This is a genomic window from Pseudomonas neuropathica (assembly GCF_015461835.1).
Lineage (GTDB): Bacteria > Pseudomonadota > Gammaproteobacteria > Pseudomonadales > Pseudomonadaceae > Aquipseudomonas > Aquipseudomonas neuropathica.
Genome location: NZ_JACOPX010000007.1, coordinates 285,238 through 342,908, shown reverse-complemented (window position 1 = coordinate 342,908; position 57,671 = coordinate 285,238). Strand labels below are relative to the sequence as shown.

Genomic DNA, 57,671 nt, shown 5'->3' with positions numbered 1-57,671 from the left:
GCGACAGAAACAACGAGAACCCGGCCAGCACCAGCATGAACAGGCTGATGCCCTGACTGCGGGCAAAGGCATTGAGCTGCAGGGACAGCGGCGCACCGAAATCAAAACTCAGCGTCTGACCTTCGAAGCTTTGCGTCAGTGGCCGGGCAAAGTCCGGTGCCACTTCCAGCAGCGGATGCTCTTCACCCAATTGCTGACGCCAGTAATCGAGTTGACGCTCGCCCTCACCGGCTTCCAGCCAGCGCCGTTGCCAGATCGCGTAGTCAGCGTATTGCAGCGCCAGCGCCGGCAATTGCGGTTCGCGTTCGAGGCTGAAGGCCTGATAGCACTGGACGAATTCCTTGACCATCACGTCCATCGACCAGCCGTCAGAGACGATGTGGTGCATGCTCACCACCAGCACGAATTCCTCGTCGGCCAAGGCAAACAAACTCGCGCGCAGCAGCGGCCCGTGGCGCAAATCGAATGGTCGTGCGGTGACGGCCTGCACCTGTTGCGCCAACGCTTGCTCGCGTTCTGCTGTCGGCAAGTCCGTCAGGTCGATGCGCTCCACGACCAGCGGTTGCTGTGCAAGGATCACCTGATGCGGCTGATCACCGTCAGTCTGGAACACCGTGCGCAGGACTTCATGGCGCGCCACCAGATGATCGAACGAACGCTGCAGTGCCACTTCGTCCAGACGCCCGCTCAGGCGCAGGCCGGCGGCCATGTTGTAGGCAGCGCTTTGCGGTTCGAGTTGCCAGAGAAACAGCAGGCGCTGCTGAGCGAACGACAACGGAATCGGTGCGACATCGTGACGACTGACCGGCAGCGGCAACAGGCTGAAGTCCTTGCCATCTTCGCGCAGCTTGGCCAGAAACAGCCGACGCTGTTCCAGCGGCAAGCCGACGAACCTCTTCGCGATACGTTCCGCCATGGTGCCGCTCATACTTCTTCTCCTTCCAAAGCATTCATGAACTGATCCATGTCGGACCAGTCGTCGTTCGTTGCGCCGTCAGCCAGTTGCGCCAGCACGGCGGCCAGATCGGTCAGCAGCGGTTTCTCGAACAGGCTGCGCAGTGGCAGCACCACGCCCAATTGAGTGTTGATGCGCGCGATCACCTGCGCCGCCAGCAACGAATGGCCGCCCAGTTCAAAGAAGTGATCATCCAGACCGACCCGTGCCACTTGCAGGACCTCTGCCCAGATCTGCGCCAATTGTTGTTCGGTGACTGTTTGCGGCGGGCGATAGTCGCCTTGCAGTTGACTCGGATCCGGTGCCGGCAAGGCCTTGCGATCGAGTTTGCCGCTGGGTGTCAGCGGCAGGTTCGCCAGCAACAGCAAGTGGCCCGGCACCATGTAGTCCGGCAAATGGGCTTGCAGGGCAGCGCGAATTTGCTGACGGAACGCCGCTTGCGTCGCGGCGTTTTCGAGCGTGGCCTGATCGGCGACTACGTAGGCCACCAGTTGCTGGCCGCCGCTGAGCGGCACCGCCAGCACCACGGCTTCGCGAACGCCAGGGCATTGCTGCAGGCGCGATTCGATTTCGCCAAGCTCGATGCGGAAACCGCGAATCTTCACTTGATGATCGACCCGGCCGATGTACTCCACCGCGCCATCAGCACGCAGCCGCGCGCGGTCGCCAGTGCGGTACAGGCGCTGGCCATCGGCAAACGGGTCGGCGATAAAACGCTCGGCGCTGAGCATCGGCTGACGGTGATAACCCCGCGCCAGGCCCGGACCACCGATGTACAACTCGCCCACCGCGCCTTGCGGCAGCAAGTTCAAATCATCGTCCAGCACGTATAAACGGCGCGCATCGAGACCGTGGCCGATCGGGATTCCGCGCCACGACACGGCGTCCGCCGTCAGCGCCGTGCAGTCGTGAATGCTCGACACCACCGTGGCTTCGGTCGGCCCGTAGGTATTGAGCAAGCGCACATGGCCCAAACCGGCCTGTTGCCACAGGCGCAAACCGTCCACCGCCATCGCCTCGCCACCGACGTGAATCTGCCGCAGCGCACCGAAGCCGCTCGGTGGATGAGCGGCATATTCCTGCACCAGCCAATACCAATAAGCGGCCGGCAAGTCGGCCAGGGTGATGCCGTGATCGACAATCACTTGATGCAACGCCGCGCTGTCCCACAACCGCGCATCGCGCAGGACGACTGCGGCGCCGTGACACAGCGGCGGGAAAAACTGCTCGACAAAGCCGTCGAAGCTGCTGGTGGCGAACTGCAGAACGCGATCGCCTTCGCGCAGATCGCTGTAATCAATGGCACGGGCGATAAACTCGCTCAGCGCGCCGTGGCTGACCGCGACGCCTTTCGGCCGCCCGGTGGAACCGGAGGTGTAAATCACATAGGCGAGGTTTTGTGCGGCGACTGTCACCGGCAGATTGTCGGCCTGATCAGTGTCGGCCAGTTGCTCCAGGCACAGGCAATCGACGTCATCCAGATCCGGCAGGCTGGCGAGGCTTTCGCGATCGGTCAGCAACAGTTTCAAGCCACTGTCATCAAGCACATGGCGCAAACGTTCGGCCGGGGTTTGCGGATCCAGCGGCACGTAGGCGCCGCCGGCCTTGAGCACCGCCAGCAATGCCACCGCCAGTTCCAGCGAGCGCCCCAGCGCCACGCCGACCAGCACGTCAGGGCCGACACCGCGAGCGCGCAACTGATGGGCCAGACGATTACTGCGGGTGTTCAACTCGGCATAGCTGAGTGCCGGCGACGGTTCGCTCGCCAGAATCACTGCCGATGCCTGTGGCGTGCGCGCTACTTGCGCTTCGAACAGGCTCTGCACGCTGGCGAACTCAGGTTCTGCTGCGGTGGCCTGAATCAGTTGTGCACGTTCCGCCTCCGCCAGCAGTTCGACTTCGCCGACGACTTGCTGCGGATCGCGACACACGGACGCGAGGATGTTGCGCCAATGCCCGGCCATCGCGGCGATGGTCGCGGCATCAAAAATATCGGTGGCGTAGGTGAAGGCCGCGAACAACTGCTCGCCCTCCTCACGGGTGTCGAGCATCAGGTCGCTGGTGGCGGCATGTTGGCGACCGCTGCCGGCCAATTGCTCCTCAGTCAAATAGCCCACCTGCAAACCGGACTCCAGTTGCACATCGTGCAAGTCGGTCACCAGCGGCTGGTGGTTGAACATCACCTGAAACAGCGGGTTGTGGCTTTGGCTGCGCGCCGGTTGCAAGGCTTCGATCAAGGCATCGAACGGCAGATCCTGATGAACCTGAGCACCGAGCGCGGCCTGACGCAGGTTCTGCAACAGATCGGCAAAACGGGTTTGTGCGGTGACTTCACTGCGCAGGATCTGCGTGTTGACGAAGAAGCCGATCAGCCCTTCGGTTTCGCTGCGCGTGCGGTTGGCAATCAACCCGCCGACGCGGATGTCGGTCTGGCCGCTGTAGCGATGCAACAGCGTTTTGAACGCCGCCAACAGCACCACGAACAGCGTCACGCCCTGACGCTGCGCGAGGCTTTTCAGCTCTTGGCGCAGCGCTGCGTCGATCACCGTTTCCAGACGCGCGCCCTGATGGCTGGATTGCGCCGGATAGGCACGATCGGTCGGCAGCTCAAGCAGCGGATGCTCGTCGCCCAATTGTGCACGCCAGTAATCCAGCTGACGCTCGCGCTCTCCGGCCTCCAGCCAACTGCGTTGCCACAGGGCGTAATCGCGGTAGTGCACGGTGAGTGCCGGCAACGACGGCTCGCGCCCCGCCACCAGAGCATCGTAAGTGCGCATGAATTCATCGATGAGAATGTTCATCGACCAGCCATCAGCGATGATGTGGTGCAAGGTCAGCAGCAACACATGCTCCTGCTCGGCCAGACGCAACAGGCGCAGGCTGAGCAGCGGACCGTTCTCGAGATCGAAGGCCTGAGCGGCCTCAGCCCTCATGTGCTGTTGCACCAGCGGCCAGCGCTGGGCCTCGGGCAATGCGCTGAGATCGGTGATCGGCAGTTTCAACGGCTGCGGTTCGGCGACGCGCTGAAACGCGCGCTCACCTTCCTGACCGAAGGTGGTGCGCAAGCACTCGTGCCGCGCCGCCAGCAGACCGAACGCCTGCTCCAGCGCCTGTGCTTGCAGATCGCCCGTCAGGCGCACCGCCATCGGCAAGTTGTAGGCAGCACTGTGCGGGTCCAGTTGCCAAAGAAACCACATCCGCTGCTGGGCGTACGAAAGCCCGTCTCGCGCGGCGATTCCGTCACAGGCAGTCATGGGAAGCTGCGCAAAATCGATGCCCTCACGGGCCATGCCGGCGAGGAACAAACGGCGTTTGTCCTGTGGCAGTTCGATAAAACGACGGGCTAGTTTCTGGGCGTCTGCGGCATTCATGCATGGGGTCCTTGCTGATCGGCGGCGTGACCAGGAGACCCGGTCGTATCAACAAGAACGAATGACAAACGCGATGATTTAGCGCGCTGGCGCAACAGCGGCTCGACGCTAGGCACACAAAGGCCGAAGCCGGTACGAGACCGGCTTCGGCTGCTTTACCACCAAGTGTGGGGATGGCTCAGAGCGGACCCTGTGAATGCCCTTCCGCCATGGCGACAATCACTTTGCGCGGCCCCTCGAAAGGCGAACGCGCGTGCGCCGAGAGCATGTTGTCGAGCATCAGCACATCGCCCTCCTGCCAGGGAAAGCTGATCGCGCACTCATCGAGCACCGCGCGAATCTGCGCCAGCACTTCGTCTTCAATGGCCGAGCCATCGCCGTAATAGACGTTACGCGGCAAATCTTCCTCGTCGACGATATCGAGCAGGCTTTCGCGCACTTCCGCTTGCAGGTTGGAAATATGGAACAGGTGCGCCTGATTGAACCAGACGTTGTCGCCGGTCACAGGATGCACCGCCACCGCCTGACAAGTCTGGCGAGTACGCAACTCACCGTCGTCCTTCCATTCGCAGACAATGCCGTGGGCCTTGCAGTAGGCCTCGACGACCTCGCGATCGTCGGTGTTGAACACGTCTTCCCAAGCCACATCCAAGCCGTTGCCGAAGTTGCGCACATACATCAGCCCTTTGCTGACGAAGCGCTCGCGAATCGCCAACGGAATGCGCCGATAAACTTCACGGCTGTCGGCAATCGGCGTCTCGCCGCCGGACTTGGCTGCGATCATGCTGTAGAACCAGATCTTCATCGGCCAGTCGCGGGAATAAGCCTGCTCGTTGTGCAGCGGAATGCTCTGGTGCGCCGGGTATTCGGTCGAGGTGTACACGCCCTGCGTCACGTTGGTGCGCGGCGTCGAACCGAATTCATAGTTCAACAACGGATGGCCAAAACTGGCCGCAAACTGCCGGAACTGTTCGGCACCGTTCAGACGGAAGCCGCGAAACAGCACCCCGCCGTCGCGCAGCAGATGCTCGTCCACCAGTTCTTTCAATTCATCGAACACCGCCAACAGGTCAGTGTCCGCATCGGTCGCTTCCACCAACAACGGCAAGCGCCCCCGTTGCGGCAGCAGTGGCCGAACGGAAAATCCCACAGCAACAGCCATGACTGGCCTCCTGTAATCACTCGATAGGTGAACCGCGCGCTAAAACGCCGGTGCCGTAGCCTGCGCATGACGGCGGTGATGGACTTCCAGATGGGTCTTGATCGTGCGGATGACCCGGGCTTCGTGTTCATGAATGAAGAAATGCCCACCGGTCATCATGTCCACGGAAAAACTGCCCAGGGTTTCCTTGCTCCAGCCGATCAGTTGCTCGGTGGTCGCGCGGTCTTCCTTGCCGCCCAGCACGTGCACCGGGCAATTGAGCAAGGGACGCTGCGCCGGCGTGAAGCGCCCGCACATCATGAAGTCGGCGCGCAGCACCGGCAGGGTCAGGCTCATCAGTTCTTTGTTGGCCAGCACTTCTTCGCTGGTGCCCTGGAAGGTGCGCAGCTGCTCGATCAATTCTTCATCGCTGCGCGCATCGGCAAAGCCGCGATCGTAGTCACTGCGCATCGTCGGCGCAGCAGTACCGGAAGCGAACAACGCCACCGGTTCCGGTACTCCGAGTTCGCGAAAGGCATGCGCCATCTCGCACGCCAGCAGCGCGCCGAGGCTATGCCCGAACAGTGCATAAGGCGCCTGCAAGCCAGCCTTGTGCTCGCGGGCCAGTTGCCGGGCCAGCGCACGCATATCGATTTGCAGGGGTTCGTCGAAACGGGCACCGCGCCCGGGCAGCTCCACCGGTTGCAAGTGCAGCCACGATGGCAGTTGGCGCCGCCAGCGGCTGTAGACCATGGCGCTGGCGCCCGAATAGGGCAGGCACAGCAGTGTCAGCTTTGTCACCGCGTTTACCTCAATAGGGTTATCTGTAAAAGAGAACGGATGAGATAGCGCGGGAATTAGTCGGTTAGCCGATCACTTCAGATGACGGAAACTCTGCACCGCCGATGCGAGGACTACTGCCCCGGCAGCAATCGCCAACCAAAAGCCGCTGCGTGCGCCGAAAGCATCGACCAGCGCGCCCGAACCAGCGGCGCCAATGGCAACGCCGATACTCAAACCAGTGACCAGCCAGGTCAGCCCTTCGGTGAGCTTGGCCGGGGGCACAATGCGTTCGACCAGTGCCATCGCGACAATCAAGGTTGGCGCGAAGAACAGGCCGGCAATGAATACTGCCAGCGCGAGGCCGATAATATTGCTCGCCAGCAACAGTGGCAGCGTCGTCACTGCCGTCGCCACCCCGCCATACAGAAACAATTGCGGCAACGGCAGTTTCGAGCGCATCGCCCCAAACGCAATCCCGGCCAGACACGAACCGATGGCATACACCGACAGCACAATGCTCGCCGCCGCCGGTTGCCCCTGTTGCTGAGCGAACGCGACGCTGACGACATCGACCACACCGACGATCACGCCCATGGCGATCATTAACGCCAGCAACAGCTGAATGTCGGTCGAACCAATGATTGAGCCGTGGTGCTCGCAGGCGTGCGGATGCACCGGCGGCTCGGTGCTGCGCTGAGCGACAAACGCCGTCACGCCGATCGCCAGCGCCAACAGCGCCGCCAGCGGCCCGGCCTCGGGGAACACCGCCACGCACAAGCCCACCGACAGCGGCGGACCGACAATAAAGCAGACTTCATCCAGTACCGACTCCAGCGCGTACGCCGTCTGCAGTTGTGGCTGGCCGCGATAGATTTCCGTCCAGCGCGCCCGCACCATCGCCGACATGCTCGGCATGCACCCGGCCAGCGCGGCGAAGACGAACAGCGTCCAGGTCGGTGCCTGCAAACGCGTGCACAGCAGCAACATCAACAGCGCCCCGCCGCCGATCAATGCCGAGACCGGCAGAATCCGCCCCTGACCGAAGCGATCAACCAGCCGCGAAACCTGTGGCGCACAGAACGCCGTTGCCAGCGCGAACGTCGCCGCCACCGCACCGGCTAACGCATACCCACCCTTCAACTGCGAAAGCATGGTGATCACGCCGATACCGGTCATGGAGATCGGCATGCGCGCGATCATTCCGGCCAGCACAAAATTGCGTGCACCGGGGGCGTTGAACAATTCGCGGTAGGGGTTTGCCATGGACTGCAGCCTCATCAAGGGCCGCCAAGTTGCCATAGGGTCGGGTGTCGGGGAAGCGCGGAATTGTTGGTGGAATGTGAAGGCCTTGCAGATCAAAAGATCATAGCGTGCCGCAGCTCCTACTGGAGATCACATTCCATGTAGGAGCTGCGGCACGCTGCGATCTTTTGATCTTCGAGCTGAACTCTCACCGCTCGCCACCAGTCAGCTAAATAAGCCCTCACTCAAGGCACGCCACCGCATGCACATCTCCCTCACCGGACAAACAGCCCTGATCACCGGCGCCAGTTCCGGCATCGGTCACGCGTGTGCCAAAGCCCTGGCCGCAGCCGGCGCCGCAGTAGTCATCAACTACAACCGCCAGGCAGAACCAGCCGAGACACTGGCCCGACAGATCATTGCCGATGGTGGCCAAGCCATCGCCATCCGCGCCGACGTATCAAAGGAAGACGAGGTTGAACGGCTGTTCGCCGAAACCCTCGACACCTTCGGTTCGCTGGACATTCTGGTGGCCAACTCGGGTATGCAAAAAGACGCCGCCGCTGTGGATATGTCGCTGGACGACTGGAACGCAGTGATCGGCGTCAACCTCACCGGGCAGTTCCTCTGCGCCCGTGCTGCCCTGCGGATTTTCAATCGCCAGGGCGTTCGTGAAGGCGTGTCCCGCGCGGCTGGCAAGATCATCCACATGAGTTCGGTGCACCAGCGCATTCCCTGGGCCGGGCACGTCAATTACGCCGCGTCCAAGGGTGGTGTCGATCAACTGATGCAGACCCTTGCACAGGAAGTCAGCCACCAACGCATTCGCATCAACGGCATCGCGCCGGGGGCGATTCGCACGGCGATCAACAAAGACGCCACCGAAGGCGCTGCCGGCGAAAAGCTGCTTGATCTGATTCCCTACGGGCGCATCGGCGACGCGGAAGACGTCGCCAACGCCGTGGTCTTTCTCGCCTCGGATGCCGCCGATTACATCGTTGGCACCACCCTGTTCATCGACGGCGGCATGAGCCTCTATCCGGAGTTTCGCGGCAATGGCTGAGCATCACCTGGAACGACAAAGCCCGATCGACGCCCACGGCATCATCGGCGACATGCGCAGTGCAGCACTGGTCAACGACCGTGGCAGTGTGGATTTTTTCTGCTGGCCGGAATTCGACAGCCCGTCGATTTTCTGTTCGTTGCTGGACACCCCGGACGCGGGGATTTTCCAGTTGGCGCCGGACTTGCCCGACGCGCGCCGCGAGCAGATCTATCTGCCGGACACCAATGTTCTGCAAACCCGCTGGCTGAGTGAGCGGGCGGTGGTGGAAGTCACCGATCTGCTGCCTATCGGAGACAGTGACGACACTCTGCCGCTACTGATGCGGCGGGTTCGCGTAGTGAGCGGCTCGGCGACTTTCACGATGCGCTGCGCCGTGCGCCACGATTACGCCCGAGCCGACACCCGAGCCGAGATGGATCAACAAGACGTGACGTTCAGCGCTGCTGGCCAACCGTCACTGCGCCTGGCTTCGGACCAGCCGATGCAGATCGACGCGCAAGCGGCGGTGGCGCAATTCACGCTCAAGCAAAATGAAACGGCGGCGTTCATGCTCGGTGCCACCGATGATCCACGATTCGCCGAAGGCGCCGGACACTTGTGCATGGAACGCACCCTGAAGTTCTGGCGCGACTGGATCGGTCAGTCGATTTATCGCGGGCGCTGGCGGGAAATGGTCAACCGTTCGGCCCTTGCGTTGAAACTGCTGACGTCGCGCAAACACGGCGCGATTCTCGCCGCCGCGACCTTCGGCCTGCCGGAAACGCCTGGCGGCGAACGCAACTGGGACTACCGCTACACATGGATCCGCGACGCCTCGTTCACGGTGTACGCGTTCATGCGCCTGGGCTTTGTCGGCGAAGCCAATGCCTATATGGGCTGGCTGCGCGGACGGGTCAGCGATTGCCACGGGCAACCGGTGAAACTGAATATTCTGTACGCCATCGACGGACAACAGGAATTGCCGGAAACCGAACTTGATCACCTGTCGGGACACGGCGGCGCGAAACCGGTGCGCATCGGCAATGGCGCGTACGACCAGATCCAGCTCGACATCTTCGGCGAGCTGATGGACGCGGTGTATCTGGTCAACAAATACGGCGACGCAATTTCCCACGAGGGCTGGAAACATGTGCGTGAAGTGGTCGATCAAGTCTGTGAAACGTGGCAGACCGCCGATGTCGGCATTTGGGAAATGCGCGGTGAGCAGCATCACTTCCTGCACTCGCGGCTGATGTGCTGGGTGGCGCTGGACCGGGCGATTCGCCTGGCCTCGAAACGCTCGTTACCGGCACCGTTTGCGCAATGGGACTCGACCCGGCAGGCGATCTACGCCGACATCTGGGACAACTTCTGGAATGAGGAGCGCGGGCATTTCGTCCAGTACAAGGGCGGTACGGCGCTGGATGGCTCGATGTTGTTGATGCCGCTGGTGCGTTTCGTCAGCGCCAAGGATCCGCGCTGGCTGTCGACCCTTGCGGCCATCGAAAAGACCTTGGTGCGCGACGGCATGGTTTATCGCTATCGCAATGACGACAGCAATATCGATGGCCTGGCCGGCACTGAAGGCGCCTTCGCCGCGTGTTCGTTCTGGTACGTCGAATGCCTGGCTCGCGCGGGGCAGGTTGAAAAAGCCCATCTGGAGTTTGAGCAATTGCTGCGCTATGCCAATCCGCTGGGTCTCTACGCCGAAGAGTTCGACGCCCATGGCCGGCACTTGGGTAATACCCCGCAAGCCTTGACGCATCTGGCGTTGATCAGTGCGGCGAGTTTTCTCGACCGCAAGCTGAGTGGGGAAAAGAGTTACTGGCAGCCGTAATTGTCACCAAAGGCTGTAGGAAATAGTCTGCATCAACAGCCAATTGTAGGACTGACACCTACGCAAAAGCAGGCTCACTCCCACCCCCTATGGCGAGGGAGCTTGCTCCCGCCGGGGCGCGAAGCGGCCCTGAAACCTGCCTCCCCAATCCTACCGAAGCACCGGGTTGCCTGACTTTGCGCCTGCTGCGCAGCCGAGCGGGAGCAAGCTCCCTCAGCACAGTTTTCAACTGCCGTAAGACTACAAATGGTCAACATCCCCTGAACCGTGCCTGCCCTGCAACTCGCAGTCACACCCGGAAATACCCTGTTGCCAGCTGTTACATCCACCCCTACCATCCACCGCAACGGGCACAGCGGAGCTGTCCAATAAAACCCGAATTCAAGGAACCAGAATGTCCCAGCACGTCCAGCGCACCATCGACACGCCGCTTCGCAGCGGCCTGACCCGCACCCAACTCTGGGAAGCCGCGGACAAAGGCCTGATCAAGTGCTGGGAAATCGGCCGCCAGCGCGCCACCCGCTTCCCCGACCTCGCGCAAAAATGTCTCGCCGGCGAACTGCCCGTGCTCGGCTGGAAAGGTGGCGTGAGCCGCAGCCTGAAGAAAAACGAGAAGTATGGCTCGCTGAAGTATCTGGCGCAGTGGCAAGGCTTGCGCGGTGAGGATCTGGATATTGATTTGAGTGCAGAACGTGCGCTGACGTGTTCGCGGACGAAGATGCGGGTGACGTTTACCCCGGATCGGACGAAGTATTTCAATCAGGTGGCGGAAGCTGAGGTTTGATTCAAGGCATCACCGGTTCTGCTCCAGCCTTGACCGAAAACCGCTCCCGATAAGCCTGCGGCGTCACCCCGATAGCCCGCAGGAAACTTCGGCGCAATGTCTCTTCACTGCCAAAACCGCAATTGGCGGCGATGCGTTTGACCGGCAAACCGGTGTCACTGAGCAAGCGCCGGGCGGTTTCGACGCGAATCAATTCGATCGCCCGCGCCGGAGTCTGGCCGGTGTCGGCGCGGTAGTGGCGGACGAAACTGCGTTCGCTCATACCGGCTTGTTCTGCGAGGGTCGGGATACCGAGGTCGCAGGTGAGGTTTTCGGCGATCCACGCGTGCAGTTCATCAAAGCGATTGCCCTGATTCTGCAAGGACAAGGTCACGCTGAACTGCGATTGCCCGCCCGGGCGCTTGAGAAACACCACCAGATGCCGGGCGACATCCAGGGCGATGTCGCTGCCCAGATCCTCTTCAATCATGGCCAAGGCCAGATCGATGCCGGCCGTAACCCCCGCCGAGGTCCACACCGGGCCGTCATTGATGAAAATCGGATTGGCCTCGACGTGCAGATTCGGATGTTGCTGCGCCAGTTGTTCGCATCGCGTCCAGTGGGTGACCACGCGGCGACCGTCGAGCCAGCCGCTGGCGGCGAGCAGAAATGCGCCGGTACATACCGAAGCCACGCGCCGGCATTTGCCGGCATGCTCGCGCACCCAATCCACCAACAGCACATCTTCGGCCGCCGGATAAATGCCCCAGCCACCGGCGATGATCAACGTGTCGCTGGGCAGTTGCGGCAACGGCTCGGCCAACACCGCCAACCCCGCCGACGACATCACCGCCCCGCCGCCGCTGGCAATCACGCTCGGCGCATAGGGGATCGGCAAGCCGCGCTGACGGGCGATGTCGTTGGCCGAGGCGAACACCTGCAATGGGCCGGTGACGTCGAGGATCTGCATGTTGGCAAACGCGAGTACGTGGATGGCTTTGGGCATTTGGCGTAATTCGTGGGGTGATTGGCGTATGCGCCAGAACCTACGCGCCTACAGTGAAGCCGTCCAGCCCTTTTCATGGAGTAAGAACGATGACGTTGCAGATCGGTTTTCTGTTGTTTCCGCAGGTTCAGCAACTCGACCTGACCGGGCCGTATGACGTGCTCGCCTCGCTGCCGGGCGTGCAGGTGCACTTGATCTGGAAAGATCTGATGCCGGTCACCGCCAGCACCGGACTGCTGCTGAAACCGACCACCACGTTTGAGGATTGCCCGGATCTGGATGTGATCTGTGTGCCCGGTGGCGGCGGTGTTGGGCCATTGATGGAAGACGAGCAGACGCTGGACTTCATCAAGCGCCAGGCCCTACAGGCGAAGTACGTGACATCGGTGTGCACCGGCTCGCTGGTGCTCGGCGCGGCGGGTCTGCTGCAAGGCAAACGGGCGACCACGCATTGGGCGTATCACGATCTGCTGCCGACGCTGGGCGCGATCGCGGTGAAAGATCGGGTGGTGCGTGACGGCAATCTGTTTACCGGCGGCGGGATCACAGCGGGGATCGATTTTGCCTTGGTGCTGGCGGAAGAGTTGGTGGGGGCCGACGCGGCGCAACTGATTCAGTTGCAATTGGAGTATGCCCCGGCACCGCCGTTCAACGCGGGCAGCCCGGAGACTGCGCCGAGTGCGATTGTCGATGAAGCACGATTGCGCGCCGCGCCATCGCTGAAGCTGCGCACGGAAATCACCGAGCGTGCGGCAGCGAAACTCAACTTGCGTTGATCCCACGCCAAACGCAAAACCCTGTAGGAGTGAGCCTGCTCGCGATAGCGGTGGATCAGCCAACATCTGCGTTGAATGACACACCGCTATCGCGAGCAGGCTCACTCCTACAGTTGATCGGGGGTTGCCGCAGGTTCGCGCACTGTCCCGGTTTGCCACCACACCTTCACTTGTCCCCACGCCCCCACCCGTGTAGAAAGCCCTTCCACAAATTTGCACAGGGACTTTCGATGAAGGCTTTGCCATGGCTCTATCTGGCGCTTCTCAGCCTCGGTTACGGATGGGCGCTGAGTTACGGCCACCTCGGCGGGCTGGCGCTGATCTCCATTGGGCTGCTGGTGTTCGCAGGTTTCGCCGTGCATCTGCAGAAAGTGCCGGTCGCACGTTTTCTCGGCCATGGCCTGTTCATCGTGCTGGCCGTGGCGTTGGCATTGCACTGGCTACCGGGCTTCGCCAACGGTCGCGCCATTGATCCGCAACGCTTCACCGACAACGCCGTGCCGTTCGCGATGTACCTGAACCTCGACAAACCGCTGGTTGGCTTCTGGTTGTTGCTGGTCTGCCCGTGGATTGTCGGGCGACGTTCATTGCGCCTGAGCGTCTACGCCACCGCCCTCGCCCTGACGCTGAGCGCGGTTCTTGCCCTTGGCGGCGCGCTGTTGCTGGGCGTGATCGCCTGGGCACCGAAGTGGCCTGATCAAGCGTGGCTGTGGGTGCTGAACAATCTGCTGCTGGTGACCTTGGTCGAGGAAGCGCTGTTTCGCGGCTATATACAGGGCGGCCTCAGTCAGCGTTTCAAAAATCTGCCCTACGGTGAAAATCTCGCCCTGCTGGTGGCCTCTTTGCTGTTTGGACTGGTGCATGCCGGCGCAGGCTGGACGTGGGTGTTGCTGGCGGGTCTGGCGGGTGTCGGCTATGGTCTGGCCTACCGTTTTGGCGGACTCGGCGCGGCGATCGCCACGCATTTCGGGCTGAACCTGCTGCATTTTGGTTTGTTCACTTATCCGATGCTCGCCGGCTGAAGCAAGCGCCGTTTTGCGACGCCGTGCTGATTATTGAAAAAAAATTTCAATAAAAAGCTGTCACCGCCGACAACCTTTCAAAGCCTTGCGGATTGAAAAACCATGCGTAACAACCAGCCCATTACACAACGCGAACGGACTTTCCCGGCTCAGCAGCGGTTGATTTCCACAACCGACGCCAAGGGCGTGATCACCTACTGCAACGACGCTTTCGTCGAGATCAGCGGGTTTTCGCGTGAAGAACTGATCCGTGCACCGCACAACCTGGTCCGTCACCCAGACGTACCGGCGGCGGTGTTTTCGCACATGTGGGGCACACTGAAACAAGGCTTGCCATGGATGGGCATTGTCAAGAATCGCTGCAAGACCGGTGACCACTACTGGGTTAATGCCTATGTAACACCGGTGTTCGACGGCAATCAGGTGGTCGGTTACGAGTCGGTGCGGATCAAACCCACCGCCGAACAGATCCGCCGTGCCGAAGCGCTCTACCAACGCATCAACCAGGGCAAGTCAGCGATCCCTTCCAGCGATAAATGGCTGCCAGTTCTCCAGGACTGGCTGCCGTTCATTCTGGTCAGCCAACTGAGCTTCGTGATCGGCGCGACGCTGAACTCGCACTGGGGCTTCGCCCTCGCTGCCGGTTTGTCGGTGCCGCTGGGCCTGATGGGCCTGCAATGGCAACAACGCGGGCTCAAACGCCTGCTGCGCCTGGCCGAGCAGACCACTTCCGACCCGTTGATCGCGCAGATGTACACCGACAGCCGTGGCGCCCAGGCGCGTCTGGAAATGTCGATCCTCAGCCAGGAAGCGCGCCTGAAAACCTGCCTGACCCGCCTGCAGGACACCGCCGAGCACCTGACCGATCAGGCCAAACAATCCGACGCCCTGGCGCACAACAGCTCCAACGGTCTGGAACGTCAGCGCGTGGAAACCGAACAGGTCGCCACCGCCGTCAACCAGATGGCCGCCACCACGCAAGAAGTGGCGAGCCACGTCCAACGCACCGCCGACGCCACCCAGGAAGCCAATCGCCTGACCGGTCGCGGCCGTGACATCGCCGGTGAAACCCGCGAAGCCATCCAGCGTCTGTCGGTCGTTGTCGGTGAAACCGGCCTGACCGTGACCCAACTGGCCAAGGACAGCGACGAAATCGGTGGCGTGGTTGATGTGATCAAAGGCATCGCTGACCAGACCAACCTGCTCGCTCTCAACGCCGCCATCGAGGCAGCCCGTGCTGGCGAGATGGGCCGTGGTTTCGCGGTAGTGGCTGACGAAGTGCGTCAATTGGCGCAACGCACCAGCGAATCGACCGGGCAGATTCATGCTCTGATCGCCAAGTTGCAGCAAACGGCTTCGAGTGCCGTGCAAACCATGGAAGCCGGGCATCGTCAGGCTGAAGAAGGTGTGGCGCGGGTGCTGGAAGCGGATCAGGCACTGGTCGGGATCAGCGAAGCGGTGGCCAACATCACCGACATGACCACGCAGATCGCTGCTGCGACCGAAGAGCAAAGTGCGGTGGCTGAAGAGATCAGTCGCAACATCAGCAATATTTCGGAGCTGGCGGATCAGACATCCGAGCAAGCGCACAACTCGGCGTTGCTGAGTGAAGAGCTGACGAAGACGGCTAATACGCAGTACTCGTTGGTGGAGCGGTTTAACCGCTAACAGCAAAAAATCGCAGCCTGCGGCAGCGCCTACAGATAATCGGTGTAGGAGCTGCCGCAGGCTGCGATCTTTTGACCTTGAAAGCCCGGACGGCGAAAGCTGTCCGGGCTTTTTGTTTTTGATCTGAAATTTGTGGAGTCTGGCAGGCCTCATCGCGAGCAGGCTCACTCCTACAGGGGATCGTTGTCGGGCTCACAATCTGTGATCACCGCAGATCCAATGTAGGAGTGAGCCTGCTCGCGATGAGGCCATAACAGCCGGCGAAATTACTGAGGCAACTTCAGCTTATCCAACAGTCGATTGACCAACAGTTCGTTGAGCATGATCACCTGTTGCAGCGCCAGCAGCGGCTTGCGTTCCGGGCCGCCGATTGAGTTGGCGATGTTACCGGCCATGGCGTGGGCGTATGAGAGCGACTCGCTAGCCTCGACCAGCAGGGTTTCGTCATCCAGCGTGGGGTCGACGAGATAGACCGGGCGAAATTTTGGCGAGCTTGGTGGAGCCCCCAGGGCTTCGGGTCGGAGGTAGTAGTCGAGGGCGCGGTCGGTTGCTTCTTTGACCTTTTGCGGGTCAAGTGAAGGATCGTGGGGGATTGGAACGGCTTCTGGTGGGTTGGGCGTGATTTTGAACATGGATGAAACTCCTATCGCAGTTTAAGGAGCCATCACTCTCGCTACCAAACAAGTGGGTGGTGGCCGTACGCGGGTTGGTAGACCGGCTGCAATAGGAACCCGGCGCTCACGAGTGAGCCCCACGCATGACCACCATAAAAGCCGAGCCTCAAGAAAGAGGCTCCATAAGGTGTTGCCACACAGCTATTACAGACGGGCTACCAAACCCGATCACTGTTTTTCAGTGACAAGGAAACGATATAACCCGGCCTGTAGCCGTGTAAGCCGGCGGATTCTGGCGTACGCGTAGGTAACGGCGCAAGGTGTTGTAGGCCCGATGGCGTAACGGGTTGTGTGATTTAAACGTGCTTACAGAATTGCGTATGCAGGCAGAAAAAGCGGGAAGTCGGCTTGTGATTTTAATGTTGTCTGTGATGCCGCTTTCGCGAGCAGGCTCACTCCTACATTGGATCTGCGGTGGTCACAGATTATGTGCTCGACAACAATTCCCTGTGGGAGTGAGCCTGCTCGCGATGAGGCCATAACAGCCGGCGAAATTACTGAGGCAACTTCAGCTTATCCAGCAGCCGATTGACCAACAGCTCGTTCAACATGATCACCTGTTGCAGCGCCAGCAATGGCTTGCGCTCCGGGCCGCCTATTGAGTTGGCGATGTTTCCGGCCATGGCATGGGCGTATGAGAGCGACTCGCTCGCCTCGACCAGCAGGGTTTCCTCATCCAGCGTGGGGTCGACGAGATAGACGGGGCGAAATTTTGGCGAGCTTGGCGGGGCCGCCAGGGCTTCGGGTCTGAGGTAGTAGTCGAGGGCGCGATCAGTCGCTTCTTTTGTCTTTTGAGACTCAAGCGCTGGGTCGTGAGGGGTTGGGTCGATGCCCGGAGGGTTTGGCGTGGCTTTGAACATAAATATCTAATTCCTGAACAAGGGCCGCGACCGTTCTCTACTAAAAGAAGGGTGGCGGCTGTGCGCAGGTTAGTAGACCGGAGGAATTAGCAAGACCGGCGCGCTCGAAAGCGCCCTGAGCACAGCCACCATCGAGTACAGGCAGATGCGCCTGACTTAATGGGACCTATGCACTTACTAAAACCATACGGGCTACTAAACCCGACCACTGATGGGCAGTGGCAGGCAAACGATATAGCCCGCGCTATGGTCGTGTAAGCCGGCGGATTCTGGCGTACGCGTAGGTAACGGCGCAAGGTGTTGTAGGTCCGATGGCGTAACGGCTCGTGTACTTTAAACGCGCTCGCGTAATCATGTTTACGTACAGGAAATGCTGGGTAGTGAGCGCTTCCAGTTCTTTATCGTGTCAGCGAAATTGCCCCTCACCCTAACCCTCTCCCAGAGGGAGAGGGGACTGATCGAGGTGTTTGGTAGAGTTACGCCGACGTGAAAGTCCGAGTTGAACGCAAATTTTGAGAGACCCACCATCGGCTCCCTCTCCCTCGTGAGCGGGCTGGGCGGGCGGCGTTCCGATGAGGGGCAGCTCCAACACAAATCCAAAGCTGACCACGCCCCGCTCTTCACCACTCAATAGGCCGAGTGTCAGCTCGCCTGCTCTTGATCTTGATCTGTAAGGCGACGTCGGAAGGCTGAGTGGAGGGATTGATCCGGGCGTGGGAGCGCAGCGACCGTTTGGCGAAGCCAAACACAGCGAGAGGAGGTGCAGCGAAGCAAACCGTAGGCGCTGCGCCCGGATCGATCCCGGAGCGAAGGGACCCCGAGCTTTAGCGAGCGGGCCGTACGTAGGAGCAAGCGTTTTTTTGCTTACTTTTTTTAGGCGTTTGTAAAAAAAGTGAGTCGCCGTCAGGGCGAAACCCTAAGTGGCCGTTGCCGCAGCAATGGATATGTACTCGAACGAAAACCGTGTCGCGGCTGATATCCATCCCCCTCACCCCAGCCCTCCCGAAACGTCGGACCGCCCCCAAGGGGGCGAGGGGGAAAGGGAGCAGATCTTCATGCAGTTCAAAATCTCAGCCCGGCTCGGTCACTTGCTGAGAAACTCGGCAATTTTCTGCGCGGCGCTGGCCAAATGCTGTTCATGGGTGAACCCGGAAACCTTGAGCGGCTTCAAATCATGATCCCCGGCCGCTAACCACGCCACCTCAATATTCCGTGACAAGGTGTAAGCCTCAACCGCCTCCCGATTGCCCAACGCATCCCGCTCCCCCTGCACAATCAAAGTCCGCGCCTGCAAAGAAGCCAAATGCTCAACGCGAGGCTTCTCCGGCTTCCCCACCGCATAAAACGGATAACCCAAACACACCAACGCATCAGCGCCCAATTCGTCAGCCAAAAGACTAGCCATCCGCCCGCCCATGGACTTGCCGCCAACGGCCAAAACCCCAGTGACATGACGCCGCACCTCGGCATACACCTCACGCCAACATTCCTGCAGTTTCGCAGCAGGATTCGGCGGCCGCTTCACCCCGTCCACCCGCCGCTGCGCCATATACGGAAACTCAAACCGCAACACGTTCACCCCAAGCCCGGCAAGGCGCCCAGCCATGTCGTTCATCCAATCGCTATCCATCGGCGCCCCCGCCCCGTGAGCAAGGATCAACGTCGCCGAAGCCTTACCCGTGGCGGCATCCCACAACCATCCATGATCGAGTACACACTGCGCCCATTGATCCCCGTCAATACTGGCCTTGTGCTGTTTGTCCATGCTTGCCTCGCTTTTAGTCTGCCTATAACTCCAGGCGAAGGATTCGCGGCGTTCTCGCGCGCGCTCACTTCGGCTGAACCGTGGATGGGGAACCATGAACACTTCTATCAGTACCGCCTACAACTACAAGGTGGTCCGCCAATTCGCCATTATGACGGTGGTGTGGGGCATCGTCGGCATGGGCCTCGGGGTTTTTCTCGCGGCCCAATTGGTCTGGCCCGAACTCAACTTCAATTTGCCCTGGACCAGTTTCGGCCGTCTGCGCCCGCTGCACACCAACGCGGTGATCTTCGCGTTCGGTGGCTGTGCGCTGTTCGCCAGTTCGTTCTACTCGGTGCAACGCACCTGCCAGACTCAGCTGTTTGCGCCGAAAATCGCCGCATTCTGCTTCTGGGGCTGGCAGCTTGTGATTCTCTTGGCAGCCATCAGCCTGCCACTGGGCTACACCAGCTCCAAGGAATACGCCGAACTGGAATGGCCGATCGACATCCTGATCACCATCGTCTGGGTCGCCTACGCGATCGTGTTCTTCGGCACGATCATGCAGCGCAAGACCAAGCACATTTATGTGGGCAACTGGTTCTTCGGCGCGTTCATCATCACCGTGGCGATTCTGCACATCGTCAACAACCTTGAGTTGCCGGTGAGTTTCACCAAGTCCTACTCGTTGTACGCCGGTGCAACCGACGCCATGGTGCAATGGTGGTACGGCCACAACGCCGTGGGCTTTTTCCTCACCGCCGGTTTCCTCGGGATGATGTACTACTTCGTGCCGAAACAGGCCGAGCGTCCGGTGTATTCGTATCGCCTGTCGATCGTGCACTTCTGGGCATTGATCACCCTGTACATCTGGGCCGGTCCGCACCACTTGCACTACACCGCGCTGCCGGACTGGGCACAGTCGCTGGGCATGGTGATGTCGCTGATTCTGCTGGCACCGAGCTGGGGCGGCATGATCAACGGCATGATGACCCTCTCGGGCGCCTGGCATAAGTTGCGCAGCGACCCGATCCTGCGCTTCCTCGTGGTATCGCTGGCGTTCTACGGCATGTCGACCTTCGAAGGGCCGATGATGGCGATCAAGACCGTCAACGCCCTCTCCCACTACACCGACTGGACCATCGGCCACGTACACGCCGGCGCCCTCGGTTGGGTCGCGATGATCTCGATCGGCGCGCTGTACCACATGATTCCGAAAATCTTCGGCAAGGCGCAGATGCACAGCGTCGGTTTGATCAACGCGCACTTCTGGCTCGCGACCATCGGCACCGTGCTCTACATCGCGTCGATGTGGGTCAACGGCATCGCCCAAGGCCTGATGTGGCGCGCGGTGAACGAGGACGGCACGCTGACCTACTCCTTCGTCGAAACCCTGGTGGCCAGCCACCCAGGCTTCGTCGTGCGGCTGATTGGTGGGGCGATCTTCCTCAGCGGCATGTTCCTGATGGCTTACAACACCTGGCGCACCGTGCGGGCCTCGCAGCCTGCTGACGTCGTTGCTGCCGCGCAGATGGCCTGAGGAGTCCGCCATGAAACACGAAACGATTGAAAAGAACGTCGGCCTGTTGATGTTGCTCATGGTGTTCGCCGTGAGCATCGGCGGCCTGACCCAGATCGTCCCGCTGTTCTTCCAGGACGTCACCAACAAACCGGTGGAAGGCATGAAGCCCTACACCGCGCTGCAACTGGAAGGCCGCGACATCTACATCCGCGAAGGCTGCGTCGGTTGCCACTCGCAGATGATCCGTCCGTTCCGCGCCGAAACCGAGCGCTACGGGCACTACTCGGTTGCGGGCGAAAGCGTGTGGGATCACCCGTTCCTGTGGGGTTCGAAACGTACCGGGCCGGATCTGGCCCGGGTCGGCGCGCGCTACTCGGATGACTGGCACCGCGCGCACTTGTACAACCCGCGCAACGTTGTGCCGGAATCGAAAATGCCGGCCTACCCGTGGCTGGTCACGCAAGCGGTCGACAGCAGCCACACCGAAACCAAGCTCAAGACCATGCGCACCCTCGGCGTGCCGTACACCGACGACGACATCAGCGGCGCGGTGGCCAGCCTCAAGGGCAAGACCGAAATGGACGCCCTCGTCTCCTACCTGCAAGTGCTCGGCACTGCGATCAAGAGCAAGAGGTGAGCCATGGTCATTGAAATGAGTGCAGGGCTGATCCGTGGTTTAGGCACCGTTGTCGTGTTTATAGCTTTCGTCGGTTTGACTTTGTGGGTGTTCAACCGCAAGCGCACCCCGGAGTTCGCCGAAGCGCGTCTGCTGCCGTTCGCCGACGAGCCGCAACCCGACACAACCCCAGTAAATGAGACAAGGAGTACCCGGCCATGACCACCTTCTGGAGTACGTGGATCTGCGTACTGACCATCGGCAGCCTGATCGGCCTGACGTGGCTGCTGATCGGCACCCGCCGGGGCGAGACCAAGGGCAGCGTCGACCAGACCATGGGGCACAGCTTCGACGGCATCGAGGAGTACGACAACCCGCTGCCGCAGTGGTGGTTCATGCTGTTCGCCGGCACGCTGGTGTTTTCCGTGGGCTATCTGATCCTCTATCCGGGCCTGGGCAACTGGAAAGGCATCCTGCCGGGTTACGAGGATGGCTGGACCGGCGTGCACGAGTGGGAAAAGGAAATGAACAAGGCCGACGCCAAATTCGGGCCGATCTTCGCCAAGTTCGCCGCCATGCCGCTGGAAGAAGTGGCGAAGGACCCACAGGCGCTGAAAATGGGTGGCCGCTTGTTCGCCTCCAACTGCTCGGTGTGCCACGGCTCCGACGCCAAGGGGGCGTTCGGTTTCCCTAACCTTGCCGACAGCGACTGGCGCTGGGGTGGCGACGCCGACACCATCAAGACCACCATCATGGGTGGCCGGATGGCGGCGATGCCGGCCTGGGGCGAAGTGTTGGGCGAAGCCGGGGTGAAAAACGTCGCGGCGTACGTCCGTCACGAACTGGCCGGTTTGCCATTGCCAGCCGACAACAAGGCTGACCTGCAAGCCGGACAGCAAGCGTTCAGCACCACTTGCATTGCCTGTCATGGGGCAACCGGCCACGGCACTGAAGCCATGGGCGCACCGAATCTGACGCACCCGGCCGGGTTTATCTATGGCACCAGCCTGACCCAACTCGAGCAGACCATTCGCCATGGTCGCCAGGGTCACATGCCGGCGCAGAACGAACTGTTGGGCAACGATAAAGTGCAATTGCTAGCCGCTTATGTATACAGCCTGTCGCACGGATTGAATACAGAAAAACTTATTACTGAAGACAACAAGAAGTAAGCATTGCGTACACATCTGCCGCACCATTCTCGGTGCGGCAGCATCCAGCCCCTTTGCGACGCATTGTCGCACCCCTTCACACCCTCTCCTTTCGGTTCCTCTGATTCGGGTCTACGCTTGCTCGATGCGGACTGGCTTGTGCCGGTTCCAGGTCAACGCTGACTGCTGTGTTCCGCGAACCGGCTGACTGATATGGCCGCAAACGCCGGTAGATACCGGCTGTCGTGCCATTTACCGTCCGTCACCCGAACTGAGCGTTTGAACACACCCCGTTACAAGCGACCTGAACCCCTCGCTTTTTTCGTCCGCTGCGACATTTTGTCCGAGGCCAATTTTGTCCTTACGCGGCGCATGGAAAGGCCGCAGAATCAGCGTTGGAAAGCATTGACCCAGGTCATGGCGCGTTGCAATGACCCCCTGCTCTCTGCATACTTGCGGCCGATTTTAATCCTAATAAAACACCCAAACCGTGGAACCTTAGAATGAGCACAGCAATCAGTCCGACTGCTTATAACTATAAGGTAGTCCGCCAGTTCGCCATCATGACGGTGGTCTGGGGGATCCTTGGCATGGGGCTCGGTGTCTTCATCGCCTCGCAACTGGTCTGGCCGGAGTTGAACTTCGGTCTGCCTTGGACGAGCTTTGGACGCCTGCGCCCGTTGCACACAAACCTGGTGATTTTCGCCTTCGGTGGTTGTGCACTGTTTGCCACTTCCTACTATGTCGTGCAGCGAACCTGCCAGACGCGACTGATTTCCGACAGCCTCGCCGCCTTCACCTTCTGGGGCTGGCAAGCGGTGATCGTCGGCGCGATCATTACCTTGCCGCTGGGTTACACCACCACCAAGGAATACGCGGAACTGGAATGGCCACTCGCCATTTTGCTGGCGATTGTCTGGGTCACCTACGGTCTGGTGTTCTTCGGCACCATTACCAAGCGCAAAACCAAGCACATCTACGTGGGTAACTGGTTCTACGGCGCGTTCATCGTGGTCACGGCGATGCTGCACATCGTCAACCACGCCTCGCTGCCGGTGAGCTTCTTCAAGTCCTACTCCGCCTACTCCGGCGCGACCGATGCGATGATCCAGTGGTGGTATGGCCACAACGCGGTGGGCTTCTTCCTGACCACCGGTTTCCTCGGGATGATGTACTACTTCGTGCCGAAACAGGCCGAACGTCCGATCTACTCCTATCGTCTGTCGATCGTGCACTTCTGGGCCCTGATCACCCTGTACATCTGGGCCGGCCCGCACCACCTGCACTACACCGCACTGCCGGATTGGGCACAATCGCTGGGCATGGCGATGTCGATCATCCTCCTGGCGCCAAGCTGGGGCGGCATGATCAACGGCATGATGACCCTGTCGGGCGCCTGGCATAAGTTGCGCACCGACCCGATCCTGCGCTTCCTCGTGGTTTCGTTGGCGTTCTACGGCATGTCGACCTTCGAAGGGCCGATGATGGCGATCAAGACCGTCAACTCGCTCTCGCACTACACCGACTGGACCATCGGCCACGTACACGCCGGCGCCCTCGGTTGGGTCGCGATGATCTCGATCGGCGCGATCTACCACATGATCCCGCGCCTGTTCGGGCGTGCTCAGATGCACAGTGTCGGCCTGATCAACGCGCACTTCTGGCTCGCGACCATCGGCACCGTGCTGTACATCGCTTCGATGTGGGTCAACGGCATCACACAGGGCCTGATGTGGCGTGCAATCAACGACGACGGCACCCTCACCTACTCGTTCGTTGAAGCGCTGCAAGCCAGCCACCCGGGCTACATCGTTCGCGCCTTGGGCGGTGCTTTCTTCGCCAGCGGCATGTTCCTGATGGCTTACAACGTCTGGCGCACCGTGCGCGCCTCGAACCCGGCTGAAGCCGAAGCCGCTGCCCAGATCGCTGTCGTTGGAGCTCACTGATGAAGCATGAAGCTGTCGAGAAGAATATTGGCCTGCTGGCCTTCTTCATGGTCATCGCCGTCAGCGTTGGCGGCCTGACCCAAATCGTTCCGCTGTTTTTCCAGGACGTCACCAACAAGCCGGTCGAAGGCATGAAGCCGCGTTCGGCGCTGGAACTGGAAGGCCGCGACGTTTACATCGCCAACGGCTGTGTCGGCTGCCACTCGCAGATGATCCGTCCGTTCCGCGCTGAAACCGAACGCTATGGGCACTACTCGGTTGCCGGTGAAAGCGTCTGGGATCACCCGTTCCTGTGGGGTTCCAAGCGTACCGGGCCGGATCTGGCCCGTGTCGGCGGTCGTTACTCCGATGACTGGCAACGTGCGCACTTGTACAACCCGCGCAACGTCGTGCCTGAGTCGAAAATGCCGGCTTACCCGTTCCTCGTAGAAAACAAGCTCGACGGCAAAGACACTGCCAGGAAGATGGAAGTGTTGCGCACGCTCGGCGTTCCTTACACCGACGAAGACATCGCCGGGGCCAAGGATGCCGTGAAGGGCAAAACCGAAATGGACGCGCTGGTGGCCTATCTGCAAGGCCTGGGCACCATCATCAAAAGCAAACGGTGATCTGGATGGATATCGGGATGATTCGTGGCCTGGGCACCGTTGTCGTGATGGTGGCCTTCATCGGTCTGGCGCTGTGGGTGTTCAGCCCCAAGCGCAAGTCGGAGTTTGAAGACGCGACCTTGTTGCCTTTTGCGGATGATCCCGAAGCCATCAAGCACGTCGAGCAAGCTTCTAGGAGTAACAAAGAATGACTACATTCTGGAGTCTGTACGTCACAGTCCTCAGTCTCGGTACGATCTTTTCCCTGACCTGGCTGCTGCTGTCGACCCGCAAGGGCCAGCGCAGCGAACAGACGGACGAGACGGTCGGGCACTCTTTCGACGGGATCGAGGAGTACGACAACCCACTGCCGAAATGGTGGTTCATGCTGTTTGTCGGCACCATCATTTTTGCCTTGGGTTACCTGGTGCTGTACCCGGGCCTGGGCAACTGGAAAGGCCTGCTGCCGGGCTACAACTACCTCGATAACGACAAGCAGACCGCGTTCGCCAACGGCCAGACCGGCTGGACCGGCGTGCACGAATGGGAAAAGGAAATGGCCCGCTCGGACGCCAAGTTCGGTCCGATCTTCGCCAAGTTCGCCGCCATGCCGATCGAAGAAGTCGCCAAGGATCCGCAAGCACTGAAAATGGGTGGCCGTCTGTTCGCCTCCAACTGCTCGGTGTGCCACGGTTCCGACGCCAAGGGTGCCTACGGTTTCCCTAACCTGACCGACGCCGACTGGCGTTGGGGCGGCGAGCCGGAAACCATCAAGACCACCATCATGGGCGGTCGTCACGCAGTGATGCCGGCATGGGCTGAAGTCATCGGTGAGCAAGGTGTTGCCGATGTGGCAGCATTCGTTGTGACCAACCTGGATGGCCGCAAACTGCCGGAAGGCACCAAGGCTGACCCGGCCAACGGCGGCAAGCTGTTCGCCGCCAACTGCGTGGCCTGCCACGGTCCGGCCGGCAAAGGCACCCCCGCCATGGGCGCGCCTGACCTGACCCATCCGGGTGCGTTCATCTACGGCTCGAGCTTCGCGCAGCTGCAGCAGACCATCCGTTACGGCCGTCAGGGCCAGATGCCTGCGCAGGAACAACTGCAAGGCAACGACAAGGTGCACCTGTTGGCGGCATATGTTTACAGCCTGTCCCACGGTGAAAAAGCACCCGAAGCGAACGCCGAGTAAGGCCAGCGCTTGAAGCACAAAAGGCCCCGCCAATGTTGATTGGCGGGGCCTTTTTTCATGCTGGCATTCATGCCTTGAGACATATGTTCAATAGACCTGAGCAGCACTGCCCTGTAGGTTTTTCCCACCCCGATGAACAGCATCGGGTCAACCTTCAAGGATGAAGCCTACATGTCAAAGAATGACGAAACCACACTGCCAAAACGTTTGCAGCCCCTCCATGATCATGAAGCAACGGCGGTGAATAGGCCTGTGGTACCCGCACGCTCACCCTCACCAAACCCCGCAGGTCGCCCAGGTAACAGTGGCGGTCTGGACGGTCTTGGCGGCGGCAGATTGCCCTGACAGGGGATAGCAAAACACAGCGAATTTACGTCCGATATCCTGCGCCCCTGCCCTTTGGCCGGGGCGCTTTCGCCGGTGCCGTTATGACAGTGATAAACCGATCGTCCGCAACCCACCTTTTTGATTGCTGGGCAAACCCCAAAGTAGTAACGTTTCTACACCAGAATCACCGGAGGCCGAACATGATGGCCATCACGACCATTTCCAGCCGCGAATTCAACCAGGACACCAGTGCCGCCAAAAAAGCCGCGCATCAGGGCCCGGTCATCATTACCGATCGTGGCAAGCCTGCCCATGTACTGCTGAGCATCGAGGAATACCAGAAACTGACCGGTAGCCAGACCAGCATCGTCGATCTGCTGGTCATGCCGAATGCGCCTGACATCGAATTCGAAACCGAGCGCGCCGTCATCACTCCTCGCAGCGTGGACCTGTCCTGATGTTTCTACTGGATACCAATGTAGTTTCCGAACTGCGCAAACCCCAGGCCAACAAGCAGGTGGTGACATGGGCAAACAGCGTCGCCCCGGCCAGCCTGTATTTATCGGCCATCACTGTGCTGGAGCTGGAAACCGGCATTCTGCGTATCGAACGCCGCGACCCGCCACAAGGAGGGATGCTGCGCAACTGGCTCGAGCGTCATGTCAAACCCGCATTCTCGGGAAGAATCCTCTCGGTCGATAGCGCCGTCGCTAGCCGATGCGCACAGCTGCACGTGCCTGATCGCAGCAATGAATGCGACGCTTTGATCGCCGCCACCGCGCTTGTTCATGGGCTGACGCTGGTCACCCGTAATGTTGCCGACTTCCAACTCAGCGGCGTTCATCTGATCAATCCATGGAACGCTGCCAATCACTGATCGTACAAAGCCCCGCCTAATCTCTGGCGGGGCTTTTTTCATGGGCGCTTGGCAAAGATTGAATGCACCGGCGTCGTATAGATCAGCGTTCGATTGCGCCACTGATTGTTCTTCACCAGATAGACCTGCAACTGCTTGCGGTCCTCGGTGAAACTGGCAATCAGATAGGTTTGCTGAGACGTACTGCCGCTCAGGTAGATGGGGACGCTACCCTCCCAATAAGCATCACCTCCATCCTTATGCAAATGGCCGGCAAAGATCGCAGTCACTTGATATTTGTTGACCATATCGGTGAAGCGTTTCTGTTGCGCCTGGGTCCCCTGATGGCGCAACGGTTTATGCATATTGATGATGATGGCGTACCCCGATGCTCGCGCCAGCCTGAGGTCTGTCTCAAGCCAGTCGAGCGCATCGTTGATTTCAAATGTCGTCGGGTTCAATGGATGAGCAATCCGGGTGGTGTACGTCGGTTCGTTATTGAGTTGAACCATATGAACTTCGCCGATGTTTTTTGAATAGGCGAGACTGCCAGAATATTTTTTACTGAGAAACCCACTGGTGATTTTCAGATCAAAGCTGTCGACTTTACCCTCATGGTGCTCTTTGAACTCGACGATACTTCCCGCTGCACAGCTATTACTAAAACAATCATTAACATTGTTTTCATAATCGTGATTACCCAAGCCGTACAAATACTCACCTTTGAAGTGTTTGGTCAGTAAATCCTTCATGAACGAACGCTGCCAGCCATGACCAAAAGCGGTTATATCGCCATTGATCATCAAAGGCACCTGGGCTTGAGAGCCGTGCTGATTTCTGAACTCGGCAATACTCCCAAGTTGAGTATCAACCAGCCATTTCGAACGAACATCGAATTCGGCGTCGGATTCCGGCTCCCGGTCATCAGTCTTGTCGGTCCAGGGATATTGAGTATCCGAGGCAAAAACCATGTGTTTCGGTGTTCCGGTTATAGCCTGCGCCGATGCACCCGTCGCCCACAAACACACACCCAGCACAACGCTTGCAAACTTGTTAAAAGCCATACATTAAATTCCATTTAAATTAATCAATCAGACGCGAACTTCTCGCGCAAACAGAACTTATTCGAAAAACCAAAAACTTCAAAGCACTCACAAAATAACAATCAATTGGATTTATTTCAGAGACACTAGCCGCACAAGTTTAATAACCTGCAGAGCAGTGAAAACAAAGACGACAAGTTCCACTCAACCTGGCGTGGCCCACGCAAAACCACATTCAAAGTTTTCTTTCAGGACAGACACGCGTCGAGTTGTGCAAAGCAAACCCTGAACGTGACGCCATTCGTGCGTGCGTCCAATCTGACCAGGCTTTTTTATGAAGCTCGCGATAACCGCAGCGGTGGACTGCTCTCCTATGGAAACAATGAATTAGCCCTCAAGCCAAAACCGTCCATACTCAACAAGTCAATTGACCTGCGTCATGCTTTGCTGCATTCGCTACACCATTCAGGTTTTTTACCCAACGCGACCAAAGGTCGCACCCTTGAGCCAGAGCGACCGGCGTATCATTGCGCCACTGCAACACCCCTTTCTGACCTGGGTTGGCACGTATCGACCGAGGCATTTTTCCACTGCCGTGGGATGCAATGATGAGCAACCAGATTCCGGTACACGACGTCACACCACCGAGCAAAAACGCGAACAACAGCGTTGACCTTTACGCCTCTCGAGAAAAAATCTACACCCGCGCGTTCACCGGCCTGTTCCGCAATCTGCGGATGATGGGCGGTGCGGCATTGTTCCTGCTGTATTTCGGTACGGTGTGGCTGAACTGGGGCGGTCATCAGGCCGTGTGGTGGAACCTGCCGGAGCGCAAGTTCTTCATCTTCGGCGCCACTTTCTGGCCACAGGATTTCATTCTGCTCTCGGGCCTGTTGATCATTGCCGCGTTCGGCCTGTTCTTCATTACCGTGTACGCCGGCCGGGTCTGGTGCGGCTACACCTGTCCGCAAAGTGTGTGGACGTGGATTTTCATGTGGTGCGAGAAGGTCACCGAAGGCGACCGCAACCAGCGCATCAAGCTCGACAAGACGCCGATGAGCGCCAACAAATTTGCGCGCAAATTTGCCAAACACGCGCTGTGGCTGTTGATCGGTTTTGTCACCGGCATGACCTTCGTTGGCTACTTCTCGCCGATCCGTGAACTGGTCTTCGAGTTCTTCACCGGTCAGGCCGATGGCTGGTCGTATTTCTGGGTCGGCTTCTTCACCCTCGCCACTTACGGCAACGCCGGTTGGCTGCGTGAGCAGGTGTGCATTTACATGTGCCCGTACGCACGCTTCCAGAGCGTGATGTTCGACAAGGACACGCTGATCGTCTCCTACGACCCGCGTCGCGGTGAAAGCCGTGGTCCGCGCAAGAAAGGTATCGATTACAAGGCCCAGGGCCTGGGTGATTGCATCGATTGCACCATGTGCGTTCAGGTGTGCCCGACCGGTATCGACATCCGCGACGGCCTGCAGATCGAGTGCATTGGCTGCGCGGCCTGCATCGACGCCTGCGACAGCATCATGGACAAGATGGATTACCCGCGCGGGCTGATCAGCTACACCACCGAACACAACCTGTCCGGGCAGAAAACCCATAAACTGCGGCCACGCCTGATCGGCTATGCCGTGGTGTTGCTGGCGATGATCAGCCTGTTGGTCAGCGCATTCTTCATGCGCTCGCTGGTCGGCTTCGACGTTAGCAAGGACCGCGTGCTGTACCGCGAAAACGCCGAAGGCCGGATCGAAAACGTCTACAGCCTGAAGATCATGAACAAGGATCAGCGCGACCACACTTACGTGCTGGAAGCCGCGGGCCTGCCCGACCTGCGCCTGCAAGGCAAACGCGAGATCAAAGTCGCGGCCGGCGACATTGTCAGCATGCCGGTCGAGTTGTCGAGCGCACCGGAGCAACTGCCATCGAGCACCAACGAGGTGAAATTCATCCTCAAGGATGCCGATGACGACAGCGTCCACGTTGAAGCCAAGAGCCGATTCATCGGCCCACAAATCCGTTGAGAGAACTGAACATGCCCGCAGCAAACGCCGCAAGCCCCTGGTACAAGCACCTTTGGCCATGGATCATCATCGGGATTCTGGCCTGTTCGGTGACCCTGACCCTGTCCATGGTGACCATTGCGGTGAACAACCCGGACAACCTCGTCAACGACAACTACTACGAGGCCGGCAAAGGCATCAACCGTTCGCTGGATCGTGAACTGTTGGCGCAGAACCTGAAGATGCGCGCGGCTGTGCATCTGGATGACGTGACCGGTGAAGTTGATTTGCGTTTGAGCGGTGACAGTCAGCCGAAAACCTTGGAGCTGAATTTGATCTCGCCAACCCAGCCGGAAAAGGATCGCAAGATCGTCCTGACTCGCAGCGAAAGCGAAACCGGCCGTTATATCGGTCAGTTAGGCGACAAGGTTGAAGGCCGTCGTTTTGTCGAACTGCTCGGCAGTCAGGATGACCATGTGTGGCGCATGTTCGAAGAAGAGCTGGTCAGCCATGACAAGGATCTGCTGCTCGGTGATGAACCGCTGCAAGGCGCGGAAGACCTGAAGAAGTAAGCCTGACTCTGATCGTTCCCACGCTCTGCGTGGGAACGCAGCCAGGGACGCTCCGCGTCCCAGCCGAAGCGGACGCGGAGCGTCCGGGGAGGCATTCCCACGCGGAGCGTGGGAACGATCATCGGAACACGTGCCATGACCACCCCACTCCCCTGCTATCACTGCGCCCTGCCCGTCCCGTCCGGCAGCCGCTTCACTGCCGTCGTACTCGGGCAATCCCGCGAATTCTGCTGCCCGGGCTGTCAGGCGGTGGCCGAAGCCATCGTCGCCGGCGGTCTGGAAAGCTATTACCAACACCGCAGCGAAGCCTCGGCCAACCCCGAAGCATTGCCGGTGCAATTGGTCGATGAACTGGCCCTGTACGACCGCGCCGATGTCCAGCAACCCTTCGTCCGCCATGAAGGCGATTTGGCCGAAACCACCCTGTTGATGGAAGGCATCAGTTGTGCCGCCTGCGGCTGGCTGATCGAAAAACACCTGCGCACATTGCCCGCCGTGGCCGAAGCGCGACTGAACCTGTCCAACCATCGCTTGCACGTGAGCTGGGCCGATGCGCAATTGCCGCTGAGCCAGATCCTCGCCGAACTGCGCCACATCGGTTACGCCGCCCATCCGTATCAGGCCGATCGCGCCAGTGAACAACTGGCCAGCGAAAACCGCCTGGCCCTGCGCCAGCTCGGCGTCGCCGGGCTGCTGTGGTTCCAGGCGATGATGGCGACCATGGCCACTTGGCCGGAATTCAACATCGACCTCAGCCCCGAGCTGCACACGATCCTGCGCTGGGTCGCGCTGTTCCTGACCACACCGATCGTGTTCTACAGTTGCGCGCCGTTCTTCAAAGGCGCGATGCGCGATCTGCGCACACGCCACCTGACCATGGATGTCTCGGTGTCGCTGGCGATCGGCAGTGCCTACATTGCCGGGATCTGGACCTCGATCACCGGGGTCGGCGAGTTGTATTTCGACGCGGTGGGGATGTTTGCGTTGTTCCTGCTTGCCGGCCGCTATCTCGAACGCCGTGCCCGGGAACGCACCGCTGCCGCCACCGCGCAATTGGTCAATCTTTTGCCTGCCTCTTGCCTGCGCCTAGATGCAGCCGGTCAGAGCGAACGCATCCTGCTCAGCGAACTGCGCCTCGGCGAGCGGATTCTGGTGCAGGCCGGCTCGATTCTGCCGGCGGACGGCAAGATCATCGTCGGCCAATCGAGCATCGACGAATCGCTGCTCACCGGCGAATACCTGCCGCAACCGCGCATGCCGGGCGATGCGGTCACCGCCGGCACGCTCAACGTTGAGGGCGCGCTGACGGTGGAAGTTCAGGCACTGGGCCAAGACACACGCCTGTCGGCCATTGTCCGTCTGCTCGACCGCGCCCAGGCGGAAAAACCGCGACTGGCGGAAATCGCCGACCGCGCCGCGCAATGGTTTCTGCTGTTATCACTGATTGCCGCCGCGGCCATCGGCCTGCTCTGGTGGGAGCTGGATTCATCGCGCGCATTCTGGATCGTCCTCGCCATGCTCGTTGCGACCTGCCCGTGCGCGCTGTCACTGGCGACACCGACCGCGCTCACCGCAGCCACCGGGACATTGCACAAACTCGGTTTGCTGCTGACCCGTGGTCACGTGCTGGAAGGCTTGAATCAAATCGACACGGTGATCTTCGACAAGACCGGCACCCTCACCGAAGGCCGACTGGTGCTGCGCTCGATTCGCCCGCTCGGCGCGCGCGACAGCGATCAATGCCTGAGCCTTGCCGCCGCACTGGAAAACCGTTCGGAACATCCGATTGCCCGCGCCTTTGGCCGTGCGCCGCTGGCCGCTGAAGAAGTCCACAGCACGCCGGGTCTTGGCCTCGAAGGCTTGGTGGGCGGACAGCGTTTGCGCATCGGCCAGGCAGAATTTGTCTGCGCCCTCAGCGGTGCGAACGTACCCGCCATGCCGAACGAGGCCGGCCAATGGTTGCTGCTCGGCGACACTCAAGGGCCGCTGGCGTGGTTCGTTCTCGACGACCGCTTGCGTGACGACGCCCCCGCCCTGCTCGCCGCGTGCAAGGCGCGCGGCTGGCGCACATTGCTGTTGTCGGGCGACAGCTCGCCAATGGTCGCCAGTGTGGCGGCGGAATTGGGCATTGATGAAGCTCGTGGCGGTTTGCGTCCGGACGACAAGCTGCAAGTCCTGCAACAGTTGCACAAGGAAGGTCGCAAAGTGCTGATGCTCGGCGACGGCGTCAACGATGTGCCGGTGCTCGCGGCGGCCGATATCAGCGTGGCCATGGGTTCGGCCACCGATCTGGCGAAAACCAGTGCCGATGCGGTGTTGCTGTCCAACCGTCTCGACGCCTTGGTCCAAGCCTTCACGCTCGCGCGGCGGACCCGTCGGGTAATCATCGAGAACCTGCTGTGGGCGGCGCTGTACAATGGCCTCATGTTGCCGTTCGCCGCCCTCGGCTGGATCACGCCGGTGTGGGCCGCCGTCGGCATGTCGATCAGTTCGTTGACCGTGGTGCTCAATGCCCTGCGCCTGACTCGCCTGCCGAGTCCGCCGCCGGCCAGCACCCGATCGCACACCCGCCCGCTGCCGGCCTGAGCCGCGCGGGCACCTGGAGTACAGATGCCAGCTCTCTACGTGATGATCCCGGCCGCCCTGCTGATCGTGGCCATCGCCGTTTACATCTTTTTCTGGGCGGTGGACAGCGGTCAGTACGACGACCTCGACGGCCCGGCGCACAGCATTCTGTTCGATGATCAGGATCCGAACCACACCGCCGCCGTGGACGAAGCCAACCCCGACAAACCGGACGACAAGGCCCCACCTCATGCTTGAACTGGCGCCCTTGCTGGTATCGGCATTGATCCTCGGCCTGCTCGGTGGCGGTCATTGCCTGGGCATGTGCGGCGGTTTGATGGGCGCGCTGACCCTGGCGATTCCCAAGGAACAGCGCAGCCGACGCTTTCGCTTGTTGCTGGCGTATAACCTGGGGAGGATCCTCAGTTATGCCTCCGCCGGATTGCTGATTGGCCTCGCAGGCTGGGCGGTCGCGAACAGCCCAGTCGCATTGTTCATGCGCGTGTTGGCCGGGTTGTTGCTGATCGCCATGGGTTTGTATCTGGCCGGATGGTGGAGCGGGCTGACGCGCATTGAAAGTTTGGGGCGCGGGTTGTGGCGCTACATTCAGCCGGTGGCCAATCGCTTGTTGCCAGTCTCGAGTCTGCCCCGCGCATTGCTGCTTGGCGCATTGTGGGGCTGGCTGCCGTGCGGGCTGGTTTACAGCACGTTGCTGTGGTCGGCGAGTCAGGGCAATGCACTGGACAGTGCGTTATTGATGCTCGCTTTTGGTCTAGGCACCTGGCCGGTATTGCTCGCCACGGGCCTTGCGGCAGAACGCGTCACTGCCATTTTGCGTAAACGCAGCGTGCGCATGGCCGGTGGATTGCTGGTGATCCTCTTCGGCATCTGGACCCTTCCCGGCCCGCATCAGCATTGGCTCATGGGCCATTAAGATCAAAAGATCGCAGCCTTCGGCAGCTCCTACCTTTGGAATGCGTTTCCCTGTAGGAGCTGCCGAAGGCTGCGATCTTTTGATCTTATGCTGTTGATGCAAATCAACAGCGCCATCGCCGCCCCCCGATAGACTCGCCCACACTGCCAGCCTATCCGGGGGAATGCCCGCATGCTCGACGCCATTCGTTGGGACTCTGATCTGATCCACCGCTACGACCTGGCGGGGCCGCGCTACACCTCGTATCCGACGGCCGTGCAATTTCACAGTCAGGTCGGCACCTTCGACCTGTTTCATGCCCTGCGCGACAGCCGCAAGGCCCTGCGCCCGTTGTCGTTGTATGTGCATGTGCCGTTCTGCGCGAACATTTGCTACTACTGCGCCTGCAACAAGGTCATCACCAAGGATCGTGGTCGCGCCCTGCCCTACCTGCAGCGGCTGGAGCAGGAAATCCAGTTGATCGCCTGCCACCTCGACCCGGCCCAGAAAGTCGAGCAACTGCACTTTGGCGGTGGCACGCCGACTTTTCTCAGTCATGACGAGCTGCGTCAGTTGATGGCGCACCTGCGCAAGCATTTCAATCTGCTGGATGACGACTCCGGCGACTACGGTATCGAGATCGATCCGCGCGAAGCCGACTGGTCGACCATGGGCCTGCTGCGCGAACTCGGCTTCAACCGGGTCAGCATCGGCCTGCAGGATCTTGATCCGGCGGTGCAGCGCGCGGTCAATCGCCTGCAAAGTCTGGAGGAAACCCGCGCAGTGATCGATGCGGCGCGCACCCTGCAATTTCGCTCGATCAATATCGACTTGATTTACGGCTTGCCCAAGCAGACCCCGGAAAACTTCGCCCGCACCGTTGAAGAGGTCATCAGCCTGCAACCGGACCGACTCTCGGTGTTCAACTATGCACACCTGCCGGAGCGCTTCATGCCGCAGCGGCGGATCAATGGCAATGAGTTGCCGGCGCCGGCGCAGAAGCTGGAAATGCTCGAGCGCACCATCGAACAACTGACCGCCGCCGGCTATCGCTACATCGGCATGGATCACTTCGCGCTGCCTGACGATGAACTGGCGATTGCTCAGGAAGAGCAGACTCTGCAACGCAACTTCCAGGGATACACCACCCACGGTCATTGCGATTTGATTGGTCTGGGGGTGTCGGCCATCAGCCAGATCGGCGACCTGTACTGCCAGAACAGCAGCGACCTCAACGCCTATCAGAGCACCCTCGCCGCCGCGCAACTGGCGACCAGCCGGGGTCTGGTGTGCAACGCCGATGATCGCTTGCGCCGAGCGGTGATTCAGCAACTGATCTGCAATTTCAGCCTGGAGTTCGCCGCGATCGAGCAGCAGTTCAACATCGATTTTCAGGGCTATTTCGGCGCGCTGTGGCCGCAGTTGCAAGGCATGGCCAGTGATGGCCTGATCGAGCTGGATCGCGAGCGGATCGCCGTGTTGCCGGCGGGTCGTCTGCTGGTGCGCTCAGTGTGCATGGTGTTCGATGCCTACCTGGAACAGCAGAACCGTCAGCGCTTCTCGCGGGTGATTTAGTTTTTCGTCAGCAACGAACCGACGCTCAGGTTCTGATCCGCGGTCAACCCGGACTGCCCGACCACTTTGGACAAAGCCAGATTGGCCGTGATCAGGCCGGTATTCAACGCGGCGATAGCGCCTCGCAGCGCGGCAACCTTGATGATCTTTTCTTCGTTGGAAAGGCGCTTGTCGGCCATGACCGCTTCGATGAGTGCCTTTTTCTCGGCAATCTGTTTTTGCAGTTTGCGGATCATCTTCAGCAATTGCTGGATGTTCTCGGGCAGGCCACTGTTCTCGATGTCGCTGTTTTCGCCACCGGCACTGGCGGATTTTGCAATCGATGCACCGGACAGCGACACTTTGACGCCCTCGACCAAGGTCGGGGTTGCCTCTTCGGGCGAACCTGGATCGCGTGCATTGCCGGACGCAGCTTTAAACGCTTCCGGCGTTGCCGCAACGTCGCTGCTAGCGGGGCTCAGCGTACCAATGGCGGCCATCGAATCGTTCCTTGTATGCACTTTGATACCTGTTTATCGGCTGCTGGCCCTGTGGCTTTATGGCTGTAGGGCAAAGTCACCCCAGACTGGCCTGAATGTCCTCCCGTGAGTTACCCTTACGGCTTATGTGTGTTTTCCCACAAGGATCCAAGAAATGTCCGAGCCAGTTAAACTGCGCGCTCACAACCAGGCCCATTGCAAGGATTGCAGCCTGGCCCCTCTCTGCCTGCCACTTTCTCTGAATCTGGAAGACATGGATGCGCTGGACGAAATCGTTAAACGCGGCCGCCCGTTGAAAAAAGGCGAGTTCCTGTTCCGTCAGGGCGACACGTTCGATTCCGTTTATGCAGTACGCTCCGGCGCCCTGAAGACCTTCAGCCTGAGCGACGGCGGCGAAGAACAGCTCACCGGTTTCCACCTGCCGAGCGAACTGGTCGGCCTGTCCGGCATGGACACCGAGAAACACCCGGTCTCCGCCCAAGCACTGGAAACCACTTCGGTCTGCGAAATCCCTTTTGAACGTCTCGATGAACTGGCCCTGCAACTGCCGCAGCTACGCCGCCAGTTGATGCGCGTCATGAGCCGGGAAATCCGTGACGACCAGCAAATGATGTTGCTGCTGTCGAAAAAAACCGCCGACGAGCGCATCGCGACCTTCCTGGTCAACCTCTCGGCCCGCTTCCGCGCTCGCGGCTTTTCGGCCAACCAGTTCCGCCTGAGCATGTCGCGCAATGAAATCGGTAACTACCTCGGTCTGGCGGTGGAAACCGTGTCCCGGGTCTTCACCCGTTTTCAGCAGAACGAACTGATCGCCGCCGAGGGCAAAGAGATTCACATCCTCGACCCGATCCAGCTCTGCGCGCTGGCCGGTGGCTCGATCGAAGGCTGATCTCGATCCGCGGTTGAGCGAAGCGTTTCAGCCGCGGGTATACTGCGCCGTTTGCAGCCCTGCCAGGACACCTCGACGATGGTCTTCGACTCCTTCGACATCAAATCGCTTATCCGCCCTGTGATCGACTTCCCGAAACCGGGCGTGATCTTTCGCGACATCACCCCGCTGTTTCAGTCGCCGACGGCTCTGCGCCTGGTGATGGACAGTTTCGCCCACCGTTACGTCGAAGCTGATTTCACCCACATTGGCGCGATGGATGCCCGTGGCTTCCTGATCGGCTCGGTGCTGGCCTATCAGTTGAACAAGCCGCTGGTGCTGTTCCGCAAGCAAGGCAAATTGCCGGCGGACGTACTGGCCGAAGGTTACGCAACCGAGTACGGCGAAGCGTTCCTGGAAGTGCACGCCGACAGCCTGTGTGAAGGCGATTCGGTGGTGATGTTCGATGATTTGATTGCCACGGGCGGGACGTTGATCGCCGCCGCCAACCTGATTCGCCGCATGGGCGCGCGGGTGCATGAGGCAGCGGCGATTATTGATTTGCCGGAGCTGGGTGGCTCGCAGCGGCTTGAGGACATGGGCATTCCTAGCTTCTGCCTGACGCAGTTTGCCCTGACTGATAAATAGTAAAGATCAAAAGATCGCAGCCTTCGGCAGCTCCTACATTGGAATGTGCGTTTCCCTGTAGGAGCTGCCGAAGGCTGCGATCTTTTGCCTTTAAAGCCCCATCTGCTTGCTGATGATCTCGTTCATCACCTCCCGCGTCCCGCCGCCAATCGACAGAATGCGGTTATCCCGATACAGCCGCTCCACCAGACTTTCGCGCATATAACCCAGCCCACCAAGAATCTGCACTGCCTCGGTGGTGATCCGGTCCGAGGTGTCCGTGGCAAAATTCTTCGCCATGGAGATTTCCTTGATCACACTCTGCCCCGCCGCCATCTTCGCCGCTTGCCGGTAAGTAAATTCGCGTGAGACTTCGAGCGCAGTCGCCATTTCGGCGAGGCGATGCTTGATCACCTGAAATTTGCCGATCGGCTTGCCAAACGCTTCGCGCTCGCGCGCCCACTTCAGGCTTTGTTCCAGTGCAAGCTGTGAGGTCATGTTGGCCATCAGCGCCAACGCCAGCCGTTCACTCTGGAAGTTGCCCATGATGCAGGCGAAGCCCATGTTCTCGGCGCCGATCAGGTTTCCTGCAGGCACGCGGCAATCGTCGAAGAACAGTTCAGCCGTGTCCGACGCCCACCAGCCCATTTTTTTCAACTGACGGCCAACGGTGAAGCCCGGCGTACCCTTCTCGATCAGCAGCAGACTGATGCCGCCAAACCCCGGCGCACCGGTGCGCACCGCGACAGTGTAGAAATCGGCGCGCACGCCGCTGGTGATAAAGGTTTTGCTGCCGCTGACGCGATAGACATCGCCGTCACGCACCGCGCGGGTTTGCAGGTTGGCGACGTCGGAGCCGCCACCGGGTTCGGTGACGGCCAGGGCACTGATCTTTTCACCGCTGAGCACTTGCGGCACAACGTGATCACGCACCTCGGGACGGGCCCATTTGACGATCGGTGGCAGGCCGATATCCAGCGATCCCAGCCCCGCTACCAGGCCGCCAGAGCCGCAGCGCATCAACTCTTCACTGGCGGCGACCTTGGCGAACAGATCGCCTGCATGGCTGCCTCCCAGCGCTTCCGGATAACCGATGCCGAGGATGCCTGCCGCGCCAGCCTTCAGGTACAGCTCACGGGGGAAGCTTTCGGCTTCTTCCCACTGGTCAATGTCTGGCAGGATCTCGCGTTCGACGAAACGTCTGACGCTGTCGCGGACCAATTGGTGGCTGGGGTCGAAGTATTCCTGAAAGGCAGGCATGGGCGAGCTCCACGGAAGGGTTCGCCGAACTTAACCGAGCGCTTGCTTGGTTTTCAACCAGATTGTCGAGGTGAATCTCAGAAACCGAGTCGCATCGATCGCGAGCAGGCTCACTCCTACAAGGGAAACGCATTCCAAATGTAGGAGTGAGCCTGCTCGCGATGAGGCCGGAACAGGCGATACAGAATTAGAGGGAAATCGGTTTACGCCCGGCAAACGAATGCGCCAGCGTGCCGCCATCGACCAGTTCCAGTTCACCACCCAACGGCACGCCGTGGGCGATCCGCGAGGCGATCAGGCCTTTGTTGCTCAACAGCTGAGCAATGTAATGCGCCGTCGCTTCACCTTCCACGGTCGGGTTGGTCGCGAGGATGACTTCGGTAAACGTGCCCGCCTCTTCGATCCGCGCCATCAACTGCGGAATGCCGATCGCCTCAGGCCCCAGGCCATCGAGCGGCGACAAATGCCCCTTGAGCACAAAATAGCGGCCACGGAAACCGGTCTGCTCGACCGCATACACATCCATCGGCCCTTCCACCACGCACAGCAACGTATCGTCACGGCGGGTATCGGCGCATTGCGGGCACAGATCGTCTTCGGTCAGCGTGCGGCACTGACGGCAGTGACCGACCCCTTCCATGGCCTGGCTGAGGGCCTGGGCCAGGCGCAAGCCGCCGCTGCGGTCACGCTCGAGCATCTGCAACGCCATGCGCTGGGCGGTCTTCTGACCCACGCCTGGCAAAGTGCGCAAGGCGTCGATCAGTTGGCGAATCAAAGGGCTGAAGCTCATGGGTAAAAAGTCCGACAAAACAACGAGACGCGGTTTATACCCGCGCCTCTGGCCAGCGTCAAATACTCAGTCCTGGGCGACCTTCACCACCAGTTTGCCGAAGTTGCGCCCCTCGAGCAGACCGATAAACGCCTCGGGCGCCTGCTCCAGGCCTTCGACCACGTCCTCGCGGAATTTCACCTTGCCATCGCGTACCCACGGCACCATGTGGCTGATGAATTCCGGCTGACGATCACCGTAGTCGTCAAACACGATGAAGCCCTGAATGCGCACGCGCTTGGTCAGCAGCGTGCGTTGCAGCATCGGCAGGCGATCCGGGCCTTTTGGCGCTTCGGAGGCGTTGTAACCGGCGATCAGGCCGCACAGCGGAATGCGCGCCTTGGGGTTGAGCAACGGCACCACGGCATCGAACACATGACCACCGACGTTCTCGTAATAGATGTCGATGCCGTTGGGGCAGGCCTTGGCCAGTTGCTCGGCGAAGTCGGCGGCTTTGTGATCGATGCAGGCATCGAAACCCAGTTCTTCGACCACGTACTTGCACTTCTCGGCACCGCCGGCCACGCCGACCGAGCGCAGGCCTTTGATCTTGGCCACTTGCCCGACTACCGAGCCGACCGCGCCGGACGCAGCCGCCACCACCAGCGTTTCGCCTTCTTTCGGCTGACCGATGTCCATCAGCCCCATGTACGCGGTCATGCCGGGCATGCCCAACACACCCAGTGCCATCGACGGACTCGGCAGCCCGGCAGGGATCGGGATGATGTCACGGCCATCGCTGATGCTGTGGCTCTGCCAACCGGTCGCGCCGACCACCAGATCACCTTTATGGAATTTCGGATGACGTGAATCCTCGACACGGCTGACCGCGCCGCCGGTCATCACTTCACCGATTTGTACCGGCGCGGCGTAGGACGGTGCGTCGCTCATGCGCCCGCGCATGTAGGGATCGAGGGACAGGTACAGGGTTTTCAACAATACCTGACCGTCCTGCAGATCCGGCAAGGCTTCGCGTTCGAGGCGGAAGTTTTCCGGGGTCGGCGCGCCAACCGGACGCGAGGCGAGAACGAAGCGTTGGTTGAGGGTAAGAGAGTCGGACATGTCAGCGTCTCCTGTGAATAGTGAATTCAGCGGGTATAGGGAGCAGACCGTAGAGGCTTTTGCGCGTTCGATGTTTCGCACGACATTCATGTAGGAGCTGCGGAACGCTGCGATCTTTTGATCTTGCTTGCAAAACAACAGGATCAAAAGATCGCAGCCTCGTTTCACTCGACAGCTCCTACAGGGTGCGGTGTTAATGAAGCAGAAACAAAAATGCCAGGCGCAATGCCTGGCATTTTGTGTAGCTCATCTGCCGCCGGATGGCGAATCAGAATGGCAGTTTCATACCGGCCGGCAGGTTCATGCCAGCGGTCATGTTGCCCATTTTGTCCTGGCTGTTCTTTTCGATCTTGCGCACTGCGTCGTTGACGGCGGAGGCGATGACCGCTTCCAGCATTTCTTTGTCATCTTCGCTCATGCCTTCAACCAGGCTTGGGTCGATGCTCACGCTTTTGACGTCGTGGCGACCGGTCATCACCACGGTGACCATATCGCCGCCGGCCTTACCGGTGACTTCGGCGTTGGCCAGTTCTTCCTGCATCTTGGCCATTTTTTCCTGCATCTGCTGTGCCTGCTTCATCAGGCCGGCCATGCCACCTTTCATCATGGGAATCACCTCAAAAGTACTTGGATCAAAACAGCGCCCGGCCAGCGAGGCCGGGCACCTTCAGTTATTAGCCTTGGGTGACCAAGGCGTCGACAGGTTCAATAGTATCGTGTCGCACCACCGCGCCGAACTGCTGAACCATCTGCTGGATGAACGGATCGCCGTGAATCGACTCCTCCGCCTCGCGCTGACGGTTGGCACGCCGACGGGACGCGGCCTGAGCCGGGGTTTCCTGCTCGGGTTTGATCAGCTCGATGGTCAGCGTCAGCGTGCGACCGTGGAACTGGTTCAACGCATCGTTCAGACGGCGCTGCTGCGTGGCGTTGAACAGTGCGCTGTGCGCCGGATCAAGGTGCATCAGCCAGTGATCGCCATCCACCGCGATCAATGTGCAGTTGGCGGCGATGCTGCCGGTCATGCCGGAGATCGGCAGTTTCGGGAACAGCTCCAACCACTGCAACGCCAGACCGGTGGCCGGCGCCGCAGCCGGCTCTGGCTCGGGTTCCGGGGCAGGCTCGGCAGCGTGTTCGCTGGCCAGTTCGTCGAGGTAGCTGTAGGCCGAATCGATGTCCGGCTCGATGTAATCCTCGTCCAGCGGCGGCTCGTCATCCAGGTCCATGCCCGGGGTGGCGGCATCGACGTCGGCGACCGACGGCTCGGGAATCGGCGCGGCGGCCCACTCAGGCGCCTCCGGAACGACGCTGTCCGGGGTCGGCAGCGGCATCGGCGGCAACTCGGGTTGCTCGGCGGTGGTTTCCAGCACTGGTTCGACGGCGGGTTGCTGCGCAGGCTCGGGTTCAGGCTCTGGCTCTACCGGGTCATTCCACGGCAGGTCGACGACGGCTTCGGCGACGACCGGCGCGGGTTCAGGCTCTGCCGCAGCAACGGGCGCAACCGGCGCAGGCTCGGGAGTCGGTGCCGGGATCGCAACAGGTGCCGGCGCTGGAGCTGGATCCGGCACTGGAGCCGGCGCAACAGCCGCAGCGACTACCGGCGCAGGTTTAGGCGCGGCAGCCACGGAGTTTGCGGAATCAACTGTGGCCTGGCTGATCCCCACTGGCTTTAGCGGTTGCCTCGGTGCATCTGCCGTATCTGCCGGCCGGAAGGCGAGCATCCGCAGCAGGACCATTTCGAAGCCACCACGCGGGTCCGGCGCCAGCGGCAAATCGCGGCGGCCGATCAGGCCCATCTGGTAATAGAACTGCACGTCTTCGGCCGGCAAGGCCTGCGCCAGTGCCAACACGCGATCGCGGTCGCCATGGCCATTGTCGACACCTTCCGGCAACGCCTGAGCGATGGCCACGCGGTGCAGCACGTTGAGAATTTCCGAGAGCACGCCGTTCCAGTCCGGACCTTGTTCGGCCAGGTGACGCACGGCTTCGAGCAACGCCTTGGCGTCGCCTTCGATCAATGAATGCAGGACGTCATAGACCTGACCGTGATCCAGGGTGCCGAGCATCGCTCGCACGTCAGTGGCCAGAACCTTGCCTTCACCGAAAGCAATCGCCTGATCGGTGAGGCTCATGGCGTCACGCATCGAACCGTCAGCGGCGCGACCGAGCAGCCACAGGGCATCGTCTTCGAACGGTACGTTTTCGGCAGTGAGAACGTGGGTCAAGTGCTCGACCACACGCTCCGGCGTCATGTTCTTCAGCGAGAACTGCAGGCAGCGCGACAAAATCGTTGCCGGAAGTTTCTGCGGATCAGTGGTTGCCAGGATGAACTTGACGTATGGCGGCGGCTCTTCGAGGGTTTTCAGCAGCGCATTGAAGGAATGGCTGGAGAGCATATGCACTTCGTCGATCAGGTAGACCTTGAAGCGCCCACGGCTTGGCGCGTACTGCACGTTGTCGAGCAGTTCGCGGGTGTCTTCGACCTTGGTGCGGCTCGCGGCGTCGATCTCGATCAGGTCGACGAAGCGCCCCTCATCGATTTCACGGCACACCGAACACTCGCCGCACGGGCTGGAAGTGATACCTGTCTCACAGTTCAGGCATTTGGCAATGATCCGCGCAATCGTGGTTTTACCCACCCCGCGCGTACCGGTGAACAGGTACGCGTGGTGCAGCCGCTGGCTGTCCAAGGCATTGATCAGAGCCTTGAGCACATGGGTCTGGCCGACCATTTCGCGGAACGAGCGCGGACGCCATTTACGTGCAAGAACCTGATAACTCATCGAAAACCGTCGCAACGAAGGAAGCTGAAGCGGCTAATGCTAGCGGAGCAAGGGCAAAATTGCATCCGGTGTCCTCGTCTAATATGGCTAAGCTGCATGAGCAGAGGCTTTTATCGGCTCGGGATCGGGAATTACCGGAGCGTTTATGCGGTGGGCCTTAGGGGCGTTGCTGGGAATCAGCCTGAACGTGACGGCAGCGGAAACCCCGTTGCGCTTCGCCATGCCCGACAGCTGGGCGATGCCGATGGTGCAATTCGAACGCGGCCGACCGACCCAAGGCATTCTCTACGACCTGATGCTCAGCCTGGCCACGCAGGTCGGTGTACCGGCCGAATTTCACGTCCTGCCCCGCGCCCGCGTGCAGAGCGCCATGGAACACGGCGAGATCGACGTGCGCTGCTATGCCGCACAATCGTGGCTGCCGAATCAGTCGGGGGATTACATCTGGAGCATTCCGCTGCTGTTTCAGCGTGACCTGTTGATCAGCCGCAAGGATCAACCGGCCAGCGCCGATCCAGCCACCCTACCCCGCCAATCCATCGGCACCGTCCTCGGCTACACCTACCCGACCCTGCAACCGTTGTTCGATGCGGATCGACTGCAACGCGAAGATGCGCGCAATCAGGAGCAGGTACTGGAGAAGCTGTTGGCCGGGCGTTATCGCTATGCAGTGAGCAATCAGTGGACGCTGGACTGGTTCAATCAGCGCCTGATGCCGGAGCAGCAACTGCAATCAGTGGCAGTGTTGCAGGAGCAAAAGGTGGGTTGCTATGTGAGGAATGATCCGAAGGTGCCGGTGCAGCGGATCTTGCGCACGTTACTGCGGATGAAAATGTCCGGGGAGATTGATGAGATTATCCGGCTCTATACCGGGTCCTCTGAAGCCACCCCATAACCCCTGTAGGAGTGAGCCTGCTCGCGATGGCGTCCTGTCTCCCAAACATGAGTTGACTGACCCACCGCCATCGCGAGCAGGCTCACTCCTACAAGGGATTTGTGCCAACCTGACAAATCGCAGACACAAAAAAACCGCAGTGGGCGAAACCCATGCAGTTCTGGTTGAAGCGTTCGATTGTTCGCTAAGGTGGTAACCCCACCAGCCACACCCCGGCACACAATGTTCCCGCTGTGGCTGCTGCCTTCCGGCTCTGACCAGGTTCACGGGTAATCGTTGCGGGGGGACCGATGGGGTCACCATAACGACGCTTGCCTGTCGGCGAGCCGCGCCATTGTACCTATCTGAGACGAAGTTACAACCGTTGGTTGCAGATTAAAAATATGAACGGGTTCAAGGACATAAAGATCGCAGCCTACGGCAGCGCCTACAGGGCCAAAACCTCATCCGCCCTGCCACCCGCCTGCTGGATCACCAGATGAATGAAGTGCAGCTTGGCAATCGCCGCCGCCGGCAGCACGAACGGGTAGAAATCCGGCTGGCCCATGCTCCGTGACAGTTCATTGAGCATGCCGGCCAATTCGATCCACGCATTGACGAACGACAGAAACGCCTCACCACCGGGATGCTCCGGGTCGTACAGCGTGCTGGGCGGAAACGGTTGGTAGTCGAAATCCATTTCCCGCGCGCTCATGCCAAAACCCAGTGCCGTGTCCACTGCGTCCATCATATGCAGGTAGTGCGCCCAGGTTTCCGCCCAGTCTTCCCACGGGTGCATGGTTGCGTAGGCGCTGACGTAGTGCTGTGGCCAGTCCAGCGGTGCGCCTTGTTGATAGTGACGATCAAGCGCTTCGGCGTAACTGGCGCGCTCATCGCCGAACAGGCTCCGGAACGAGCCGAGCCATGGGCCGTTGGCGATCAGTCGATCCCAGTAATAGTGGCCAACCTCATGGCGAAAATGCCCGAGCAGTGTGCGATAGGGTTCGTGCATCGCCGCCCTCACCTGCTCGCGGTGGGCGTCGTCGGCTTCCTTGATGTCGAGGGTGATCAGGCCGTTGGCGTGGCCGGTCATCGGCGCATTGCCTTCGAGGTCGACGCCGATGAAATCGAAGGCCAGCCCGGTGTCTTCATCCACGGTTTTCGGGATGACCTGTAAGCCGAGGGTAATCAATTGCGCGACGAGACGCCGTTTGGCGATTTCGACTTTGCGCCAGCGCTCAGGGTTGTCTGGATCAGACAAGTCAGGGATGGTGCGGTTAAGGCTGCAGGCGATGCACAGGCTGTCGTGATCGTTGGCCGGCAGCAGCCAGTTGCACGCGGCAGCTGTATCGAGGTTGGCGCAGCGGCGGAACAGCCCGGCTTCGGGGTCAGCGTCGAGCGTCCAGGTGCCCTCATACGGCCCCGGCTGCAGCGAGGTCAGGCGACTTTCTTCCGGTTGATAACCGAGCATGGCATTACAGGCCAGACACTGGCTGTTGCGAAAGAACAGCGACTGGCCACAGCGGCACGGCCAGACTTTGCTGTTGCGTGAGGATTCGCCCATGAACGGCGCGATGATGCGGGAACTGAGCTGCTCGAAAAAACGGTGCATGGCGATCTCTCCCTGGGGCTTGCCAAGACTAGATCATTCCTGCGGGTTGATCGTTCCAACGCTCTGCGTGGGAAAATCAAAAGATCGCAGCCTGCGGCAGCTCCTACAGGAGATCAGTGAACACCCGCTTTATCGTGGTGGAACACTAGCCCTGTAGGAGCTGCCGCAGGCTGCGATCTTTTGATCTTAAACGGCGACGCCGTGAGTTTTTAGGAAGGCGATGAAGGTTTCTTCGTCCATCACTTTCACGCCCAGTTCATTGGCCTTGGTCAATTTGGAACCGGCGCCGGGGCCTGCGACCACACAATGAGTCTTCGCCGACACGGAACCGGCAACCTTGGCGCCAAGGCTTTCCAGGTGTTCCTTGGCAACATCACGGCTCATCAACACAACCTTGCCGGTCAGCACCCAGGTCTCGCCGGACAGCGGCAAACCTTCGACGACTTTCTTCTCGCTCTGCCAGTGCATGCCGAAATCGCGCAGTTGCTTTTCGGACTCTTCAGCCAGTTGCCGATGCTCGGGCAAGGCAAAAAACTCGCGAACCGAATTGGCCTGCTTTTCCGGCAACGCCTGGCGCATGTCCAGCCAGTCCGCATTCATCACCGCTTCCAGCGAACCGAACTTGTCCGCGAGTTTCTGCGCGCCGCCGGGGCCGACCGAGGGAATGTGCAGCTTGTCGAGGAAACCACCCAGCGTGGTGCTGGCGGCAAACTCGGCACCCAGATCACCCTGATCCTGAATCTGCAGACCATGGCCCAGCAACTCAGCGATGACCTGCTGGTTATGCGCATCTTCAAAGAAGCTGTGAATCTCGTGCGCCACTTCCAGACCAACATCCGGCAGATAGGTCAGCACTTGCGGCAGCGCCTGCTGCACGCGGTCCAGCGAACCCAGCGAGCGCGCCAGGACCTTGGCGGTCTCCTCGCCGACATCAGGGATACCCAGTGCATAGATAAAACGCGCCAGCCCCGGTTTCTTGCTGTCTTCAATGGCCGCCAGCAGCTTGTTGCTCGACACCTCGGCAAAACCTTCCAGATCGACGATGTCGTCAAATTTCAGCGCATACAGATCGGCCGGTGAACTGACCAGACCTTCGTCGACCAATTGCTCCACGCTCTTGTCGCCCAGGCCTTCAATGTCCATCGCCCGACGCGAGACGAAGTGAATGATCGCCTGCTTCAGTTGCGCGCCACAGGCCAGTCGGCCGACGCAGCGATACACCGCGCCTTCGCTGACGGTTTCCTTGCCTTTGCTGCGCTTGATCAGTTGCGTGCGCTCGACGTGCGAACCGCACACCGGGCAGCTTTCCGGGATCGCCACTGGTCGTGCGTTTTCCGGGCGCCGCTCCAGCACCACTTGCACCACCTGCGGAATCACATCACCGGCGCGGCGGATGATCACGGTGTCGCCGATCATCAGGCCCAGACGCGCGACTTCATCCATGTTGTGCAGCGTAGCGTTGGCCACAGTGACGCCGGCGACCTTGACCGGTTTCAAACGAGCGACCGGGGTGACAGCACCGGTACGACCGACTTGAAACTCGACGTCGAGCAGCTCGGTGAGTTCTTCCATCGCCGGGAATTTATGCGCAATCGCCCAACGCGGTTCGCGGGCACGGAAGCCCAGTTCGCGTTGATCGGCAATGCTATTGACCTTGAACACCACGCCGTCGATTTCATACGTCAGCGAGTTACGGCGCGCGCCGATGTCGCGGTAGTAATCGAGACATTCGCCAATGCCCTTGGCCAGCTTCAGTTCGTGACTGATCGGCATGCCCCACTTCTGTAGTTGCTTGAGGTTGCCGATGTGGGTATCGGAAATATCGTGGGAGACCTGGCCGATGCCGTAGCAGCAGAATTCCAGCGGACGGTTGGCGGTGATCTTCGAATCGAGCTGACGCAAGCTGCCGGCGGCGGCGTTGCGCGGGTTGGCGAAAGTCTTGCCGCCGACTTCCAGTTGCGAGGCGTTGAGGCGCTCGAAACCGGCCTTGGACATAAACACTTCACCGCGCACTTCCAGGGTAGCCGGCCAGCCTTCGCCGTGCAGTTTCAGGGGAATGTTGCGCACGGTGCGCACGTTGACGCTGATGTCTTCGCCAGTGGTGCCGTCGCCGCGCGTGGCGCCGCGTACCAGCACGCCGTCCTGATAAAGCAGACTGACCGCCAGGCCATCGAGCTTCGGCTCGCAGCTGTACTCCACCGCCGCACCGCCACCGAACAGATCGCCGGCCGGCAGGTCCAGGCCTTCGGTCACCCGGCGATCAAATTCGCGCATGTCAGTTTCTTCGAAGGCGTTGCCGAGGCTGAGCATCGGCACTTCGTGACGCACCTGGGTGAACGCGGTCAGCGCCACGCTGCCGACGCGCTGGGTCGGCGAGTCGCTGGTGATCAATTCCGGGTTGGCCGCTTCCAGCGCTTTGAGCTCGTGGAACAACCGGTCGTACTCGGCATCCGGAATGCTCGGCTCGTCGAGAACGTGATAACGGTAGTTGTGCTGATCGAGTTCAGCGCGGAGCTCGAGAATGCGGTTTTTGGTGGCGGTCATGGGGTGTTCTCTCATAAAGCAAAAGAGCAGCCGAGGCTGCTCTTATTCATCTATCTGTGGCAGCAGAAGCAAAGATCGCAGCCTTCGGCAGCTCCTACAGAAATCGCATTCCTGTAGGAGCTGTCGAGTGAAACGAGGCTGCGATCTTTTGATCTTGGCCTTAGCGCTTCTGGGTCAGGGCGCGACGTTCGAATTCGACGATGCGCTGACGGTAGTGCTCGATGGTCTGCGCGGTCAGGACGCTGCGCTGGTCATCTTTCAGTTCGCCGTTCAGTTCCTGCGACAGCTTGCGGGCTGCCGCTACCATCACGTCGAAGGCTTGCTTCGGATGACGCGGGCCTGGCAGGCCGAGGAAGAAGCTTACCGCCGGAGTGCTGAAATGGTCGATGTCGTCCAGATCAAAGATACCCGGCTTGACCGCGTTGGCCATGGAGAACAGCACTTCACCGTTGCCGGCCATGCTTTCGTGACGGTGGAAGATATCCATCTCGCCGAAACGCAGACCGCTTTCCAGGATGTTCTGCAACAGCGCCGGGCCTTTGAAGCCTGCGGCATCACGGCAGATCACGCTGATCACCAATACTTCTTCAGCTTGTGGCTGATCCTTGTCGGCCACCGCCGGCGCAGGCTTGCTGTCTTCAGCGAAATCGTCATCACGACTGCTGAAGCTCGGGCCGCCGTCCAGATCCAGGTCGAGGTTCAGGTCGCCCTGCGCCGGACCATTGCTGCCACGCTTGCCACGTTTCGAGCCGGATTCGCGAGGCTCGCGTGCTTCGCGGGCCGGCATGCTCACCGACGGCAGATCGTGTTCGTCCAGTTGCGGCTCTTTGTGGGTGTCCAGCACGCGAGCCGGGCCCAACAGCTCAGCGCTGGTGTCCTCGTCCGGCAGGTTGGACAGACTTCGGTCAAGACGGAATTTCAGTTTTCCCTTGCCGCCGCGCATACGGCGCCAGCCATCGAAAAGAATACCGGCTATCACAATGATGCCGATGACGATCAGCCACTCGCGCAGACCGATTTCCATGTAATCCCGTGCCTCTATAAAAAATGCTGAAAAATAAGGGGTTTACATTGTGCAAACCGCTTTAAAACGTGGCGCCAACTCTATGTTCTGACAGGCGTTTTGCCCACGTATACGAAAAATTGACATTAAACTAGCACGACCAAAGACAACTTTACACCGTCTGTCTCATTTGGCTTGCGCGAATATGTCGATTGGCCAGCAAGTCGCAGTTGGTAAAAAAGTCCTACAGACCTGAATTACCTTTTCCGACACCACGCTGACTCAGGCGTCCACCATCGCCATCGCCTCCTCGACATCTACGGCTACCAGTCGCGAACAACCCGGTTCATGCATCGTTACGCCCATCAACTGCTCGGCCATTTCCATGGCGATCTTGTTGTGGGTGATATAGATGAACTGCACGGTCTGCGACATCTCTTTGACCAAGCGTGCGTAGCGTCCAACGTTAGCGTCATCCAGTGGCGCGTCAACCTCATCGAGCATGCAGAACGGCGCCGGGTTCAATTTGAAGATGGCAAAAACCAGTGCCAGTGCGGTCAGGGCTTTCTCCCCGCCGGAAAGCAAATGGATGGTGCTGTTCTTCTTCCCTGGCGGCTGCGCCATGATCGTTACCCCTGTATCGAGTAGATCTTCGCCCGTCAGTTCCAAATACGCGCGCCCGCCACCGAAAACTTTTGGGAAAAGCGCCTGTAAACCGCCATTGATCTGATCAAAGGTATCTTTGAAGCGGTTGCGGGTTTCCTTGTCGATCTTGCGAATAACGTTTTCCAGAGTCTCCAGCGCTTCGACCAGATCGGCGTCCTGGGCATCCAGATAACGTTTACGCTCGGACTGTTGCGTGTATTCATCGATGGCCGCGAGGTTGATCGCACCCAGGCGCTGAATCCGCGCGTTGATGCGTTCGAGTTCTTCTTCGGCTTCGCGTTCACTGGCTTGCGCGGTTAATGTCGCGAGCACGCCGTTAAGATCGTAGCCGTCTTCCAGCAACTGATCCTGCAAAGCCTTGCGGCGCACGGTCAGGGCTTGCCATTCCATGCGTTGCTGTTCGAGCTGGCCGCGAATCAACTGCGATTGCTGCTCGGCCTGAGTCCGGCGCTTTTCCGCGTCGCGCAATTCGCGATCGGCATCTTCCAAAGCGATCTGCGCGGTCTTCAGTTCTTCATCGACGGTCATGCGCTTGTCGAGCAGTTCTTCGAGTTTCAGGCGCAGCTCTTCCAGCGGCGCCTCGCCCTCCTCCAGATTCAGACTCAACTGTTCGCGCTTTTCGGTGAGGCGCTCGGCCTGCATTTCCAGACGCTCCAGCGCCTGACGCGTGGAGTCGTGCTGCGCGCGCAACGAGCCCAGACGCACGGCCAATTGATGGGCGTGATCCTTGTGCTGCCGCGCTTCCTGACGCACGCGATCGAGGCGTTCGCGCAGGCTGTCGCGCTGAGCCAGCAGTAACTCGCGCTGCTCGGTGTCTAGCGCCATGGCATCCAGCGCTTCCTGCAATTGCATGCGCGCTTCGCCGATCTGTTCGTGCTCAAGTTCGCGTTGTTCGCCGAGTTCGACCAGTTCTTCATCGAGACGGCTGCGACGCAAAGTCAGCTGTTCGGCCTTGGCTTTACCGGCGGACAGCTGTGCTTTCAATTCGCCCTGCTGACGCGCTTCGTCTTGCAGCAAACGACGCAAATGTTCGCGGCCGTTTTCCTGCTGACGCTGTTGCGCACGCAGGGTTTGCAGACGGGTTTCCATGGCCTCGACTGTGGCTTCTTTTTCTTCACGTTCGAGGTGCAGCGCTTCGATTTCCTGACCACGGGCGAGCATGCCGCTCTCCGCTTCGCTGGCCCGGCGCACGCGCAGGAAGTGCCGGCCGACCCAGTAACCGTCGCGGCTGATCAGGCTCTCACCGGCGCTCAACTGTCCGCGCAAGGCCAAGGCCTGCTCGAGGCTGTCGACCGGTTTGACCTGACCGAGCCACGGCGACAGATCGATCTGCGCATCAACCTTGTCGAGCAAGCTGCCGGCGACGCGCACGCCATCGCTGGCCGGGCTGAGCAGGCGTAGATCGCCCTGAGTAAAACCAGACAAATCGAAGCCGCTGAAGTCGTCGACCAGCACCGCTTGCAGATCGGCGCCGAGCACGGTTTCCACCGCCAGCTCCCAACCCGCCTCGACCTTCAGGCCTTCGGCCAGACGCGGGCGCTCGGCGAGGTTGTGCTCCTTCAGCCATTCGGCGGTGCCGGTGCCCGGATCGAGCGCGGCTTGCTGCAAGGCTTCAAGGGAAGCCAGGCGACCGTTGAGGCGCTGCAAATCGCCCTGCGCCTGTTGCTGCGCGGTCAACGCCTGCTGCAATTCCTGACGCAGTTGTTCGAGTTTTTCGACCTGCGCTTCTTCGCTGGTCTGCAAATCTTCGAGGGTCGCTTCGGACTCGGCAAGCTGCTCGTTGAGTTCCATGATCGCCGCGTCTTCAGGGTCAGCCGAGAGCAGCGCGCGCTCTTCGCCGAGACGCTTTTGCCGGTCGGCCAGACGCTCCATGCTGGTTTCCAGCTGCTGGATGCGCGACTGCTGTACTTCAGCCTGGCGGCGCGGTTCGGCGGCGGTCAGGTTGAAGGCGTCCCACTGCTCCTGCCAGCCGTGCATGACGGATTCGGAATCTTCCAGCGCTGCGGCAGCTTCTTCGGCGGCAGCGCTGGTGACTTCCTGCTCGGGGGTGAGCATGTCCAGCTCTTCGCCGAGGGTCAGCAGCAACGTACGGTCGTGGCCCAAGTGCGATTCGGTTTCGAGGCGTGCGCGCTCGGCTTCTTTCAAATCGTCCTGCAACTGCCGTAGACGTTGCTGGCCGTGCTGGATGCTCTGCTCGACCCGGGCGATGTCGCCGCCGACCGAATAGAAGCGTCCCTGCACCAGATTGAAGCGTTCGGACAGGTCATGGTGACCATCACGCAAGCGCTCAATGGCCGCGTCAGCATTACGCTGCTCGGCGACCAGCGCTTCGAAACTGATTTCCTGGGTGCCGATGATCGACTCGCGCTGACCGACCTGATCGTTGAGATCCTGCCAGCGCAAGGCCGACAGTTGCGCCTTGAGCTGACGCTCCTCGGCCTTGAATTCCTGATACTTCTTCGCCGCTTCGGCCTGACGGTGCAGGCGTTCGAGCTGACGCTCCAGTTCTTCGCGCAGGTCAGTCAGACGGGCAAGGTTTTCGTGGGTGCGGCGGATACGGTTTTCGGTCTCGCGGCGGCGCTCCTTGTACTTGGAGATGCCGGCGGCTTCTTCGATGAAGTTGCGCAGGTCTTCGGGCTTGGATTCGATCAGCTTGGAGATCATCCCCTGCTCGATGATCGAATAGCTGCGCGGGCCCAGACCGGTGCCGAGGAAGATATCGGTGATGTCGCGACGACGGCACTTGGTGCCGTTGAGGTAATACGTGGTCTGGCTGTCGCGGGTGACTTTGCGGCGAATCGAGATTTCCGCGTAGGCCGCGTATTCGCCCAGCAAGGTGCCGTCGGAGTTGTCGAAGACCAGCTCGATACTGGCCTGACTCACCGGTTTACGGCTGGTCGAGCCATTGAAGATGACGTCGGTCATCGACTCGCCACGGAGGTTCTTCGCCGAACTTTCGCCCATCACCCAGCGTACGGCGTCGATGATGTTCGACTTGCCGCAACCGTTCGGCCCGACGACTGCCGCCATGTTACTGGGGAAGTTCACCGTGGTCGGGTCGACGAAGGATTTGAATCCCGCCAGTTTGATGCACTTGAGCCGCACGCTTAGGCAACCGTCAGGGCGGAAACCACCAGATCGCAGCTGCGCTGGGCGTAAGCCGTCAGCACGATGCGGATCTGCGGCAAATCACGGGCGAGCACGGCGGCGAGCAGGCGTTCGAACAGTTCGAGGAACTCGCTCATTGAAGCCTTGCGCTGTTCGAGGGCGAGGAAGTAGGCGCGGCTCATGGCCGGTTGCAGGTTCTCGACGGTCTCTTGTAGGTACGGGTTGTTGGCGAACGGATAGGCAGCGCGCATTACGGCGAAGCTGTCGTCGACGAAGCTGCGGATATCCTGACGCTCGTAGCTGGCGGTCAGGCGCTGCTGAATCTGCACGAACGGCGCCATGTCCGACTGCACTTGCCAGCCATTGGCCACCGCGTTGCCGAGCAGAATGTACAGCTCGCTCATCAACGTGCACAGGCTCTGCACCTTGTGCGGCGTCAACTCGGTGACGTGCGCACCACGGCGCGGCAGGATCGCGATCAGGTGGCGGCGCTCAAGGATCAGCAAGGCTTCACGGACCGAACCGCGGCTGACATTCAGTGCCAGCGTGACCTTCTGTTCCTGGATGCGCTCTCCCGGCTTCATTTCGCCACGAATGATGCGTTCGGCGAGGTGGTGAGCGATTTGCTCGGCGAGGCTGTCCGGCGCCTTGAACGTCATGGTTGTCCTTCAAACTCTATCGATCTGCACAAGCGGCGCAGTGTAGCGCAAATGCAGGCTCATGGCGGAGTGCCCACTCAGCGGTTTTTGGCACGATTCCCGCAAAAAAGCAGGGGATCCAATGAGGGTCAATACTGAATAGACACGTTGTTGATCGACGAAATGCTTTTTCCTGACCTTTAAGTCAGAAAACCATTGACCGAAAAGTCAGACCTGCTAAATTCGGTTCACGTCGGTTAACAACAATAATGAGTCTGCGAGGCCTTCCGTGATCCAGTTTTTACTTAACCAGGAACTCCGTAGCGAGCACGCCCTGGACCCGAATCTGACTGTGCTCAATTACCTGCGTGAACACGTCGGCAAATCCGGCACCAAAGAAGGTTGCGCCAGCGGTGACTGCGGCGCCTGCACCGTAGTAGTCGGCGAGTTGCAAACGGATGACGCTGGCCGCGAACACATTCGCTATCGCAGCCTCAACTCGTGCCTGACGTTCGTGTCGTCGCTGCACGGCAAACAACTGATCAGCGTCGAAGACCTCAAACACCAAGGCGAACTGCACAGCGTGCAAAAAGCCATGGTCGAGTGCCACGGCTCGCAGTGCGGTTTCTGCACCCCCGGTTTCGTCATGTCGCTGTTCGCCCTGCAAAAGAACAGCGATGCACCGGATCACGCCAAGGCCCACGAAGCGCTGGCCGGCAACCTCTGCCGCTGCACCGGCTACCGGCCTATTCTGGCCGCTGCCGAGCAATCCTGCTGCGGCAAGCAACCCGATCAGTTCGATGCCCGCGAAGCGGAGACCATCGCGCGCCTCAAAGCCATCGCCCCAACCGATATCGGCGAACTCAACAGCGGCGACAAGCGCTGCCTGGTGCCGCTGACCGTCGCTGATCTGGCCGATCTCTACGACGCTTACCCACAAGCGCGCCTGCTCGCTGGCGGTACCGATCTGGCGCTGGAAGTCACCCAATTCCACCGCACCCTGCCGGTGATGATCTACGTCGGCAACGTCGCGGAAATGAAGCGCATCGAAACCTTCGATGACCGCATTGAAATCGGCGCCGCCACTGCCCTCTCCGACTGCTACGAAGCGTTGAACGCCGAGTACCCGGACTTCGGCGAACTGCTGCACCGCTTCGCCTCGCTGCAAATCCGCAATCAGGGCACCCTCGGCGGCAACATCGGCAACGCCTCGCCGATCGGTGACTCGCCACCGCTGCTGATCGCCCTCGGCGCGCAGGTCGTGCTGTGCAAAGGCGAAACTCGCCGCACCCTGAACCTGGAAGATTACTTCATCGATTACAAAGTCACGGCCCGTCAGGAAAGTGAATTCATCGAGAAGATCATCGTCCCGCGCGCCACGGCAGAACAACTGTTCCGTGCCTACAAGGTCTCCAAGCGTCTGGACGACGACATCTCCGCCGTCTGCGCCGCGTTCAACCTGCGCGTCGAAAACGGCGTGATCACCGATGCACGCATGGCTTTCGGCGGCATGGCCGCGATCCCGAAACGCGCTGCCCACTGTGAAGCCGCGCTGATTGGTGCGCCGTTCACCAACACGGTGGTCGAACGCGCCTGCGCCGCGCTGGCCGAAGATTTCACGCCGCTCTCGGACTTCCGCGCCAGCAAGGAATATCGCCTGCTCAGCGCGCAGAACCTGCTGCGTAAATACTTCATCGAACTGCAAACACCGCACATCGAGACTCGGGTGACCGCTTATGTCTAACCATCACGGCGTAGAAAAAACCCAGGCTAAACTGGCTGAACTGTTCGCCAAGGATCTGACCTCTGGCGTCGGCCGCAGCGTCAAGCACGACAGCGCCGCCAAGCACGTGTCCGGTGAAGCGCAGTACATCGATGATCGCCTGGAATTTCCCAACCAGTTGCACCTGTATGCACGCATGTCGGACCGCGCCCACGCAAAAATCATCAGCATCGACACCTCGCCTTGCTACGCCTTCGAAGGCGTGCGCATTGCGATCACCCACGAAGACGTGCCGGGCCTGAAAGACATCGGCCCGTTGATGCCGGGCGATCCGCTGCTGGCCATCGATGACGTGCAGTTCGTCGGTCAACCGGTGCTCGCGGTGGCCGCGAAAGATCTGGAAACCGCGCGCAAAGCCGCGATGGCGGCGATCATCGAATACGAAGATCTCGAACCCGTGCTCGACGTGGTCGAAGCCCTGCGCAAGCGCCACTTCGTCCTCGACAGCCACACCCACCAGCGCGGCGATTCAGCTTCTGCGCTGGCAACCGCTGAACACCGCATTCAAGGCACGCTGCACATCGGCGGTCAGGAACACTTTTATCTGGAGACACAAATCTCCTCGGTGATGCCGACCGAAGACGGCGGCATGATCGTTTACTGCTCGACGCAGAACCCGACCGAAGTGCAAAAGCTGGTCGCCGAAGTGCTCGATGTGTCGATGAACAAAATCGTCGTCGACATGCGCCGCATGGGCGGTGGTTTCGGTGGCAAGGAAACTCAGGCGGCCAGCCCGGCGTGCCTGTGCGCGGTGGTCGCGCACCTCACCGGCCAACCGACCAAGATGCGCCTGCCGCGCGTCGAAGACATGCTGATGACCGGCAAGCGTCACCCGTTCTACGTCGAATACGACGTCGGCTTCGACAGCACCGGGCGCCTGCACGGGATCAACATGGATCTGGCCGGCAACTGCGGCTGCTCGCCGGACCTGTCCGCGTCGATCGTTGACCGGGCGATGTTCCACTCCGACAACTCGTACTACCTCGGCGATGCGACCATCAATGGTCACCGCTGCAAGACCAACACCGCGTCGAACACCGCTTACCGTGGTTTCGGTGGCCCGCAAGGCATGGTCGCGATCGAAGAAGTGATGGACGCGATTGCCCGTCACCTGCACCTCGACCCACTTGCCGTGCGCAAGGCCAACTACTACGGCAAGACCGAACGCAACGTCACCCACTACTACCAGACCGTCGAGCACAACATGCTCGAAGAGATGACCGCCGAACTGGAAGAAAGCAGCCAGTACCACGAGCGCCGCGAAGCCATTCTTCGCTACAACGCCAACAGCCCGATCCTGAAAAAAGGCCTGGCGCTGACCCCGGTGAAATTCGGCATTTCCTTCACCGCCAGTTTCTTGAACCAGGCCGGCGCGCTGATCCACATCTACACCGATGGCAGCATCCACCTGAACCATGGCGGCACCGAAATGGGTCAGGGCCTGAACACCAAAGTCGCGCAGGTCGTGGCCGAAGTGTTCCAGGTCGAAATCGATCGTGTGCAGATCACTGCGACCAACACCGACAAGGTGCCAAACACCTCGCCGACGGCAGCGTCCAGCGGTGCAGACTTGAACGGTAAAGCGGCGCAGAACGCGGCGGAAATCATCAAGAAACGCCTGATCGAATTCGCTGCGCGTCACTACAAAGTCACTGAAGAAGACGTTGAATTCCACAACGGTCACGTGCGTGTTCGCGACCATATCCTGACCTTTGAAGCGCTGATCCAGCAGGCGTATTTCAATCAGGTGTCGCTGTCGAGCACTGGCTTCTACAAGACT

Annotated in this window: 49 protein-coding genes and 1 other RNA gene (2 of these 50 only partly in view); 28 read left to right on the top strand and 22 right to left on the bottom strand. The window is 60.2% G+C overall.

Annotated elements, in window-relative coordinates:
* The 5 genes from H8F23_RS12715 to H8F23_RS12695 form a co-directional block, all read right to left on the bottom strand.
* Positions 1-928: the 5' portion of a non-ribosomal peptide synthetase gene (locus H8F23_RS12715; RefSeq protein ID WP_194934587.1), read on the bottom strand. The gene continues 6,896 nt to the left of window position 1, outside the view; 928 of the gene's 7,824 nt are visible here — the first part of the coding sequence; it begins with the start codon at positions 926-928; its stop codon lies beyond the left edge, outside the window.
* Positions 925-4,326, bottom strand: coding sequence for a non-ribosomal peptide synthetase (locus tag H8F23_RS12710; RefSeq protein ID WP_194934586.1), 3,402 nt, complete (start codon positions 4,324-4,326; stop codon positions 925-927). Before H8F23_RS12710 ends, H8F23_RS12715 begins: the two co-directional genes overlap by 4 nt.
* 178 nt (positions 4,327-4,504) lie before the next feature.
* Positions 4,505-5,488, bottom strand: a complete 984-nt coding sequence (locus H8F23_RS12705) for a TauD/TfdA family dioxygenase (RefSeq protein ID WP_099758494.1) — start codon at positions 5,486-5,488, stop codon at positions 4,505-4,507.
* Between the two features lie 39 nt (positions 5,489-5,527).
* The gene (locus H8F23_RS12700) at positions 5,528-6,268 is read right to left on the bottom strand and encodes a thioesterase II family protein (RefSeq protein ID WP_194934585.1); all 741 of its coding nucleotides are present in this window, start codon (positions 6,266-6,268) and stop codon (positions 5,528-5,530) included.
* A gap of 72 nt (positions 6,269-6,340) precedes the next feature.
* On the bottom strand, positions 6,341-7,513 hold the full coding sequence (locus H8F23_RS12695; RefSeq protein WP_194934584.1) for an MFS transporter: 1,173 nt from the start codon (positions 7,511-7,513) through the stop codon (positions 6,341-6,343).
* Positions 7,514-7,754: 241 nt separating this feature from the next.
* On the opposite strand from H8F23_RS12695, the gene H8F23_RS12690 reads away from it, so the two are divergent.
* The 3 genes from H8F23_RS12690 to H8F23_RS12680 all read left to right on the top strand — a co-directional run bounded on the left by H8F23_RS12690 (position 7,755) and on the right by H8F23_RS12680 (position 11,158).
* Positions 7,755-8,555 carry a glucose 1-dehydrogenase gene (locus H8F23_RS12690; protein WP_194934583.1) on the top strand — a complete coding sequence of 267 codons (801 nt, stop codon included), beginning with the start codon at positions 7,755-7,757 and terminating at the stop codon, positions 8,553-8,555.
* Entirely contained in the window at positions 8,548-10,374 is a 1,827-nt protein-coding gene (locus H8F23_RS12685) for a glycoside hydrolase family 15 protein (protein ID WP_194934582.1), read from the top strand. The genes H8F23_RS12690 and H8F23_RS12685 overlap by 8 nt, the downstream gene beginning before the upstream one ends.
* A gap of 394 nt (positions 10,375-10,768) precedes the next feature.
* Entirely contained in the window at positions 10,769-11,158 is a 390-nt protein-coding gene (locus H8F23_RS12680; RefSeq protein ID WP_194934581.1) for a hypothetical protein, read from the top strand.
* Between the two features lies 1 nt (position 11,159).
* On the opposite strand, the gene H8F23_RS12675 is transcribed toward H8F23_RS12680, so the two are convergent.
* The gene (locus tag H8F23_RS12675; protein ID WP_194934580.1) at positions 11,160-12,143 is read right to left on the bottom strand and encodes a GlxA family transcriptional regulator; all 984 of its coding nucleotides are present in this window, start codon (positions 12,141-12,143) and stop codon (positions 11,160-11,162) included.
* 89 nt (positions 12,144-12,232) lie between these two features.
* On the opposite strand from H8F23_RS12675, the gene inhA reads away from it, so the two are divergent.
* From inhA to H8F23_RS12660, 3 genes are all read left to right on the top strand, one after another.
* Positions 12,233-12,919, top strand: coding sequence for an isonitrile hydratase (gene inhA, locus H8F23_RS12670; protein WP_194934579.1), 687 nt, complete (start codon positions 12,233-12,235; stop codon positions 12,917-12,919).
* Positions 12,920-13,149: 230 nt separating this feature from the next.
* Positions 13,150-13,941 (top strand): CPBP family intramembrane glutamic endopeptidase, encoded by a 792-nt coding sequence (locus H8F23_RS12665; RefSeq protein WP_194934578.1) that lies wholly within the window; start codon positions 13,150-13,152, stop codon positions 13,939-13,941.
* Between the two features lie 102 nt (positions 13,942-14,043).
* Positions 14,044-15,609: a methyl-accepting chemotaxis protein gene (locus H8F23_RS12660; protein WP_194934577.1), complete on the top strand. Its 1,566-nt coding sequence runs from the start codon at positions 14,044-14,046 to the stop codon at positions 15,607-15,609.
* A 266-nt stretch (positions 15,610-15,875) separates the two neighbouring features.
* On the opposite strand, the gene H8F23_RS12655 is transcribed toward H8F23_RS12660, so the two are convergent.
* The 3 genes from H8F23_RS12655 to H8F23_RS12645 all read right to left on the bottom strand — a co-directional run bounded on the left by H8F23_RS12655 (position 15,876) and on the right by H8F23_RS12645 (position 18,908).
* A complete protein-coding gene (locus H8F23_RS12655) occupies positions 15,876-16,241 on the bottom strand; it encodes a DUF6124 family protein (protein WP_194934576.1) in 366 nt (121 codons plus the stop codon).
* Positions 16,242-16,777: 536 nt separating this feature from the next.
* Positions 16,778-17,143 carry a DUF6124 family protein gene (locus H8F23_RS12650; RefSeq protein ID WP_194934575.1) on the bottom strand — a complete coding sequence of 122 codons (366 nt, stop codon included), beginning with the start codon at positions 17,141-17,143 and terminating at the stop codon, positions 16,778-16,780.
* 1,084 nt (positions 17,144-18,227) lie between these two features.
* Complete coding sequence (locus H8F23_RS12645; RefSeq protein WP_194934574.1) at positions 18,228-18,908, bottom strand: alpha/beta family hydrolase; 681 nt, start codon at positions 18,906-18,908, stop codon at positions 18,228-18,230.
* A 94-nt stretch (positions 18,909-19,002) separates the two neighbouring features.
* Here H8F23_RS12645 and ccoN (H8F23_RS12640) point away from each other — a divergent pair, with 94 nt between their 5' ends.
* From ccoN (H8F23_RS12640) to H8F23_RS12595, 10 genes are all read left to right on the top strand, one after another.
* Entirely contained in the window at positions 19,003-20,427 is a 1,425-nt protein-coding gene (gene ccoN, locus H8F23_RS12640) for a cytochrome-c oxidase, cbb3-type subunit I (protein WP_194934573.1), read from the top strand.
* 10 nt (positions 20,428-20,437) lie between these two features.
* Positions 20,438-21,046 carry a cytochrome-c oxidase, cbb3-type subunit II gene (gene ccoO / locus H8F23_RS12635; protein WP_003223389.1) on the top strand — a complete coding sequence of 203 codons (609 nt, stop codon included), beginning with the start codon at positions 20,438-20,440 and terminating at the stop codon, positions 21,044-21,046.
* A 3-nt stretch (positions 21,047-21,049) separates the two neighbouring features.
* On the top strand, positions 21,050-21,247 hold the full coding sequence (locus H8F23_RS12630) for a cbb3-type cytochrome oxidase subunit 3 (RefSeq protein ID WP_194934572.1): 198 nt from the start codon (positions 21,050-21,052) through the stop codon (positions 21,245-21,247).
* Positions 21,244-22,197: a cytochrome-c oxidase, cbb3-type subunit III gene (gene ccoP, locus H8F23_RS12625; protein WP_194934571.1), complete on the top strand. Its 954-nt coding sequence runs from the start codon at positions 21,244-21,246 to the stop codon at positions 22,195-22,197. Before H8F23_RS12630 ends, ccoP (H8F23_RS12625) begins: the two co-directional genes overlap by 4 nt.
* Positions 22,198-22,679: 482 nt before the next feature.
* Positions 22,680-24,122, top strand: coding sequence for a cytochrome-c oxidase, cbb3-type subunit I (ccoN, locus tag H8F23_RS12620; protein ID WP_093431876.1), 1,443 nt, complete (start codon positions 22,680-22,682; stop codon positions 24,120-24,122).
* The gene (gene ccoO / locus H8F23_RS12615) at positions 24,122-24,730 is read left to right on the top strand and encodes a cytochrome-c oxidase, cbb3-type subunit II (RefSeq protein WP_093431874.1); all 609 of its coding nucleotides are present in this window, start codon (positions 24,122-24,124) and stop codon (positions 24,728-24,730) included. The genes ccoN (H8F23_RS12620) and ccoO (H8F23_RS12615) overlap by 1 nt, the downstream gene beginning before the upstream one ends.
* Positions 24,731-24,735: 5 nt before the next feature.
* Positions 24,736-24,921, top strand: a complete 186-nt coding sequence (locus H8F23_RS12610; protein ID WP_003175465.1) for a CcoQ/FixQ family Cbb3-type cytochrome c oxidase assembly chaperone — start codon at positions 24,736-24,738, stop codon at positions 24,919-24,921.
* Entirely contained in the window at positions 24,918-25,901 is a 984-nt protein-coding gene (ccoP, locus tag H8F23_RS12605) for a cytochrome-c oxidase, cbb3-type subunit III (RefSeq protein ID WP_093431872.1), read from the top strand. The genes H8F23_RS12610 and ccoP (H8F23_RS12605) overlap by 4 nt, the downstream gene beginning before the upstream one ends.
* 530 nt (positions 25,902-26,431) lie before the next feature.
* Positions 26,432-26,686, top strand: coding sequence for a type II toxin-antitoxin system Phd/YefM family antitoxin (locus H8F23_RS12600; RefSeq protein ID WP_175559588.1), 255 nt, complete (start codon positions 26,432-26,434; stop codon positions 26,684-26,686).
* Complete coding sequence (locus H8F23_RS12595) at positions 26,686-27,105, top strand: type II toxin-antitoxin system VapC family toxin (protein WP_093431866.1); 420 nt, start codon at positions 26,686-26,688, stop codon at positions 27,103-27,105. Before H8F23_RS12600 ends, H8F23_RS12595 begins: the two co-directional genes overlap by 1 nt.
* 38 nt (positions 27,106-27,143) lie before the next feature.
* On the opposite strand, the gene H8F23_RS12590 is transcribed toward H8F23_RS12595, so the two are convergent.
* Positions 27,144-28,148, bottom strand: coding sequence for a metallophosphoesterase family protein (locus H8F23_RS12590; RefSeq protein ID WP_194934570.1), 1,005 nt, complete (start codon positions 28,146-28,148; stop codon positions 27,144-27,146).
* 282 nt (positions 28,149-28,430) lie between these two features.
* Here H8F23_RS12590 and H8F23_RS12585 point away from each other — a divergent pair, with 282 nt between their 5' ends.
* The 7 genes from H8F23_RS12585 (at position 28,431) to hemN (ending at position 35,755) form a co-directional block, all read left to right on the top strand.
* Positions 28,431-28,736, top strand: a complete 306-nt coding sequence (locus tag H8F23_RS12585) for a hypothetical protein (protein WP_194934569.1) — start codon at positions 28,431-28,433, stop codon at positions 28,734-28,736.
* On the top strand, positions 28,736-30,151 hold the full coding sequence (ccoG, locus tag H8F23_RS12580) for a cytochrome c oxidase accessory protein CcoG (RefSeq protein ID WP_194934568.1): 1,416 nt from the start codon (positions 28,736-28,738) through the stop codon (positions 30,149-30,151). Before H8F23_RS12585 ends, ccoG begins: the two co-directional genes overlap by 1 nt.
* Before the next feature lie 11 nt (positions 30,152-30,162).
* Positions 30,163-30,702, top strand: a complete 540-nt coding sequence (locus tag H8F23_RS12575) for a FixH family protein (RefSeq protein WP_034152840.1) — start codon at positions 30,163-30,165, stop codon at positions 30,700-30,702.
* Positions 30,703-30,837: 135 nt separating this feature from the next.
* Positions 30,838-33,288 (top strand): heavy metal translocating P-type ATPase, encoded by a 2,451-nt coding sequence (locus H8F23_RS12570; protein ID WP_194934567.1) that lies wholly within the window; start codon positions 30,838-30,840, stop codon positions 33,286-33,288.
* Positions 33,289-33,312: 24 nt separating this feature from the next.
* Entirely contained in the window at positions 33,313-33,525 is a 213-nt protein-coding gene (gene ccoS, locus H8F23_RS12565; RefSeq protein ID WP_093431851.1) for a cbb3-type cytochrome oxidase assembly protein CcoS, read from the top strand.
* Positions 33,518-34,201, top strand: coding sequence for a sulfite exporter TauE/SafE family protein (locus H8F23_RS12560; RefSeq protein WP_194934566.1), 684 nt, complete (start codon positions 33,518-33,520; stop codon positions 34,199-34,201). The genes ccoS and H8F23_RS12560 overlap by 8 nt, the downstream gene beginning before the upstream one ends.
* A 171-nt stretch (positions 34,202-34,372) precedes the next feature.
* Positions 34,373-35,755: an oxygen-independent coproporphyrinogen III oxidase gene (gene hemN / locus H8F23_RS12555; protein WP_194934565.1), complete on the top strand. Its 1,383-nt coding sequence runs from the start codon at positions 34,373-34,375 to the stop codon at positions 35,753-35,755.
* Here the strand turns inward: hemN and H8F23_RS12550 are convergent.
* Positions 35,752-36,234 carry a hypothetical protein gene (locus H8F23_RS12550; RefSeq protein WP_194934564.1) on the bottom strand — a complete coding sequence of 161 codons (483 nt, stop codon included), beginning with the start codon at positions 36,232-36,234 and terminating at the stop codon, positions 35,752-35,754. The two genes, hemN and H8F23_RS12550, sit on opposite strands and share 4 nt — an antisense overlap.
* A gap of 154 nt (positions 36,235-36,388) precedes the next feature.
* Here H8F23_RS12550 and fnr point away from each other — a divergent pair, with 154 nt between their 5' ends.
* Together fnr and H8F23_RS12540 are read left to right on the top strand one after the other, a co-directional pair.
* A complete protein-coding gene (gene fnr / locus H8F23_RS12545; RefSeq protein ID WP_123448571.1) occupies positions 36,389-37,123 on the top strand; it encodes a fumarate/nitrate reduction transcriptional regulator Fnr in 735 nt (244 codons plus the stop codon).
* Positions 37,124-37,201: 78 nt separating this feature from the next.
* Positions 37,202-37,750 carry an adenine phosphoribosyltransferase gene (locus tag H8F23_RS12540; protein WP_034152844.1) on the top strand — a complete coding sequence of 183 codons (549 nt, stop codon included), beginning with the start codon at positions 37,202-37,204 and terminating at the stop codon, positions 37,748-37,750.
* 90 nt (positions 37,751-37,840) lie between these two features.
* Here H8F23_RS12540 and H8F23_RS12535 read toward each other — a convergent pair whose 3' ends face one another.
* From H8F23_RS12535 to dnaX, 5 genes are all read right to left on the bottom strand, one after another.
* Positions 37,841-38,989, bottom strand: coding sequence for an acyl-CoA dehydrogenase family protein (locus tag H8F23_RS12535; protein WP_194934563.1), 1,149 nt, complete (start codon positions 38,987-38,989; stop codon positions 37,841-37,843).
* Between the two features lie 187 nt (positions 38,990-39,176).
* The gene (gene recR, locus H8F23_RS12530; RefSeq protein ID WP_122607290.1) at positions 39,177-39,779 is read right to left on the bottom strand and encodes a recombination mediator RecR; all 603 of its coding nucleotides are present in this window, start codon (positions 39,777-39,779) and stop codon (positions 39,177-39,179) included.
* Positions 39,780-39,845: 66 nt separating this feature from the next.
* Positions 39,846-40,880 carry an NADP-dependent oxidoreductase gene (locus tag H8F23_RS12525; protein WP_194934562.1) on the bottom strand — a complete coding sequence of 345 codons (1,035 nt, stop codon included), beginning with the start codon at positions 40,878-40,880 and terminating at the stop codon, positions 39,846-39,848.
* A 268-nt stretch (positions 40,881-41,148) separates the two neighbouring features.
* Entirely contained in the window at positions 41,149-41,487 is a 339-nt protein-coding gene (locus tag H8F23_RS12520; protein WP_016984747.1) for a YbaB/EbfC family nucleoid-associated protein, read from the bottom strand.
* Between the two features lie 67 nt (positions 41,488-41,554).
* Complete coding sequence (gene dnaX, locus H8F23_RS12515; protein WP_194934561.1) at positions 41,555-43,663, bottom strand: DNA polymerase III subunit gamma/tau; 2,109 nt, start codon at positions 43,661-43,663, stop codon at positions 41,555-41,557.
* Between the two features lie 145 nt (positions 43,664-43,808).
* Between dnaX and H8F23_RS12510 the strand changes: the two genes are divergently transcribed.
* Positions 43,809-44,558 carry a substrate-binding periplasmic protein gene (locus H8F23_RS12510; RefSeq protein WP_194934560.1) on the top strand — a complete coding sequence of 250 codons (750 nt, stop codon included), beginning with the start codon at positions 43,809-43,811 and terminating at the stop codon, positions 44,556-44,558.
* A gap of 196 nt (positions 44,559-44,754) precedes the next feature.
* Here H8F23_RS12510 and ffs read toward each other — a convergent pair.
* The 6 genes from ffs to H8F23_RS12480 form a co-directional block, all read right to left on the bottom strand.
* An RNA gene (gene ffs, locus H8F23_RS12505) (signal recognition particle sRNA small type) lies at positions 44,755-44,851 on the bottom strand.
* Positions 44,852-44,985: 134 nt separating this feature from the next.
* A complete protein-coding gene (locus H8F23_RS12500) occupies positions 44,986-46,149 on the bottom strand; it encodes a zinc-binding metallopeptidase family protein (RefSeq protein ID WP_194934559.1) in 1,164 nt (387 codons plus the stop codon).
* A 186-nt stretch (positions 46,150-46,335) separates the two neighbouring features.
* On the bottom strand, positions 46,336-48,693 hold the full coding sequence (ligA, locus tag H8F23_RS12495) for an NAD-dependent DNA ligase LigA (RefSeq protein ID WP_194934558.1): 2,358 nt from the start codon (positions 48,691-48,693) through the stop codon (positions 46,336-46,338).
* Positions 48,694-48,853: 160 nt separating this feature from the next.
* A complete protein-coding gene (gene zipA, locus H8F23_RS12490) occupies positions 48,854-49,717 on the bottom strand; it encodes a cell division protein ZipA (RefSeq protein ID WP_194934557.1) in 864 nt (287 codons plus the stop codon).
* Positions 49,718-49,978: 261 nt separating this feature from the next.
* On the bottom strand, positions 49,979-53,467 hold the full coding sequence (gene smc / locus H8F23_RS12485; RefSeq protein ID WP_194934556.1) for a chromosome segregation protein SMC: 3,489 nt from the start codon (positions 53,465-53,467) through the stop codon (positions 49,979-49,981).
* A gap of 2 nt (positions 53,468-53,469) precedes the next feature.
* On the bottom strand, positions 53,470-54,129 hold the full coding sequence (locus tag H8F23_RS12480; RefSeq protein WP_034152853.1) for a GntR family transcriptional regulator: 660 nt from the start codon (positions 54,127-54,129) through the stop codon (positions 53,470-53,472).
* Positions 54,130-54,397: 268 nt separating this feature from the next.
* Here H8F23_RS12480 and xdhA point away from each other — a divergent pair, with 268 nt between their 5' ends.
* Positions 54,398-55,852 carry a xanthine dehydrogenase small subunit gene (gene xdhA / locus H8F23_RS12475; protein ID WP_194934555.1) on the top strand — a complete coding sequence of 485 codons (1,455 nt, stop codon included), beginning with the start codon at positions 54,398-54,400 and terminating at the stop codon, positions 55,850-55,852.
* A protein-coding gene (xdhB, locus tag H8F23_RS12470; protein WP_194934554.1) for a xanthine dehydrogenase molybdopterin binding subunit crosses the window boundary here: on the top strand, positions 55,845-57,671 show its 5' portion. The gene runs 573 nt beyond the window's last position; the window shows 1,827 of its 2,400 coding nt (coding positions 1-1,827); its start codon is at positions 55,845-55,847; its stop codon lies off the right edge, out of view. Before xdhA ends, xdhB begins: the two co-directional genes overlap by 8 nt.

Bases quoted from the DNA above. Each gene is read 5' to 3' on its own strand.
- H8F23_RS12710 (WP_194934586.1), bottom strand. From the start codon at position 4,326: ATGAATGCCGCAGACGCCCAGAAACTAGCCCGTCGTTTTATCGAACTG.
- H8F23_RS12705 (WP_099758494.1), bottom strand. From the start codon at position 5,488: ATGGCTGTTGCTGTGGGATTTTCCGTTCGGCCACTGCTGCCGCAACGG.
- H8F23_RS12695 (WP_194934584.1), bottom strand. From the start codon at position 7,513: ATGGCAAACCCCTACCGCGAATTGTTCAACGCCCCCGGTGCACGCAAT.
- H8F23_RS12690 (WP_194934583.1), top strand. From the start codon at position 7,755: ATGCACATCTCCCTCACCGGACAAACAGCCCTGATCACCGGCGCCAGT.
- H8F23_RS12685 (WP_194934582.1), top strand. From the start codon at position 8,548: ATGGCTGAGCATCACCTGGAACGACAAAGCCCGATCGACGCCCACGGC.
- H8F23_RS12680 (WP_194934581.1), top strand. From the start codon at position 10,769: ATGTCCCAGCACGTCCAGCGCACCATCGACACGCCGCTTCGCAGCGGC.
- H8F23_RS12675 (WP_194934580.1), bottom strand. From the start codon at position 12,143: ATGCCCAAAGCCATCCACGTACTCGCGTTTGCCAACATGCAGATCCTC.
- inhA (WP_194934579.1), top strand. From the start codon at position 12,233: ATGACGTTGCAGATCGGTTTTCTGTTGTTTCCGCAGGTTCAGCAACTC.
- H8F23_RS12665 (WP_194934578.1), top strand. From the start codon at position 13,150: ATGAAGGCTTTGCCATGGCTCTATCTGGCGCTTCTCAGCCTCGGTTAC.
- H8F23_RS12660 (WP_194934577.1), top strand. From the start codon at position 14,044: ATGCGTAACAACCAGCCCATTACACAACGCGAACGGACTTTCCCGGCT.
- H8F23_RS12655 (WP_194934576.1), bottom strand. From the start codon at position 16,241: ATGTTCAAAATCACGCCCAACCCACCAGAAGCCGTTCCAATCCCCCAC.
- H8F23_RS12650 (WP_194934575.1), bottom strand. From the start codon at position 17,143: ATGTTCAAAGCCACGCCAAACCCTCCGGGCATCGACCCAACCCCTCAC.
- H8F23_RS12645 (WP_194934574.1), bottom strand. From the start codon at position 18,908: ATGGACAAACAGCACAAGGCCAGTATTGACGGGGATCAATGGGCGCAG.
- ccoN (WP_194934573.1), top strand. From the start codon at position 19,003: ATGAACACTTCTATCAGTACCGCCTACAACTACAAGGTGGTCCGCCAA.
- ccoO (WP_003223389.1), top strand. From the start codon at position 20,438: ATGAAACACGAAACGATTGAAAAGAACGTCGGCCTGTTGATGTTGCTC.
- H8F23_RS12630 (WP_194934572.1), top strand. From the start codon at position 21,050: ATGGTCATTGAAATGAGTGCAGGGCTGATCCGTGGTTTAGGCACCGTT.
- ccoP (WP_194934571.1), top strand. From the start codon at position 21,244: ATGACCACCTTCTGGAGTACGTGGATCTGCGTACTGACCATCGGCAGC.
- ccoN (WP_093431876.1), top strand. From the start codon at position 22,680: ATGAGCACAGCAATCAGTCCGACTGCTTATAACTATAAGGTAGTCCGC.
- ccoO (WP_093431874.1), top strand. From the start codon at position 24,122: ATGAAGCATGAAGCTGTCGAGAAGAATATTGGCCTGCTGGCCTTCTTC.
- H8F23_RS12610 (WP_003175465.1), top strand. From the start codon at position 24,736: ATGGATATCGGGATGATTCGTGGCCTGGGCACCGTTGTCGTGATGGTG.
- ccoP (WP_093431872.1), top strand. From the start codon at position 24,918: ATGACTACATTCTGGAGTCTGTACGTCACAGTCCTCAGTCTCGGTACG.
- H8F23_RS12600 (WP_175559588.1), top strand. From the start codon at position 26,432: ATGGCCATCACGACCATTTCCAGCCGCGAATTCAACCAGGACACCAGT.
- H8F23_RS12595 (WP_093431866.1), top strand. From the start codon at position 26,686: ATGTTTCTACTGGATACCAATGTAGTTTCCGAACTGCGCAAACCCCAG.
- H8F23_RS12590 (WP_194934570.1), bottom strand. From the start codon at position 28,148: ATGGCTTTTAACAAGTTTGCAAGCGTTGTGCTGGGTGTGTGTTTGTGG.
- ccoG (WP_194934568.1), top strand. From the start codon at position 28,736: ATGAGCAACCAGATTCCGGTACACGACGTCACACCACCGAGCAAAAAC.
- H8F23_RS12575 (WP_034152840.1), top strand. From the start codon at position 30,163: ATGCCCGCAGCAAACGCCGCAAGCCCCTGGTACAAGCACCTTTGGCCA.
- H8F23_RS12570 (WP_194934567.1), top strand. From the start codon at position 30,838: ATGACCACCCCACTCCCCTGCTATCACTGCGCCCTGCCCGTCCCGTCC.
- ccoS (WP_093431851.1), top strand. From the start codon at position 33,313: ATGCCAGCTCTCTACGTGATGATCCCGGCCGCCCTGCTGATCGTGGCC.
- H8F23_RS12560 (WP_194934566.1), top strand. From the start codon at position 33,518: ATGCTTGAACTGGCGCCCTTGCTGGTATCGGCATTGATCCTCGGCCTG.
- hemN (WP_194934565.1), top strand. From the start codon at position 34,373: ATGCTCGACGCCATTCGTTGGGACTCTGATCTGATCCACCGCTACGAC.
- H8F23_RS12550 (WP_194934564.1), bottom strand. From the start codon at position 36,234: ATGGCCGCCATTGGTACGCTGAGCCCCGCTAGCAGCGACGTTGCGGCA.
- fnr (WP_123448571.1), top strand. From the start codon at position 36,389: ATGTCCGAGCCAGTTAAACTGCGCGCTCACAACCAGGCCCATTGCAAG.
- H8F23_RS12540 (WP_034152844.1), top strand. From the start codon at position 37,202: ATGGTCTTCGACTCCTTCGACATCAAATCGCTTATCCGCCCTGTGATC.
- H8F23_RS12535 (WP_194934563.1), bottom strand. From the start codon at position 38,989: ATGCCTGCCTTTCAGGAATACTTCGACCCCAGCCACCAATTGGTCCGC.
- recR (WP_122607290.1), bottom strand. From the start codon at position 39,779: ATGAGCTTCAGCCCTTTGATTCGCCAACTGATCGACGCCTTGCGCACT.
- H8F23_RS12525 (WP_194934562.1), bottom strand. From the start codon at position 40,880: ATGTCCGACTCTCTTACCCTCAACCAACGCTTCGTTCTCGCCTCGCGT.
- H8F23_RS12520 (WP_016984747.1), bottom strand. From the start codon at position 41,487: ATGATGAAAGGTGGCATGGCCGGCCTGATGAAGCAGGCACAGCAGATG.
- dnaX (WP_194934561.1), bottom strand. From the start codon at position 43,663: ATGAGTTATCAGGTTCTTGCACGTAAATGGCGTCCGCGCTCGTTCCGC.
- H8F23_RS12510 (WP_194934560.1), top strand. From the start codon at position 43,809: ATGCGGTGGGCCTTAGGGGCGTTGCTGGGAATCAGCCTGAACGTGACG.
- H8F23_RS12500 (WP_194934559.1), bottom strand. From the start codon at position 46,149: ATGCACCGTTTTTTCGAGCAGCTCAGTTCCCGCATCATCGCGCCGTTC.
- ligA (WP_194934558.1), bottom strand. From the start codon at position 48,693: ATGACCGCCACCAAAAACCGCATTCTCGAGCTCCGCGCTGAACTCGAT.
- zipA (WP_194934557.1), bottom strand. From the start codon at position 49,717: ATGGAAATCGGTCTGCGCGAGTGGCTGATCGTCATCGGCATCATTGTG.
- H8F23_RS12480 (WP_034152853.1), bottom strand. From the start codon at position 54,129: ATGACGTTCAAGGCGCCGGACAGCCTCGCCGAGCAAATCGCTCACCAC.